Origin of the sequence: Bradyrhizobium yuanmingense, assembly GCF_025200905.1 — a bacterium.
GTDB lineage: Bacteria > Pseudomonadota > Alphaproteobacteria > Rhizobiales > Xanthobacteraceae > Bradyrhizobium > Bradyrhizobium yuanmingense.
This window is the reverse complement of sequence record NZ_CP104173.1, coordinates 3,417,746-3,469,258: the sequence shown is the minus strand read 5'-3', so window position 1 is coordinate 3,469,258 and position 51,513 is coordinate 3,417,746. Positions and strand designations below refer to the sequence as shown.

Genomic DNA, 51,513 nt, shown 5'->3' with positions numbered 1-51,513 from the left:
CACCGCCGGCGGTGCAGGAGCCCATCACGATCGCGATCTGCGGAATGCCCTGCGACGACATCTGCGCCTGATTGTAGAAGATGCGGCCGAAGTGCCGCTCGTCCGGAAAGATCTCGTCCTGCAGCGGCAGAAAGGCGCCGCCGGAATCCACCATGTAGACGCAGGGCAGATTGTTCTGCCGCGCAATGTCCTGCGCGCGCAGATGCTTCTTCACCGTCATCGGGTAGTAGGTGCCGCCCTTGATGGTGGCATCGTTGGCGACGATCACGCATTCGCGGCCCGAGATGCGCCCAACGCCAGTGACGACGCTGGCCGAATGCACGTCACCGCCATAGAGGCCATAGGCTGCGAGCGGCGATAGCTCCAGGAACGAGGTGCCGGGATCGACCAGGAGGTCGACGCGCTCGCGTGCCAGCATCTTGCCGCGCGCGGTGTGGCGCTTGCGCGAAGCCTCGCCGCCGCCACCGGCGACCTCGCTGAGTTTCTCACGCAAGTCCGCGACGAGGCCGCGCATGGCCTCGGAATTGCGTGCAAAATCTGATGACGACGGATCGATGCTGGAATGAAGCGGCATGGTGATTCCAATGGGGTGAAGGACTTAAGCCGTCTCGGCCATCAGCTCGCGGCCGATCAGCATGCGGCGCACCTCCGAGGTGCCCGCGCCGATCTCGTAGAGCTTGGCGTCGCGCCACAGGCGCCCGACCGGGAATTCGGAGGTATAGCCGACGCCGCCCAGCGCCTGGATTGCTTCGCCCGCCATCCACGTTGCCTTCTCCGCGGAATAGAGGATCGCAGCAGCCGCGTCCTTGCGCAGGGTGCGCGCGTGGTCGGCGCGGTCGCAGGCGCGGCCCACCGCATAGACATAGGCGCGCGTGGCCTGCCAGGTCGCATACATGTCGGCGAGCTTGCCCTGCATCAGCTGGAAGTCGCCGATCGGCTGGCCGAACTGCTTGCGTTCATGCATGTAGGGCACCACCGCATCCATGCAGGCCGCCATGATGCCGAGCGGGCCACCCGAGAGCACCGCGCGCTCGTAATCGAGGCCGGACATCAGCACTTTGACGCCCTCGCCCACCTTGCCCATCACATTCTCCTCCGGCACCTCACAATCGTCGAAGAACAGCGGATAGGTGTTGGACCCGCGCATGCCGAGCTTGTCCAGATGCTGGCCGTGTGTGAAGCCCTTAAAACCCTTCTCGACCAGGAACGCGGTCATGCCGCGCGGCCCGGCCTCCGGATCGGTCTTGGCATAGACCACCAGCACGTCGGCATCGCCGCCGTTTGTGATCCACATCTTGGAGCCGTTGAGCACGTAGCGGTCGCCGCGCTTGTCGGCGCGCAGCTTCATCGAGACCACGTCGGAGCCGGCGCCCGGCTCGGACATCGCGAGCGCACCGACATATTCGCCTGAGATCAGCTTCGGCAGATAACGCTGCCGCTGCGCGTCATTGCCGTTGCGGCGGATCTGGTTGACGCAAAGATTGGAATGGGCGCCGTAGGACAGGGCCACAGCCGCCGAACCGCGCGAGATTTCCTCCATGGCGACGATATGGGCGAGATAGCCCATATTGGAGCCGCCATATCGCTCCGGCGCGGTCATGCCGAGCAGGCCGAGGTCGCCGAAGCGCTTCCAGAGGTCTGCGGGGAAAAGATTAGCCTTTTCGATCTCGGCGGCACGCGGGGTGATCTCCGCCTCCACGAACGAACGAACGGTGTCGCGCAGCAGGCTGATGTCTTCGCCCAGATCGAAATCGATGCTCGGGATGTTCAAGGCGAGTCCTCCGTATTTTGGGCTCCGAAACTAGCCCGGTCCCGGCCCTCTTGCAGTCGAAAAGGTTGCATTTTCCGCCAAACTTGGCGAGGATTTCCGAAAGGAATTCCGATGCCTTTTCAAGCCGCCACCGCGATTCCGCGCCGCGCCGTCACGCCCGCCGCCTTCGTCCGCGGCGTGGTGGCCGCGTACGAGCATTACGGCCGCGATCCCGCCGAAGCCTTGAGCCGGGGTCAGGTCGCGCCGGAGCTTGTGAATTCTCCTGATGGGCGTGTGACCGCGGCCCAGTTCGAAGCGCTGGCGGGCCATGCCATGCGCGAGCTCGATGACGAGGCGCTTGGCTGGTTCTCGCGCCGGCTGCCATGGGGCACCTACGGCATGCTGTGCCGGGCCTCGATCACCGCACCCACGCTGGAGGTCGCGCTCAAGCGCTGGTGCCGGCATCACCGCTTGGTCACAGAGGATGTGCTGCTCGATCTCGAGGTTGGCGAAGAGACCGCCGTCGTGTCGATCCGTCAGCTCCGTGACCTCGGGCCCTTCCGCGAGTTCTGCCTCGTCACGCTGTTCCGCTACGTCCTCGGCTTCTCATGCTGGGCTGTCGACTCCCAGATCGCGCTCCGCGCGGCTGAGTTTCCTTACTCAGAGCCCGGCCACGTCTCGGTCTATCCGACCATCTTTTGCCGGACCGTCCGCTTCGATGCGAACCGCGCGGCCATCGTCTTCGACAAGCACTATCTGTCGCTGCCGCTGACGCGCAGCGCGGCCGATCTCGACAACATGCTCAAGGGCGCGCTCCGGCTCACCGTGCTGCCGTACCGGCGCGACCGCCTGCTGGTCGAGCGCGTCCGCCGCGTGCTGCGAGAAGCGCGCGGACGGGTCCTCGGCGCCGAGGACGTCGCGCGCGAGCTTGCGCTCTCCACCCGCACGATGCATCGCCGTCTGCGCGAGGAGTCCACCTCGCTGCGCGATCTCAAGGAGGAGACGAAATTCGAGCTGGCCAAACAGGAGCTGATGCGCGGCCGCACGCCGATCAAGCGCATCGCCGAGATCGCCGGCTTCCGCAACGAGAAAAGCTTTTCGCGGGCCTTTCGGACCTGGACTGGCACAAGCCCGCGCGAGTTTCGGGGCCGCTATCGCTGACGCGCGCCGCTGAAATTCCGATTTCCGCTGGGATATTCGCAGCCCTAAAGCGGAATGGTTTTGGGTTGAATCGATAGCCACGGGCTCGGTGCAACCTCTCCCGCTTGCGGGAGAGGTCGGCGCGTCCGGGCGATGCGAAGCATCGTCCCGCGCGCCGGGTGAGGGCTTTCTCCTCTTGGGGATTGTCCCAATGCGGAAGCACTCTCTCCCCAACCCTCTCCCGCAAGCGGGAGAGGGAACGCACTACCGTCGTTCGGCGATCAAGCCTCATTTCATCACGCCCTAGCCTGCCGCTATGCCACCGCGACCTCGTGCAACGGCAGCGGCACGTCCTTGGCAACCCCGAGCACGGGGAAGCTGCGCACGTTCTTGACGTTAGGCATCGCGGCGAAATGCAGGAGCTGCTGCCGCATACTCTCGACACTCGGGGCCACGCATTTGAGCAGATAGTCGGTGTCGCCGGAAATCCGCCAGCATTGCTGGATGCGCGGGATTGCGGCGATCGAGCTCTCGAACGCCTCCAGCACCGGCTGGGCCTGGCTGCCGAGCTGGATCGAGACGAACGACACCACCTCGTAGCCGAGCAGCCGCTCGTCGATCACGGCGCGAACCGCCCGGATCACGCCGCGGCTGAACAGCGACTTCAGCCGCCGCAGGCAGTTCGGCGCGGACACGCCGACGCGCAGCGCCAGCTCGTTGTTGCGAACCCGCCCGTCCTGCTGCAGTTCGGATAGGATTTTCAGATCGACGCCGTCGAGCTGGTCACGCCCCGCCATCCCCCACCTCGTCCTGGTCGTGTCATGCGAGGCAGCGAAGCACGGGGCGGAATTGGTGCCAAGGGTTCTCAGGCGCGGGCGACCAGCCGCTCCCTTCTTCATGGCCGGGCTCGTCCCGGCCATCCACGTTCTTCGTCTACCGCCAAAAATGTGGATGCCCGGGACAAGCCCGGGCATGACGGCACTTTGGATGCTTCGGGTGAGAATGGCCCCTCAATGCGTCCAGGGTTCGCCGCGGCGGAACGAGAAATTGTCGGCATAGGCAACCGGCCGGCGGATCGACTCCTTGGGCTCGATCACCTGGTAGGCGATGCCCTTGCGCTCGCAATAGGCGATCGCCTCTTCCTTGCTGTGGAAGCGCAGCGTTATTTGCTGCTTCATGTCGGCCGACGAGGTCCAGCCCATCAGCGGCTCGACCGAGCGCGGCTGCTCCGGCTCGTAATCGAGCTGCCATTCCCTGGTCTTGGACCGGCCGGATTGCATCGCGTTTTTGGCGGGCTTGAAAATGCGTGCGGTCATGACTGGTCGGGGCCTCTTGGTCTTTCCGTTCGATTTCGATGCGTCACGGTGGCAGTTGGTGGAAATCTCGGGGATAGTATAGAGAAGCCGGTTGGGAACTGATCCTGATTCCGGGCCCGGCAACCCTCGCCAACGGTATAGTCATTATGCTGCACCGTGACAATTGCGTACCCGCGTTTCATCCTGGGACCCCGTTTGGCGGCCCGGTTTCATCGATCTCCGTGCTTCTGTCCTCTCTGAAAGCTCCCGACGCATGGCCTTCCTGAACGTCAGCGCCACACTTCCCGACAAGGGTCGCGACCTCCGGCTCGACCTGTTTCGCGGTGTCGCAAACTGGGCGATCTTTCTCGACCATATCCCCGACAACGTCGTGAACTGGATCACGACCCGCAACTACGGCTTTTCCGACGCGGCCGACCTGTTCGTCTTCATCTCCGGCTACACCGCCTCCTTCGTCTATGCACGGATGATGCTGGACCGCGGCTTCATCGTCGGTGCCACGCGGCTGACCAAGCGGGTCTGGCAGCTCTATGTCGCCCACATCATCCTGTTCGTGATCTACATCGCATCAATCAGCTATCTCGCGCTGCGCTTCGGCGATTCCGAGATGATCAACGAGTTCAACGTCGCCGGCCTCGTCGACAACGCCACCGAGACGCTGCGCCAGGGCCTGTTCCTGCGCTTCAAGCCGCTCAACCTCGACGTGCTGCCGCTTTACATCGTGCTGATGGGCCTGTTTCCGCCGGTGCTGTGGTTCATGCTGCGCAAGCCCGATTTGACGATGATACTGTCGATCGTGCTGTGGCTCGCCGCGCGCCATTACGGCTGGAACCTGAACGCCTATCCGGCCGGCCAGTGGTACTTCAACCCCTATTGCTGGCAGGTGCTGTTCGTGTTCGGCGCCTGGTGCTCGATGGGGGGCGCGCGGCGCTCGGCAACGCTGATCAATTCGCCTGTTACGCTGTGGGTCTGCCTCGGTTATCTCCTGTTCGCGCTGGTCATGACCATGGCCGGCCGTTTCCCCACCTTCGGCGGCATGTTCCCGGAATGGCTGTTCTCGGCCTTCAACCCCAATGACAAGACCAACCTCGCACCGTATCGCTTCCTCCACTTCGTGGTGATCGTGATCCTGGTGATCCGCTTCGTGCCGAAGGAGTGGCCGGGGCTGGAGTGGAAGGTGTTCGACCCCTTGATCGTCTGTGGCCAGCAGTCGCTCGCCGTGTTCTGCGTCGGCGTGTTCCTGTCCTTCGTCGGTCATTTCGAGCTGTCGATGAGCTCAGGGTCGCTGCTCGCGCAGATCTTCGTCAGCGTCGCCGGCATCGCGATCATGACGACGGTGGCTTATTACATCTCGTGGTCGAAGAAGCAGGACAAGCCGCTGAAGCCGCCGCCGGCCAAGCCGGCTGCGGAGGCGAAGGCGGCCTGAGAGAGGCGGCAGTTAGGCCGCCTCTTCGCCGTCGAACTCGGTGAACTTCTTGTAGATCCAGTCGCGGCCGTCATGGCGGCGCCAGACCTTGCCGAGCACGAACTGCCCGTTGATGGAGCGGCGCGGCACGATCACCGTCCAGAGGTGCCAGATCTCGGTCCAGTTTGACTGCGGACCGATGGTCCCGATGTTGCGGTCAATAGACATGGCAGAACTCGCTGGCGCAGAACTTAGGCTGATCCGCGCGCCGCGACGAACAGTCATCTGTGGTGGCACAGAGTCGACAGCCCATCGCGAGCCGGGACCGATCTGATAGCAGCCAGCCAAACGGCCGCAACAGCCGCTCGCCTTTAACCTTGCCGATCAACCTTACTTCTTGGGATGGAGCGGCGCGTTTGGTTGAAAGCCCGCGCCGGTTTTTCTAGAATGCCCGTGATTTGAGGACGGGCGCGCCGTTTCGGCGCAGGGCGATTTTAAGACTGAACTTTGCAGACGATCGGACGTTTGGAAGCAAGTAGATTGCTGGGGGGGGGACGACAATGATGAAATTGCAATGTGCGCGTCTGCGCCTCGCGTTGCGCGTGATCCCGCCCGCGCCAATCGTGAGCATGGCGTCGCAACGGCCGCCGCAAGCCGCCAACGACAATCAGATGGCCTGGCCGTACGTGCCATTTCCGCCCGGCTGGTACGCCTCGAACTGACGAGCGCGGCGGACAAAACGCAACGCCGCGCAAGCGGAATATTCATCGCTTGGCGGCGTCCGTTTAGACATTGGGCGCTGAAATCCCCAACACGGATTTGTCTATCGCGACGGGCGAAGGTTCGATGAGGCTTTGCTGATTTCCGCGCGAAGCGGAGGCCGGACGCGTAGATGCCTGGCCATTGCCGGTTGGATGCTGACCTCTAGGCCAGCGCCGCCCGGGACTGGTCGGGGCAGCTGGATTCGAACCAACGACCTGCAGTACCCAAAGCAGGCCGTTCCAGTGGACAAGGCGGCCACCACGAGACAAATGGACTGGTAACCCCCTCGCAAATCACTCAGAATCCTACCAGACCAGCAGTCTGGACGGACACTCGCGGCCAACTACGGACAGCCTGCATCTTCCCATAGTCTTCCCAGGCAGGGGGCAACCGATGAAGTTGACGGCGAAGGGCTTTGGAGCGGCGCGGCTGAGGGCCGGCGAGACGGACAAGATTTTCTTCGACGATGACATCCCCGGCTTCGGCCTACGCGTGCGCGCCGGCGGCTCGAGGAGTTGGGTCTTCCAGTATGCCCTCGGCGACAAGCAGCGCCGCATGAGCCTCGGCTCCGCCACGCCGGAGAGCTTCAAGTCAGTCAAGGACGCTGACGGGCGAGTGAAACTCGGCATCCGCGAGCACGCCGCCCAGCTTCACGCCAAAGTGAAGCTTGGTGAGGATCCTGCCGGCGACAAGACCGAGAGCCGGAAGCGGGCGAGCGACACCTTCGAGGCTGTCGCCAAGAAGTTCCTAGCCGCGAAGAAGGAAACCACCCGACCGGGCACCTACACCGAGACCGAGCGCCACATCCTGAAGCACGCCAAGCCGCTCAACGGGCTCCAGGCCGCCAAGATCAGCCGTCGGGACATCGCGGAACTGATCGGCACGATCAGGACGAACAGCGGCCCGGTGGCGGCGAATCGTGTCCGCTCAACCCTTTCCGACTTTTTCGGCTGGGCCATGTCTGAGGGTTTCGATGGAATCGAGGACAACCCCGTCCTCAACACAGCAAAGGCCGAGGAGGTCAGCCGCGACCGCGTCCTCAAGGATCACGAGCTTCGCGCGATTTGGAAGCACGCCGGCGACGATCACCACGGGGCGATTCTCAAATTGATGATGCTCACCGGGCAGCGTGCTGATGAGATTGCAAGCCTCCGCTGGCCCGAGATCACCATGGCGACAGTGCCCGAAAAGCGCGTCACAGACGCGATCAAACTGCCGGCCTTCGACATCGACGCAATTGACCTGCCGGCCGAGCGCACCAAGAACAAGCGGCCGCACATCGTACCGCTATCGAAGTCGGCCTTTGCGATCGTGGGCGCGCAGACCCGGCGAACCAACAGCGATGGAAGCCTCCGCGAGTTCGTGTTCGGCATCGGTCAACAGGGCTTCTCTGGCTGGTCCCGCTGTAAGGAGCGCCTGGACGCGCGCATCGAAAAGGATCTCGGTAAGCCATTGGATCACTGGCGACCGCACGACCTGCGGCGGACCATGTCGACACTGATGAACGATCGCTTGGGCATCCTGCCGCATGTGGTCGAGGCCATCCTGAACCACGTGTCCAGTCATCAGAGTGGCAAGAGCGGCGTGGGAGGCGTCTATAACCGAGCGCTGTACCTGCGCGAGCGCGTCGAGGCGCTGAACCTCTGGGCCGATCACCTCGCCTGGATCGTCGCGGCCGACAGCAACGTCACCCCTCTGAAGCGGGCGGAGGCATGACGCGATGTCGGAAAATTTGAAGAAGCTTTTCCTGCAATCCAATCCGACCACGACCAAGACCGGCGCAGCCATGCGCGTCAGCTTCCTGTTCCACGAAATTGAGGAAGCGCATGGTCTCGACGTAGCGAGAGCGATGTTTGAGAAATGGGCAAAGCCAACAACCCAGAACGAGCTCAACAAGCTGAAGGGTTGGCGTCTGATCGAGCGGTACGACGACATGCTCGAGCCGAACGTTCGCGAGTTGGCTAGGCAGATCGAAGCGGAGAACGCAAAGCTCCCCGATGACGAGCAGCTTACGCCGAGGCGCAAGCCGAGCCGAGAAACCATTGAAGCATACATACGCGAACTGCTCCGCGAGCGGCGCAAGGCAATTGAAGCCGGCACGTGGGATGGGCCGGTCTCGGAAGACGCTGTGTGGCGCCGACGCCCGCTCATAACGAACGGCGGCCTGTAGGATTTTCTCGGAAAAACCTACAGCAGGATTTTTTGCAAAAGGACTAGACTGCAAGCGCACGCGGACATCACGCAACTTCACGGCCATCCGAACCAAAGGAGCCGTGTCGATGCCCCGCTTGTCCGAGAAAGAAATCGCGATCCTTGATCGCTTCGAGCGCTTGCCCGACAGCGCAGCGACATCGCTCAAGATTTGCGCGCTGGTGTCCGGGATCTCCGAACGGACCTGGCGCCGCAACCCGCCCATTCCGACTTTCCCGATCAGCGCTGGCAAGAAGGGCGCAAACGTCGGACAGCTCCGCAAGCTGACCCGCGGCGAGCTCGCAGCACCCGCAGCCTAATCCCGAAAAGCAACGGCCGGCCTGGGCACCACCCCAGAGACCGGCCGCAATCACGTCGAGATCAGCAACATGCCCTTACAGCAAACCGGAATCGCGCGTCAACGCCTGCCGAACCGCAGAGCCTCCGAAACGCTTTCGTTCGAGCACGCCGGCGCCGACTTCACCATGACAGCGGGCTATTACGCCGATGGCCGGCTAGGCGAAATCTTCATCAACGCCGCTCACGCGAACAGCGCACTTGACGCGCTGGCATCAGACGCCGCGATCGCTCTCTCCTTCGCCTTGCAACATGGCGCCGACCTCGCGGCGATCAAGCTTGCCATGAAGCGCAGCAGCCGCGGCGAAACATCCTCGCCGATCGGTGCGGCACTCGATCAGGTGACGCCATGAGCAGCCTGCCGACACCTGACGAGCCGATCGAGATCGCGAAATTCTGGAAATCGGCTCGCAATCGCAAGCAGAGCATCGTCATCGCGATCAAGCATTACGAAGGCCACACGTTCCTTGATTGCCGCATGTTCGGCACTAACGAGGAAGGCCGGAGCGTCCCGACGCAACGCGGCGTAACCATCGGCATGGCGCGACTTGAAGAGTTCGCCGCCGGTGTCGCGAAAGCGCTCGCGACGGCGCAGGAGCTCGGCCTGATCGAGGAGGACGCGCAATGAACGCGCCTCTTCAGGTCTCAGCACCCATCGCGCTCGGCGACATCCACGATTTCGAGGAATGCGTCGGGCATCACGTGTGGTTTTTTCTGGAAGGCTGGGTCGACCTGCAGACGGCGGTGGACAATCTCTGGCGCCTCGCCGAGCGTTGGCTCCTCGTCGACGAATTCGGGGCCGATCGCGTCCAGCATACCATCGCTGTGCCCTTCGCGGTCGCACGGGGGGCCTTGTGATGGACGCCCACACCGAACAGCCGTGGCTGCACGATCCCGCCTATGGCGGCATGAGCGCGGCCGCGGCCGAGGCAAGCTGGCGAGCCGCGGAAGCCCGCAGGGAGGCCGACAGGGCCTGGGAGCGCGAGCACGGGCCTGTGCATGATCGTTATCCCGAGAGCGTGGACGGCGAGCCACTGTATAACGCCGGTGTGGACGAGCCAGCTCCCTGCCCGAGCCTCAACGAGTGGGACGCCGGGGACTGCTCGACCCTCCCGCCTCCGCGGGAATGGCTGCTCGGCAACCAGTTCTGTCGCCGTTTTCTGTCTGGCCTGCTTGCACCCGGCGCCACCGGCAAGACCGCGCTCCGCACGCTGCAGTACCTCGCGCTCGCCACCGGGCGGCCGCTGACCGGTCAGCACGTGTTCAAGCGCTGCCGGGTGCTCCTGCTCAGCCTGGAGGACGACGACAGCGAGTTGCAGCGCCGTCTCGCCGCGGCGCGCATTCACCACGACATCGCGCCCGCCGACCTCAAGGGCTGGCTGTTTTGCGCCACGCCAAAGGGCATCAAGCTGGCAGGACTGAAGGACGGAGCGCGCGCGGCGGGGCCACTGGAGGCGATGCTGCGGAGAACCATCCGGGACCGACAGATCGACCTGGTCGGGCTGGATCCCTTCGTCAAGCTCCACGCTCTCGAAGAGAACGACAACGGCGCGATGGATTTCGTCTGCGACCTGCTTGTGAAACTGGCGATCGAATTCAACATCGCCGTCGACGTGCCGCACCATACGAAGAAGGGCCTGCAGATCGCCGGGGACGCCGACGCGGGCCGCGGTGCCAGCGCCGCACGGGACGCCGGCCGGCTCATGTACACGCTCACCAGGATGGCGGACAACGAGGGCGAGACCTTCGGCATCCCAACCGAGGAGCGGCGGCTTTACGTGCGCCTGGACAGTTCCAAGGTCAACATCGCGCCACCGTCGGGCGAGGCCACGTGGTTCAAGCTGATCGGCGTCCGCCTCGAGAATGGCACGCCGGATTATCCACAGGGCGACGAGGTGCAGACGGTCATTCCGTGGCAACCGCCGAAGACCTGGGACGGCATCAGCGGCGCCCAGCTCAACGCTGTGCTCGACGAGATCGAGGCCGGCCTGCCGAACGGCCAGCGCTATTCCGACGCATCCAAGGGCGCCGAGCGCGCCGCCTGGCAGGTCGTCCAGCGCCATTGCCACGACCGCACGGAGCCGCAGTGCCGCGAAATCGTGAAGACGTGGGTCAAGAACGGCGTCCTGCTCCGCGAGGACTACGCCGATCCCATCACACGCAAGCCCCTCAAGGGCCTCCGCGTCTGCCACGGAAAGAGGCCGTCGTGATGTGCTCCATTGCAGCAAAATCAATAGCGCATCAATGGAGCGGCCGAGCCTGCTCCGCTATTGATTTTTCCCTAGGGCGTGGCATGGCGCAAAAGCGCGCGCCATTGCCCATTGCTGCCATGGTGCATCAATGGCGCAACCCGGCCTCGCACGCATCCCACCTCACCCGCTTTGCGCCACCAGCGCTCTGCCTTCGGCGACGCTTGGAGGCGCACCGCTGGCCACCGACCGGAAGGCATTTCACGCACGACCAGCTTCCACAGCCTCACCGTGTTTCCATAGTCCACCTGCACGCACGCACACGCGCGAGGAACGCCCTCGTTTGCCTCTCATCGGGTAGATATTCCCAGCCCGGCCCAACCATCCACGACCAGCAGTCTGCGACACTGTTAGCCGAGGAGGCTAACATCATTGATTTTACGGTGATTTTTGCCGTTCTCCCCGCTCTCGCACATCGATGGGAATGCCATGGGAAGAATGTCGATCGCGCCCATATTGGCATCTCGAACCAAACAGACCCGCCCCCCGGGGGGTACCCCCGAAGCGGCCGCCCTCTCGCCAATCGCATGACCCACCTCCCCACTCGGCGCCGCTCTCAAACCTTCTTCCGATTTTCCCGGTGCGTTGAAGACGGCCTCCCCTCGCTGCACGGTCGCGCACATCAATTCGGAGGTGTGCGGATGAAGCGCGAGAAGGTGACGTTTGAGGCCGAGCCGGAGATCAAGACCGAGCTCGAGACCTGGGCGCGCGAGGAGGATCGGTCGGCGGGGTCGCTGTTGCGGCGGATCGTCGAGCGGGCCATCCAGGAGCGGCGTGCGGCGGCCGCTGTGCGCGAGGTGGCTTGATGGCGCGGGCGAAGCGTACGGTGGCCCCTGCCCCGGCCAAGCCAGACTGGGGGCAGCTCGGACCGGCGATGCGGGCGTTGCCGAACGACCAGTGGCGCGCGTTCTGCCACGAGCTCATCACCGGCAAGCCCGGGCATGGGCGTTACGCGCGCGCGGCGCGGGCGGCTGGTTTCGGGAAGGACTCGACCACCCCGAACGTGGCGAAGATCGCCTGGAAGATCGCGCACGATGACCGGATGATTGCGGCGATCGCGGAGGAAAGCCGGAAATATCTCCGCGGCAGCCATCCTGAGGCAGTGGCCGCCCTGCTCGCCATGATCCGCGACAGCAAGCACCGCGACCATGGCCGGGCTGTGCTGTCCCTGCTCGACCGCGTCGACCCGGTCGTGAGCAAGCAGACAGTCGACATCACCCACCGCGTTATCGACCCGGACGCTGAGGCGCTTGAGGAGCTGCGCGCGCTCCGGCAGCTCGGTGTCTCCCGCGAGAAGATGCTCGAGACGTTCGGCGGCAACGGGCTGGCGCGGCTCGAGCGGCTCGAGGCGGCTGACGCTGCGCGGCGCGCCATGGAAGCGAAACTGATCGACGGACAGGTGATCAATGGCTGACGATACCCCGGATCCCCAGGGCCTCATTCGGCTGGCTCGTCAGACGCTGTCGTCGAGCGAGCGGCGCAAGAAGTATCGCCGCATCGACTTCCTCGATCAAAGTTACTGGTACCCGAGCCAGAAGGCTTTCTTCATGGCCGGATCGAGCGGCGTGCACCAGCGGCTGATCTATGGCGGCAACCAGTCCGGCAAGACCCTGTCCGCCGCGTTCGAGGTTGCGCTGCACATGACTGGGCTCTACCCAGATTGGTGGACCGGAAAGCGGTTCGACAAGCCGGTCCGCGTCTGGGCCGTCGGCGAGTCCGGCCAGCTGGTGCGCGACACGTTGCAAAAGAAACTTTGCGGCGATGACGAGTTCGGCACCGGCATGATTCCGCTTGAGAGCTTCGGCAAAAAGCCAGTGATGGTCCCGGGCGGTACCGGTGCGATCGACACCATGTTTGTCACGCACCAGACCGACGGCGTCGCCGACGGTACGTCCAGCCTCACCTTCAAGTCTTTCGAGATGCGGCGCGAGAAGCTGCAAGGCGAATCCGTCGACCTGATCTGGATCGATGAGCGGCCGAGCGAGGACATCTACAGCGAGCTCCTGGCGCGCACCTCCGCGACCGACGGTCACCTGATCGTTTCGTTTACCCCGGTCGGCGAAGGCGCCGCGGCCGGCGTGACCTACAAGTTCCTTTCCGAACCATCGTCAGATCGCGCCGTCTTTCGTATCCCCTCCTCCGAGGTCAAGCACATCTCGGAGGCTCGACGAGAGGAGCTCTCCTCTGGCTATGCCGAGCACGAACGCGAGGCGCGGATCGAGGGCACCCCGCAGCTCGGCGCCGGCCCGATCTTTCCGATTGAGCTCCTGCCGGCCATCTCGAAAAGCTTCAATCCGGACACTGATATTCCGACCTACGCGCGCTGGTCTGTCGGCATCGACTTCGGATACGGCCATCCGTTCGCCGCGGTGCTGATTGCATGGGCGCACGACACCGGCCACGTTTGGGTCGTGGACTCGTTCCGGATGGAGCGAAGCTCGGCGCTCTATCACGTCCAGCGCATTCACTCGATGGCGCGCGGCCTGCGGATCCCGATCGCCTGGCCACATGACGGGGCGCAGCACGACAAGGGCAGCGGGCTACCGCTCGCCCAGCAGTACAAGAATTTCGGCGCCAACATGATGATGCATCACGCCGTCAATCACGGCACGAAGACCAACGCCGTCGAGCCCGCGCTCGAAGAAATCCGCGGCATGATGTACGGCGGCAAGCTCACGATCGCGCCGCATAATGGCGAGCTGCTCGAAGAGCTGCGCAATTATCATCGCGACGAAGACTTCAAAATCGTCAAGCAGCGCGACGACCTCGTTTCCGCGATGAGATACGCCATCATGATGCGGCGCCATGGCAAAGCCTTGGCCGACTGCGACGGCATCGGCTACGGCAACTTCCCCATGGCGGGCCCGCGGCAGAGCCTCGGTGGACGGCAGGAGCTCGCGCGCGGCGTCGACTTCGATGTGTTCAGCGGACAATAACACGTTGAAGCCAGCGATTTGCCCCCATCAAGGCCCAAATGGCCAAGCGCAGGCGCACCGTGCGTCCCATCGGAAGCATCGAGCGGCCAACATGGCTCATCACCCGTGAAATCAGCCAGAATATGCAGGTTCTGCGCAACAAGAAGCTGGTGCGTTGTTGACGAACGTTAACGGTTGTTTGATTTCGCAAACACGGAGAACCACGAATGTCGAAAGACAGAATGATCGGCGTGCGTGTCGACGCTGAGCTCGAGCAGCGGCTCAAGGCAGCTGCCGAGAAGGACCGCCGAAAGATCTCAGACATGGCCCGGATCATCTTGTCGGACGGTCTCGCTGCCGACAACACACAGCACCAGGAGGTTGCACGATGAGCATGTGGGGACAAGAAGGACAGACGGTTGGTGAAATGATCGTCGCCCACGCAACTGCGGCCCCGCCGCCGGCTCCGCCGCCGCCGCCGGCCCCGCCCATTCCGGCGACCGGAGCGGAAGCGGCCGCCCGGCTCAACGAGCTGAAAGGCAATGCCGAGTGGCGCGATAAATTCCTCGCCGGCAACGGCCCGGAGGCCAAGGAATTTCGTGAACTGACCTCGAAGATCAACGAGAGCGACAATCCGAACGTTGATAAGGCGATGGCAGGATTGCTTGACGATGCGCCCTTCCAGTCAACGGATCGTCTTCAGATGATCGGCGCGACCCAGATGTTTCGGGATCTTGGCATCCGTGACGAAGTGATCCGCGAGACGTTGACCAATCGCGAGGTCACTCCAGAAGAACACGCTGCTGTTGCCCGATTGAAGGCAGAGCGGATGCGCGATCATGCCTGGGTCAAAGAGTTCATGGCCGGCAACGGCCAGCACACCCGGGACATGATGCTGATGAACGTCGTGTTGTCGTCACCGATCAAGAAGGCCTCGGCATGAGTGTCGCCGCGGTCGATCTCGGTGGACTGACCGAAAGCAATTGCTGTGCCGCCTGCAACGGCGATCACTGCGTGATCAGCGGTCAGCCCTATTGCGCGCATCCTCGCAAGGGCGGGCTACATCATCATCAACTGCAATCGGATCAGGGTGCCATGCGGCGGCTGCAAACGGCGCGTGACATGCTGCTGCGGAGCGCGACCGAATTGCAAATCGCAAGCAACAAGGCATAGGAAGAATCTCATGGTCGATCACCACATCGCATTGAACCGCGGCATGAAAAAGTTCTTCAGCGTCCTTCTCGCGGCCGTTGCTTTGATCATCTCGCCGATCGAGGCGCGGGCGCAGCAATATCAGACGCTCCCGCCGAACAGCGTTATTGCCAATACCCTGAATTACAGCAATCCCTCTCACGCGCTCCCATTCTCAGAGCTTCTGAAAATCTTAAACCTCTACAGTTTGACCAAGGTCGGGGATGCCGACTACGTGATGGGTAGTACGGATCGCGTCGTTACCACGGACAAGCTGGCCTCATGGCATGACCCTCACACGTGGACTCTTCCCCGCGCCGCGGATTTCAACCCTGGCCAGCCGCTCTACGTCATCGATCTCGGATCGAAGATCACCGCCGACAAGCCGCTTACTATCGTGAGGAATTCCACCGGGGGGGACGACAGGATCAACGGCGGCATTTCGCCGGTCGTCATCAACGTCGCAAGCGGCGCCTTCGTGTTCATCTCCGACGGCTATAGCAATTGGTTTGCGCACTCGCTGGTGTCGCCCAGCACCGCGCCGGACGGGACCATCAGGTCCAACATTTCCGGCATCACCTCGACCCTGGACGATAACCCAATTTCCGCGGTGCTGGACAAGCTGCTCGGCACGACGCACGGCAGCGTGGTTTATCGTGGGGCTTCATCCTGGTCGGCTCTTAGCCCCGGCACGCTGGGGCAGCTTCTGTCGTCCGGTGGCGCGGGTGCAAATCCGTCGTGGATCACCGCGAACGGGACAGGAACGGTCACCAGCGTCATGTGCTTTGGTTCGGCGATCACCACGATCGGCACCTGCGCGACGGCTGCGACCAAGTCAGATCAGCAGACGGCCACCAGCACAACCGCAGTGGTCACGCCCTCTCAGCAGCAGAGCCATCCGAGCGCGGCCAAGGCGTGGGTTCGCTTCACAGGTGTAAGCGGAGCGATAAGCCAAGCCTACAACGTCGCAAGCGTGACGCGCTCGTCGGCAGGATCTTACACTCTGAACTTCTCGACCGCGTTTGCGAACACGACCTATACATGCGTCGGAAACATCGAGGACACCGCCAGCAACGGAATCATCAAGGGCGCTTCAAGCGGGCGTTCAGGGAGCGCGAACCCGATTTTCGCGGTGAACCTGGCCGGAACGACCTACGATCCTGCGACCGTGGAAGTCGCATGTTTCGGCACGCAATGATGTGGGCCTGGTGGCAGCGGCCCGCAGGTGGCTGCTGCGTCGGAACGATCGTGAAGGGCTGTTGAGCCAATCGCACCATGGCTCGGCCTAGATGATTTTCAATTACTTTGAAGGCTGGAGTGTTGCCCAGCGTGTGCATGTAGCAGTGGTGCAAAGTCAGAACCAAATCCGGCATCGGTACCCTCGCATTGTTCTCCAGGAGCGATGCTCAAAATCTGAGAGTGGTGTCCGACCTTACAATCGGAACATCCATTCCATTTTGATCCAGGAGAAGTCGTGCAGCGTTGAATTGGTTCTCCTGGTCACGATGGGGACCCACAATTATCTTCTTGATCGGCAGCTTTCCAATCCCCTCGAATAGACTGATATACGGAACGACGGTCCCCCCCGCCCCTTCCCTAAAGCGCACTTGCTTATGCGGTCTGCCATCCAGTTCGCTCGAATTGACAGTTTGGCGTGTGGCAAGAGCAACAACTCGATATTCGTTTTCCTCTTTAAATCGTGGGCTCTTCAAGAATGGCACAACGTCCACAAATGCTCTGATGTAATTTTGCGGATGACGATCACCGAGTATTTTGTGGATGTCGGGGCGCGCCGCCAGGTTAGGTGCCTTATCCTCAAATGCGACCTTCAAAAACGCAGCTGCAATTCCGTCGAAGCGCGATAGATTTGCCGCCGCTTCGTGGTTTTCGTATTCTACTTTCCGAGTGGCCATTACCTGATACGAATGCTTTTGATTTTCCTCGTTTGTGAGCAGGTCGAGTTCCCTCTCATCAAACTCCACGGCGAATCCGCCTCGTCCATAGCCCCGCCATTGACTAAGCAGTCCATGCTCACTCTCCGGTGATCCAACTTCGTGCATGCAGAATGACGTGATGTAGATCGGAGAGACGCGCTCAATCGTCTTGAGAATGATAGAGGTGACCTTCTCGGCCTCCGTTTGCATTGTGTTACCGTTTAGAGAGTCCAATAACTCTGGCTTAAATGCGCCTAGTGTGATGAGACGAGGGAGAATCTCGGAAAACTCTCTCTCGACTTGCGGCGTCAGTAGCCTACTCAGCAACTGACATTCTGCGGTGTCATTGAGGAAATTCGCGTGTGTTGCCCAGAGCGTCCGTGTGGTGATGATGCCTATCAGCCCGGCCGCGGTCGTATAGTGAAATTTTGAGAATCGCGCGTCGACGGTTGGACCGACACTGCTGTTGGATTGGCGATTTGCCAGTGCTGTTTGCCGCCGCTTCCCTCGTTTGCTCATTCTTGCCCCCATGTGACGGCACTTATTAGCAACCTAGGAGGGCACGCAAGCAAATTTCCCCAAGCTGGAGAATTGTTAATTGAAAAATCACCAAATCAGTGGTGGACTGATTAGCGGAGCTTCAGAACTCCCGCCGAAAGCCCTTGCCGGGGCTGGGTAGGCACCAGGGCGATGGCAGGGCGATCCTTGCCGGGATCAACTGTCGCCATCGAGACGTGAACGCGCTGGTCAACCGCCAGCGTGAACGGCAGCACTATGCTGGGCAGGCGGCGGTTATACAAGACCCGAAAGGGAAAGATCGTCGCGCGTCATCTCTGGTGGCGTTCTGAACTGTCCCGGCGCCAGTGCTGTCCGCTGGCACCCGGCCGTCAGAAGCCGGTTTTGATCCAGAGCACCACCATGTCTAACATCATCGACCTATCCGCCGCACGCGCGGCGGTCCCCCCTACGATCGCGTTGCCTCCGAGCAATGTTGCCGAGCTTACGGCGCTTCCCACCCCGCCGAAGTCCGAGGAAGAGCTCGACCGCGAATCCCAGATCATGCGCGCGGCCGCGACCTATACTGCCCTAAATGGCTCCTGGAATGGCGCCTGGATTGCCGATCACACCGGTAATTCGACCGTCGCTGAGATCGTCAACAAAGGGCTGTGGGAGCGGCGGGATGCCGTTCTGCGCAAGCTGACGCGCCTGATGCGGAAAGCCGAGACGGTCCGGACGGTTGAGATATGGTCGCTCGCCAGCCTCGCTAAGGTGGTGATGAACCAGAACGGCGACGGGGAGTCGGGGCGCAATCTCGAAGATTTCGAGATCTTGTTCCTGCAATCGCTATTCGAGCTGATCGAACGCAATTGCCAATGCGCGGAGCGCTCAGCATGAGCAACGTTATCGAGATGCCGCTGTCCGACCGTCCGTTCACCGAGCTCGAAATCGATAAACTCCATTCGAAGGCCTTTCGCAGTCTCGAAACTAGCCTTCGAGATTGCGTGAGGATGGCCGGCATCGCCGCGCAGGTGATGTTCGACGCCAGTGTCGAGGACGAGCAGCTGAGGTTCGCGGTATTCCATTCGGCCCAAATGCTCAGGGCCTTGGAGAAGGAATACGACGCCCGCTGGCACGGCGAGGTGCAGGAATGAAGCCCCGGCGCCGATCGCCCAGGTAATCCGGTCCGCGCGGCTGACGGCCGAGGCAGTAACAGTCAGCCGCACTGCAGCAGAGCACCCCGCCGGCCCGCAGCCGGCGGTTTTTTTGTGAAAAGGTCATGTCGTGGTGGGACGTTACCGTCCCAATTGTTCAAGAGCGAGTATCGTGCCCACGTTCAACCTTAGGGAGGTTTGGAATGACACGTATTTTGCTCGTTGCTCTCACGCTCTCGTTCGTTGTACCGATCGCCAGCGCCGTGGCCGGGCCATGCGATACTGCGTCCGATCGCGCTTCCGATGGATCTCGGTGCGGTGACCGCGCGGCCGATCGGAGACCGGGAGGGAAGTAGATCGAAGAGCAAGGCCCGCTGGTTCACGCTGGCGGGCCTCTCTCTACTGCCGACCTCGCGGTCAAATATCCTAAGTTTAGCTGGAACGGCTGCAGGGTTTGTGCGTCTCTGAACAAAGAGAAGCGCTCATGCTGCAAGACGACCCATCAAAAGCTTTGCTCCGCTGCGCGAAGTGCGGCTCGCCCCTCCAAGTGGTGGAGAAGGTGTGGGATCCCAAGAAGAGGCGGCACGTGCGCATCTACGAATGCGAGTGCGGGGAACTGGTTTGGGACGAGTAATGACGCCCCGTAGGCCATGGCTGCTTATCGTTTGGCGCCCATGATGACACCAGTCGAATACTTGGTACAAGCCGAACGCTTCGCCCAAGCTGCGGAAGCCACTCTCGACCCAATTGTGCGGTCCCAGCTAGAAGCGCTTGCTAAAAGCTACTCCGTCCTCGCCAAAAGCACTGCCGTCCTAGATGGCTCGGGCAAGATCCTCGAAGCTCTAGAGCAGCAGCGCCGGAATAAGTAGGGCCGCCTCAGTTGGCGGCCTCTCGTTTTCGGCCCGCGAATTCCGGCGGCCTGCCGCTCTCGAAATCGGGCCTGACGTCGGCTCCCCGGCTGCCGCATGCGGCGCAGACGAACAGCGGCTCGATATCAGACAGGCGGATCTCGTCAGGCCAGCGTTCGGCCCTCAGAGCGACGTGGTGGCCGCAGTGGCAATAGACCAGGACGCCGCGCAAGCCCATCTCGCGCATCTCGCCAAACGTGATCTTGAGCGGCCGGCCGTCGGCGTGCGTAGGCGTGTGGCGTCGAGGGCGAGGCATTCCCTGATCAAAGCGGCATCGTAAGTACCTCGCAAATTATCAATCCCTTGGGGCTCATCCGTCGCGCGAGCTACTGCGCGTCGTGGGTGTGGGAAAGCTAATCGCGAAGCGCGACCGGCAGCGGCTGATGACGCACCGCCGTCGGCTGAGGCGGTGAACGACAGAGGGCGCGGCGCTTCGGCGCCGCGCCTATTTCTGTTTCGGCGGCGTCCACACGCAGACAACGCGCCGAAGGACAAGCACCGGCTTTGTCATACCTATCAGGATGGCGGCATCTGCGTCGTCTTGTGGCTCTCGATGAATAGCAAGCGGACCAGGAAGCTGATCTTTGAGGTGGTGAAAACCTGTTTCGTTCTCTCTCGCCCACCAATCCATTGTCTGTTGATCGAGGCGTTTCCACTCGTTTAGGAACAGCCGTACATCCACATCACTGTCGGGCCGATGATCTCCGCGGACCCGACTGCCGAACAGGTAGATGGCCGGAATCGCTGGCGCGGGATCGATCCAATCCGCAAGGATATTGGCAAGACGAACGAGCTCGGGGTCCATCAGGTATTGAGCAGACCAGCAGTTCTGGCCTTGTTGATCAGGTAAGAAATGAAGGCCGAGCAGGCGCCGATCATGAAAATGGCGTCAGCCTCGTCGACATCGGGCGCCGCTTTGTCGAGTAACGGATGTCGGATTCCCTGCTCGTCACTCGAAAAGCCGTAAATCGCCAAGAAGCCCTTTTTTAGAGCACCGTGGATATTTGTGCTTCCCTCGAGCTTGCCTAGCGCCTTAGCAAACTCGCCGCTAGGCTCTAGAACTCTCACGACAGACTCAACAGCATGCATGCTTTCACGAACACTGTCCGCAAATCTTCCAGCGCTTAGTTCGTTAGCAGCTGTTCTCAGGTGTTCGCGCCCTCCCACCAGGCCTTTCGCCTCCGTCAGGTCTTCAAAAGCACGGGTTAGGGTTGCCGCCTCGGCATCGGAACCGATCGGGCACAGGACCTCTTTGTCTATTACACGATAGGGAGAACGAGAGTAGATCAGGATCTTATTAATTGTGTCTGGAAACCCGGGCGTTGGCTTTACGCGCAACAAGTGCTGTATCCAACCGTAGAACTTATCCCAACTGCTGTTTAGGACAGCGGCCTTGGCAACGTCGGCGGCGCGATGGAACGAAGGATCAAACTCATCCGCCGGCTTGTGATGAAAAAACACGTGAAGATTTTTGAGCGCGCCTTTCCATGGGTCGCCAACATAGGAAAACATCTCGTTCCGTGCGGTGCGGTTTAGCTCATTGTAGATGTAGTTCCAGAGAACAGACCTCAGTTCTTGACTGACTTCCGTTCGCTTTAGTTGTGTTGGGAGCGGCTCCGTGCCCTCCGCCTGCGCAAAGGTCAACTTCTTGCGGCGGGCGATCTCATCGTCCATTTAGACGTCCCCATGAATCAAAAAATATGCAGGTGAGTGAGGTATTGCCAAACGTCCGAAGCTAGCTTGCCGATAACGGCCCCGCCGGCTTTTTCTGAGATCCACTTCAAGGCAGGAGCAAGCGTCTCGCGCACCGCTGCGACACGCACCCTCGCTGCCTCGAGCAGACGCCGGCCGGCGGATAGCTCGGCGACAACCTGCTCCTTCTCCTCCGGCTCACCCGGGAAATCGTTAGTCTCTTTGAGTGCGACGACGAGCTGATCGAGCTTCTCAAGCGCCTGTTGCTGCTCGGGCGAATAGTGCCCAAGCGAGACCACGCGGTCAGATGCAGGGATGTCGGGCCAGTGGATACGTTTCGCGGCCTTGAGGCCACTTAGGATCGAACCGAGCGCACTGACGAAGTCGTCCTGGTCGTTCCCTAAAAGCTGCCTATTGAGTCCTCGCTCGATGGATTTGCCAGCCATCGAGGACGCGCCGATCTGTTCGAGCACATTCTGGACGTGGTGAGTCCAAACGATCCAGTCGTCAGAAAGAGCGTTCGGATACCCATGGCGGCTTTTCGAGGAGAAATTCTCGTAGGTAAATTGGCCACCTTGCTCGATAAGGTCCGAAATATCCACCGTCCCCTCCGCACCTTCTATGAGTTCTTGGCAGCCAATTCCGCGGCTTGCATAAGTGCGATCTTCCTCTTCATCAGGTCAGCATACTCTCGATCGGGGCTGAAGAAATTGCTCGTTCCGGATAGCTCGTCCGACTTGCGGTCCACCGCATCGCAGACTTGAATGAGCTCATCGACGAGCATCGGGAATCCCGCCCGTGGCTGCTTCGCGGCCATCCAGTCGAGCAGAGGCATGTCCTTCTTCGCTGCCCTTTTACGTTCGTACTCGAGCTGAGAAGGCTTCATCCTGGAGATTTCGGCTTCGGCCAGCGTTTTGTAGTCCGGCTCCTGAGGAATCCGAAAACGGCGATTCGGCGGGCGCGTGTCAAAATCAAAATCGGCCGGGTAAGACTCATCCGGCACGAACAAGATGCGAGTTTCGTGCTGCGGTTTGGGCGTTATGTCGATCAGAGCCCCACCCTGAGCGATCCAGACCGCGTGAAATTCAGCCGTAAAAAAGATCTTCGGCCATTCCCAGATCGTCCAACCGAATCGGATTCCGCCGCCGTCGTTCTTTACTTTTTCCAGAACGCCGTCGGAGCACCACCCAAACAATCCAAACTGATCCTGCCTCACCGGCACGAACTGAGGTGCACCACCAAGGGCAGCGGCGACTTTCTCGATAGCCTCGGTGATCGCCTCGGGCGTCGTCTCGTCCGACGCTCCGGCCGAATTCCTAAAATGCTCCTCAGATAGCTTCTTCTTATCTTCGAACGTGCCGGTCACTATCATTCCCGCGGCAATTTGTCTTCCCATGACCTTCCCAATCAAAAATTCTGGGAAGTTTTAACGTCCGACCTTGTATCTAAGCTATTGATTTTGCTGGTCGGGGCAGCTGGATTCGAACCAACGACCTGCAGTACCCAAAACTGCCGCGCTACCAGGCTGCGCTATACCCCGAATGTCCGGCGAGCCCCGTCGATACACGCTTCCCGGAGCGCCAGCAAGCTCTCCAAAGCCGCCGGCCTGGGCCGCAATCGCCCCTGCCCGTCCTATTTGCCGCCGAACAGGGGGTGGCCGACGCGATCACCGGGGCGGATGCCGTACTTCTGCGCCGTCCCCGCCACCACCTCCAGCACGGCCCGGGCGGGTCCCCGGGAGGAGATGATCTTCGTCGACAACGGCTCGGTATTCTCCGCAATGCGCAGGATGCGGCCATCGGCGCGGATGAAGATCATGTCGAGCGACACATAAGTGTTCTTCATCCACATCGAGATTTCCTGCTCGGGATTGAAGTCGAACAGCATGCCTTTGCCGTCGGCCAATTCCTTGCGGTACATCAGGCCGGTCTCCTTCTCCTCCGGGGTCGTTGCCATCTCGACCGAGAACACCTGCACGCCGTTCTTGGTGACGATCTCGAGCGGCTGGAAGCTCGCGGCGCCGGCCGGCGCGCCGGCGACGGCCCAGCCGGCGATGACGAGGATGGCGGCCAGCCAGCCCTTCAGAGCGGACCAGGCGGCCTTTCGATCAGAATTCATCGGGGCTCTCGCGGCGTGGGACTTCAATCAGTCCTTACGCGGCGACCGCCGGAAAAGGAAGAGGCGCGCCGGACTTGCAGCGCGCCTCTGCTCACAATTGCTGGAAGTCATAGCCTTAGTGCGACTGCAATCCCGGCGATCCGGTCTCGGGATGGATCTCGGCCGCCATCATGCCCTTGGAGCCGGGCCCGAAGCGGACCAGCACATACTGGCCCGGTCTCAGCTCAGTCATGCCGAAGCGGCGTAGCGTCTCCATGTGCACGAAGATGTCGGGCGTGCCCTCGCCGCAGGTCAGGAAGCCGAATCCGCGCAGCCGGTTGAACCATTTGACCTGGGCCCGTTCCAGCCCGCTGGTCGGGGTGACCGTGACATGGGTGCGCGGCGGCAGCATCTGCGCCGGGTGGATCGCGGTCGACTCGTCCATCGAAACGACGCGGAAGGCCTGGTAGCCCTTGGCGCGCTGGATGCACTCGACGACGATGCGGGCGCCCTCATAAGCGGTCTGGAAGCCGTCGCGCCTAAGCACGGTAACGTGCAGGAGCACGTCCGGCCAGCCGTTGTCGGGAACGATGAAACCGTAACCTTTGGAGGCGTCGAACCATTTGATGACGCCGGTGACCTCGACGAGGTTGGCGCTGGCTTCGCCCAATCCGGTGAAGGGATTGAGCGCATTGTCGCGGCCGGCTCCGCCGTGCTCGCCCGGCGTTAATCGCCCTGGCGAGGTGCCCTGTCCGGGAACTCCAAGCTTCTTGGACTCAAATCCGTCCGACGACCCCATAACCCCGGACCCCACACTGCCATGCAACCCGCCACATTGGCGGCGCCCGAATCACGCGCCTTAAGAGAATGTTCTCAATTCGACGCGACGCGAATCTTTCGACTCAAAAGATAACACTCCCGGTTGAGACGCATAGACAAAAAAGAGATTCGCCGGAACCTATGAACAGCTTGCACAGCCGCGAATCAAATTGATGCCTCAATTGCCGACAAAGGGCCCGAGAGTCTCTCCGATGTCGTGGTGGATGACGAGGTCGGCGATGTCGTCCTGCTCGGTCGGCTCGCGATTGATGATCACGAGACGTGCACCGGCGCGCTTGGCCATGATCGGAAAGCCGGCCGCCGGCCAGACCACCAGCGAGGAACCGATCGCGATGAAGAGATCGCAGGCCTGCGACAGCGCTGTCGCGCGCTGCATCTCCTCGTCCGGCATCATCTGCCCGAAGGAAATCGTGGCGGTCTTCACCGGCTCGTCGCAGGCGGTGCAGTCGGGCGCGATGCCATCGCCGTCGAAACGGCGCTTCACCCAGTCGAGCGGGTAAACCTGCCCACATCCGATGCAGCGCGCATAGGTGGTATTTCCGTGAAGCTCAACCACGTGCTCCGGCGCGAAGCCGGAGGCCTGGTGCAGATTGTCGATGTTCTGGGTGATGACGGCGGGAACCTTGCCGGCGCGGTAGAGCGATGCCAGCGCCCGATGGCCGCGGCCGGGCTTCGCTGCGGCGAAGACCTCCTCCATCGCAAAGCGGCGGCGCCAGGATTCGTCCCGCGCTGACTGGCTCGCGACGAACTCGTCGAACGGGATCGGACGGTTACGCGTCCAAATTCCGCCCGGCGAGCGGAAGTCGGGAATGCCGCATTCGGTCGAGATGCCGGCACCGGTGAACGGCACGATGATCCTGGCCTCGGCGATCATGTCGCCGAGCCATTCGATACCGCTCCGCAGATCCGATGCGATCAATCGCGCCTCCCGAATAGTTTGGCCTGACAGCAACATGCGCAAGCGACAAGATCGTTGACGCTCTTATCAAGCGCCAATGCAATGCACTCGGCAATTTCTTCCGACCTTCGCATATCACAATCCTGCAATGCCTCCTCCCCATTGACGCCCCATTCGGAAGTGCCAATGGATGTGTTGACGCGACTCAACGTGATTGCGGCGGCAGTGCTTGAGTTTCGGATGTGCACATACTCAGGTGTAGAGGGGATTTGACATGACCGAAGACGAACAACGCAAAGAGCGCGAACGCGAAGAAATCGCCGCCCGTGTCGCCGCCTTCCGTGCCACGCAGGAAAAGTTCAAGCGCGAGCGCGAGGAATATTTCGTGGCGACGCTGGAGAATGCCCGCAAGGTCGAGCGGCCCTCGCTCTGGCCGTAGGCATCATCGCGTCGGCAAGCGCGAAAATGGGCGAGTAAACAAGACCTGCGAATGAAAAAAGCCCGGAGCACCGCTCCGGGCTTTTCGCTATTCGCCGACTACCAATGACGGTAGTGGTGGTGACGGTAGTACGGCCCGCCGTAATAGGCGTACGGACCCGGTCCGTAATAGGCGGGACCGTCGTAGTAGCGGTAGCGGGGACCGTAATAGCCATACGGCTGGGACGCTGCGACCGCGCCCGCGGTGATTGCGCCGGCGGCGAGGCCGAACGCGAGGCCCGGGCCGATGCCGCCGCGGCCACGCGCCTCAGCCGGCGCGGGCGCCGCGACCGCGGTCACACCGACCGCCGCGATGGTGGCCAGAACTGCCAGTGTCTTCTTCATGCTTGTCCTCCTTCGCGTGTCGCCGAGACAACGGCGAGCGCCTGCGATGGTTGCCGCATGGATGGAACCAGCCCGCAGGCGAGAAATGTCGATGAAGCGGGAACGAAACGGCGAGACGGGGGTTAGCCTCTCAAGTGCGGGAGCCTCCGCCATCCGGGTCGAGGCGACAGCACGAAGACCCCGTCAGCATCTCCGCGGTGCTGGCGGGGTTTTCAGTTTCATGGGAGCAGATGGCAGCAGACCATGACGGTTGCCAGCGGGGACGACAATCATGGAGGAGAGTTTGCCCTTATCCGCTTTGCTGGCCCGTATCCGCAAATTGGTTCCCAGATCCGAGGATGAACATTACGACGAGATCGTCCGCAGCTTCGGTGTCGGCACGCTGCGCCCGCCGCCGACGCCGATGAGCGACCGCGAGCTGGCGCAGGCCATCGCCGAGTTCCTCAAGGAGCAGCCGTCGAGCGAATCCGTCGCGACCCTCGGCCGCCGGCTCGACCCGACCACCCGGCTCTGAGTTTCTTCGCAGGAGTATGGAACCAGGAATGCGCGCGGACGTTGAGTCCGTTCCCTGCTGAGCGGAGAGAAAGAGATATGCCCGCCTGGCTCGAAGTCTTGCTCAACCTGTCCGGCTATGCCGGCTTCGTGGCGCTCGCCTCGCGCGGCGCCGGATCCCCGCAGGCGCGGGCCGATGACCGCCGTTGCGGCGACGAGCGTTGATTGGCGCGCGGCGTTAGTTGGCGCGCGCGGCTTGGCCTGCCGTGCGGACCAGCCGGTCGGCCTTGACCGCAACGCGCGTGTCCTCGGCCTGCGGCCGCAGCGAGAAGCTGATCACAACGAAAGCAAGGCAGAACAGCGTGCCGACGACGGCGACGCGCCGGTAGGTGTGCCGGTCGCCTTGGAAAAAGGACGGAGTTGAAAAAGGCATCATGGCAAATTGCTGCTTGGGCAATCGTTTTCGGCAAAGGCGTTTCTTGCTTGTCTTTGCCGAACACCTACCCCAAGCCGCAGCAAGCGCAACGCGATTGGGCTTTTAACCTAACCGAATAGGGTTATCGGCATCCGCATAAGCTATCGTTAGCCAGACGCATCCGGCACCATCGCGGCGAGAGCGCGCAAGAACGCCCGGCTTTGTTCCAGCTTCGACTCCGTTTCGTTCGCGAAGAACGAATCGGAGTCGCAAGAATGCGCGGAGAGCAAATCCTAACGATCGATGAAGCGCGCACGCTCACACCGTCGACGCGGCAGGACCCTTCTTCGATGAGTGTCTTCTGCAACAAGTCTCTTCTGCAACAAGACTCTTCATCGAGAAAACTTCGAGAAGACTCTTCGCCGGCAAGCAGCGCGGCGAGAGACCAAGCGCGAACCCTCGGAGCGGATCGCGCTTGCGCGTTGCCGCGTGGCGTCGACAAAGGTCAGGCCGCCCGCTTCGGCTTCTCCTTCGAGAAGCATTCGAGGATCTGGATGCGCAGCTCCTCCGCCGCAGGGCCCTCGACCTTTCTGAGCTCGTTCCAGAGCCTGATCACTTCGCGCTGTTTTTCGACGGTCATGAGCAACCTCCAACGGTCCATCAAGGCGCCTCACTAGAACAAAATGAGAACAAAAAGTCCAGCCCCGGACGTAAAATTTTGGTGGGCGCGGCGTTGAACCTTTTCGGCGCGGCAAGCACCTATGGAAGCTGGGGATTTCAGCGCCCAGTTACACGGCAGCGCCGCCTGACGAACATACTCCGTCGTGGCGGCGCTGTTGCTTTTTGCGATTTCAACTTTAGGTTAAAGCCATGGCTGTCGGCCAGGCGCTGAAATCCCAACGCCGTCAGCCAGAAAAGCCTCGCGCGAAAGCGCGGGGCTTTTTCTTGTGAAGCGGATGAGGATGGTGAGGAATCGAAGCTCGTCGTTCAGGACGAAGCGAGTACCGCGTGCTGTTACCCTGATGGTCGTCTTGGTGTTCGGGCATCGCGATGGCCGAGCACCACCTGGTCCTCGGCCGTTGATTGCTGCGCCGGCGCGTCAATGAGCCCACCGCACCGACATCGCCGGCACGTCAGACGGCGTCCTTGGCCACCTTCAGCGGCGAGGCCTTGACCGACTTGCTGGCGGGCTTCGCTGCAAACTGCATCGGCTCCTTGGTGAAGGGATTGATGCCCATGCGGGCTTCGGTCGCCGGCTTGTTCACGACCGACATCTTCACGAAGCCGGGAATGACGAACTCGCCGGACTCGTTGAGCTCCTTGTAGCCGACCGTCGCCATGTACTCGATCACCGACTTCACGTCGTTCTTCGAAAGCTGCGTGCCCTCGGCAATTGCATCGATCAATTGGGTCTTCGTCATCTTCGCCATGGTCTGAATTCCTTTGAATGGGTGCGCGGAGCAATTCTGCTGCTGGGGACGCGGCCGGACCCGCGAGTGCGCGCTGCTGATTCATGCCAGAAGTCATGAAGCGATCGGGCTTAGACCCTATCGAGGCCGAAAACGCAAGCACGGGCTCACCGAGGTTCCCGACTTCCTGTGCAAGACGTTGCAGGAGCTACAATTTTAGGCCCTGCAATTTTAGGACCTGCAATTTCTCCAACCTGACACAGCGCCGCGGCTGCTATAAGCCAGGAAAGGTATCTGATGGGGTTCTGATGAAGGTCGCTATCGTCATCGCAGGCTTGATCGTGGTCGCCGTCGCAGCCCTCGTCGCGATCCAGCCTAGCTTCTTGAAGCCCGCGTCCTTCGCCCTCGTGAAAAAGTCCGACATGTTCGGCTTCTCGCCCGGGATGTCATTCGAGGAGGCCAACAAGCTCGTCGCGCGACGCCACTATCTCTGCCGGCCGAGCCGAGGTCCGTACACGCTGGCGTGCGACATCAACGGCGCCAAGGTCGCCGTCGACGGCGACGAGACCGATCCCAGGCATCCGATCTGGCGCGTCAATGCGACGCTGAACAATCCGGGATCGCAGGAAGCTGCCGTCAAATCCATCTCCGAGCAGTTCAACGCCTCGGCCATCAAGGACCGGGAAGGCTGGATCTGGATCGTCGGCCGCGGTTTCAAGCTGAGCTATGACGGGGCCAGCTTGACTCTCGTCGACGAGGCCGCCGAGGCCAGGCTGCGCAAGGAGGACGCCAAGCGCTAGATCGCATCGCGCTTTGGCGTCACCTCGTCGTGAAACTTGTGGCTCAGCGATCCGTCGTTGACGCTTCAGTAACCTAACGCGACCAAGCTTCTGTCAGGTTGGTTGCGTTGGAGTATCCTCAAAGTGCTGGATTTTAACGAGCTGCGTGAACTCGCGGCAGATGTTCGTGTTTTTGTCGATGTCGCCGAAGACAAGGCCGAGGCGCTCAGAGCCGTGATCGCGGCCTACGATGTGGTGCTGGCGATCTTCCCCGTCGATGACGGCATGGGCCTCCACGTCGTCAAGGGCAAGGGGATCCTGGACCAGATCGCGACGTCGCGCACACACGCGATGTACAGCCACACGGCGATCGCGGTTCCGGATCTCGCCCACGCCGAAGCGCTCAAGTTCCTGACGGCGCCGGTCGAACAGCGGATTGCGGCCTGAGCATCGTTCAGCCGCTCCGCTCGCGTAGAGCGGCGCGGCGACATGAGCAGCCTTGTCCGGACGCGCGGGCTCAAGCGGTTCGCCGCTTCCGTCGCAGACCGATGCGCGTGCCCGGAAGATTGATGCCAAGCTCGATCGCACGCGACCTGATCGATGCAATGGGACGCTTGAGCTTCACGATCATCAGCGTGAGGCTCTTTCCCGTTTCGCACATGGATCGAAGCAGCCGGTCGTCGTCTTCCGACCAGCGTTCGTGGTTATAGGTGCGGGCAGCCATCGACGTTTGCCTCTGAGGCCAATGAGGCGGGACCTGAGCAGGGAATGTCAAAGGACCCAGCTTCGCCTTTTTCTGAGCGCGGCGGCTGGGTGTCAGTTGAGGGGCGGCTTGTTACGCTGCCGCCTGACGCAGAGATAGTTTTTCGGCGTCGATTTTCAACCGACTTACGGATTTGTAATGGCCCGGCGCGAGCGCCTCCCACTCCAGCGAAGCTGGCGCATGTTCTTTTGAACTTTCTTGCCGCTCGCGCTTCTTACAGTTGAAGCGTCCCTAAGCTTCACCTCGACAGAGAACCCCGCTCCTGAAAGGGCGGGGTTTTCGCTTTTGGCGCTGCATCAGCTCGCCCGGGATTTCAAGCGCTCTTTGCCGTTGACCCGGCGGCCGTCCGGCCGCACTTTTTGCGACGGGCAGGGTTTTGAGGAGCCGTGATGCCGAAAACCCTTGTGGAATTCAGAGCGCAGAACCTTCGTTTGCTCGAGCGGCTTTGTCCCGACGACCCGCGATACATCGCGGCCTGGCTGAAGCAGTTCGACGAGCAGAACGGGATCACACCAAAAGCTGGTCCGAAGTCCGGCAAGAGCCGTGCGGCTGCTTCGCCGCGAAGCAAGACCGCTTCGCCCGCGCGCACGAGGTCAGCGCCCTCCTCGGTCTCACCGCGCTGATCGGCAACGATTGCCGCGTAGTCCCGAGAGCCGCTTGGGCGCTCACGGAATGTCCGCGGCCTTCCGGTTATCCCCGATCGAAACCGGCTTGTTGAGGAAATACTCGCGATTGCCTGTCGCCGCTTCCGCGTATTGGTCGATGGCGACGATGATGGCTTGGACGTGGGCATAGCACCACCCTTCCCGCGTCGCGCGTCGGCGAACGTCCTCGAGCGCGGTCAGGAAGGGCGACAGGTCTCGCTCATCGTCGAACCACCGCCTGCTCACCATGTCCTCCCGCCGAGCACCCTGCCCTTGGTCTGGCGCGGCTCTGCCGCCTTCAGCGCGTCGCGTTGCGCGCACAGGCTCTCGACCTTCGCCTCCATCCGCGACAGCAGCGCTTCGGCCGAGGCCGTCCCGATCCCCGCCCGCTGCAGCTGGAGGATCTCCTTCCTCTGCCTGCCCATCTGGATGCGCATCCGTTCGATCTCCCGCCTGAGAAAGTCCAGGTCCGGCATTGTTCCGCCTCGCGAATTCGAGATATGGCCCATGAGAACAAAAACGGAACGAAGAGTCGAGTCCGACGTTCTACGGAAAACGGAATAGGAGATGTGCGATGGCCGACAACACCCGGAAGGACCCGAAGGATTGGGTTTCCGGCGACGATCCGATGACGGGAGCCCAGGAATCCTATCTCAAGACCCTCGCCGAGCAGGCGCACCAGGACCTGCCCGAGGACGAGCTGACCAAGGCCGAGGCCTCGGAGCTGATCGACAAGATGCGGCAAAAGGCCGGGCTGGACGAGTGAGCCGTCCGATTGCGGGAACCCGGCTCCGTGCGTATGCAAACGAAATTGGGAATCGAAAATGTCTTATTTCGTTTGCGCCCGCGACGGAGCGGGCCAGATCATCTTGAAGCGAGACACAAGGGAAGCGGCCGAGAAGAAAGCCGCCGAGCTCCGCGACATGGGCTATTTCGAAGTCGAGATCGTCGCCAAGGGCGACGAGGAGACGGCGTGAGGGATCATGCGTCCCTCAGCACCTTCAAGGCGCTGAGAATGACGAAAGCACCCAGACCGTAGGTCAGCGCATTCACGACCCACGAAATGGCGATGCCGAGGAAGGCGGAGCCTCCGACCGCTCCCCGGAAAAAATACGCTGCGCTGATGCCCGGCCACTCCAGCCAAAGCAACGCGAAGTCGGTCAGCGGCTCCAGCACGAGGAGCACCGTCGAGACGAGCGCCCCCACGGCCAATGCGATGACGAGATATGTCCTCAGCCAGGGCATCAAAGACCCAGCAGGCCAGCGATAACAGGAATGAGGAAAAAGGCGGCGATCCCGAGTAGCCCGCCCACGACAAAGCGTGCCGCGCGGCCGTGAATCTTCGTATCGAGCCACGCACAGATGGCCACCGCAGCCTGTCTCAGCCAGCTCCCCACGAGGGTTCTGACGAGATCGAACAGGAGTTCTGCAACGAGTGCGGCCATGGCGTTTGGTCGGCGCCAGCTCTGGCGGGGTTCACGAGCAGTCATCGCGGTGGCTGATCGGCCGAACGCGAGCCGATAGGCGATGACACAGCACGCTTACCGCGCCGCGCTCCCGCGGGCGCCTTGCACTCGTCATTCAATTGAATTACCTTGGACGTATCGCTTCGGAGAAAGTAACATGGCCGCAAATGCCCTTGTTCAGACCCGCATCGACGCCGAAGTCCGTGATCGCGCCTCGGCCGTCCTTGAGGAGATGGGGCTAACGGTGTCGGACGCGGTCCGCATCCTGCTCACCCGGACTGCCAATGAGGGCGCGCTACCGCTCGAGCTCCTCACGAACGGCAAGGCTCATGACGCCTGGTTTCGCGCGAAGGTTCTGGAGGCGCTGAACGATACCCGGCCCGATACCTCCGACGAACAGGCTGAAGCGCATTTCGCAAAGCGGCGCGCGGCGGCTCGGCGCAGGGCGGATGAACCAAAGTCGTGAAGCTCGTCTGGTCCGCGTTCGCGCTGTCGGACCGCGACGGCATCTTCACCCACATCGTCGCTGAAAATCCTCGGGCAGCCATAGCGCTCGACGAGAGGATCGCTGCCGCTGCGCATCGACTTGTCGAGTTTCCCGAAAGTGGGCGCCTGGCCGTGTCGCCGGCACACGCGAGCTCGTCATTGTCGGCACTCCCTACGTCGCGGCCTATACCGTAACGGAAAGCTCGATCCGGAGATTGCGCGTCCTGCACGGCGCCCAGAAGTGGCCCGATGAGCTTCCCTAAGATTGAGGCTGCGGAAAGCTGTCAGGGCTCCATGAACTGACAGCGCGTAGGATGGAGCGAAACCCATCGAGCGCCTCGTTACGAAACATGATGGGTTTCGCAAGTGCTCTACCCATCCCACGAGCTAATCCAAGTTGCCTTGGGCCTCCTGATCTGCATTCATCAACTTGCATTGGTCTCTCAACGCAAACCGGTGGCTTGAATGAAAACCGCACTTGTCTTCGGCGCGTCCGGCTTCATCGGCTCGCATTTGCTGCGCGACCTCTTGGACAGTCCCGACTATTCGCGGGTTCTGGCGGTGGCCCGCAAGCCGCTGGCGGTGAGCCATCCGAAGCTCACGGTGCTGATCGGCGATCGCGCGTCCCTGCCCGCACTTAAATCCCAATTGGTTGCGGACGAGATCTTCATCGCGCTGGGGACGACACGCAACCACACCCCTGACGAGGCCGAGTACTACAAGATCGATCATGACTATCCGGTGGTGGCGGCCGAGATCGCTAGGGCGAACGGCGCGCGGTCGGTGTTTCTGGTCACGGCTGTTGGCGCCAACGCCGCTTCCAGCGTGTTCTATCTCAGGACCAAGGGCGAAGTTGAACGGGACATTCTCTCGCTCGATTTCGAGCACACACATATTTTCCGCCCCTCGATGATCCTCGGCGCGCGCGACGAGGATCGCCCGCGTGAACGCCTCATCGCCGCGATATGGGCCGTGCTCAATCCGCTGCTCGTCGGCCCGGCGGACCGGTATCGCGGGCTCGCCGGCAACGACATCGCGCACGCCATCGCCAAAGCCGCGCGGCATCAAACCGGGAAGGTGCGAATCTATCACTGGAAGGAGATGGCGGCACTACTTCGAGCGTGACGCTGTCCGAGCCGAACCGGCCCCCTTCACGCACATTTGCCTCGGCCCCCGCCCCTGCTCTCCTTATCCTGCTATTTCCTAGTTACTCAGCCCGACCTATTGGCGCGGCTCATTTGAGTGCACCGTCACCGTTATTGAATGCATACCTTTCCGATCTCTCATTGCAGGAGCGGCGATGACACCCGATGAAGAACAATCCGGATTCTACGAAAATCTCGGGCGCTGCATAGCGCAGTGGTCGCACGTAGAAGATGCCTTACATGAGGTCTTTGCAACAGCCATAGCGAAGGCCGATGAAGTACGCCGCTCGAACGTCCCGGCTCAGGCGGCGTACTTTGCGATCCAAGCTCCGGAGGGAAAGATCGCCATGACCGATTCAGCAGTCCGATTCAGACTACTTTTCGGTATGGGAGAAGGTCATGGTGATCCGCAGCGAAGATTGTTCGCTGCATGGGACGCCCTCAAGAAAACTGTCGATGACCGACGCAAACGCAGAAACCAACTCGCACACTTCCAAGTGCTCGTATCAATGAACGAGCCGGATGGTCGTAGATTTGCTCTCCGGCCGGCGCTCTTCAATCCAAACACCCAATTTAGGACGATAACCTTGTTTCACAGGGAGGAACTCAAAGTGGCGGCTGCATCGTTTGGACGCGTCTCATGGGATCTGAGAACCTTCGCCTATGGACTTGCGAAGCATTTCAAACAGAACGATGACACCGTCTTTGACGACGAACTGAGAGAACTGATGGCAAGGACAGCCGATAAGGTCGTCACGGAGGAGGGCTTCATCGCCAACAACTGAAATCTCAAGGCAGAGTCCCCCTCACACCGCCCCTGCCCCTCCTCTCCTTTTCCTGCTATCTCCTACCCCGCCGTCCCGGCCCAAGACAAAACCCTCCGTCCGTTCCAGGGAGCAACAACCATGCGATACCTCCACACCATGCTGCGCGTGCGCAATCTCGATGTCGCGCTGAAATTCTATGTCGATGCTTTCGGCTTGAAGGAGGTGCGGCGGATCGAGAACGACAAGGGGCGCTTCACGCTGGTGTTCCTGTGCTCGGCGGATGATCTCGAAGCTCTGAAGAAGCAGCCGCCGACGCGCGGGGCGCCGCTGGTGGAGCTCACCTACAATTGGGACGAGGAGAAGTATGGCGAGGACCGCTTCTTCGGCCATCTCGCCTACGAGGTCGACGACATCTACGCCACCTGCGAGAAGCTGATGAAGGCGGGCGTCACCATCAATCGTCCGCCGCGCGACGGCAACATGGCCTTTGTCCGCTCGCCGGACCTGCACTCGATCGAGCTGCTGCAGAAGGGCGATCCGAAGCCGCCGCAGGAGCCGTGGGCATCGATGCCCAACACCGGCCATTGGTAAGCCATAGGCAGGAACTAGGCCCCTCCCCCGGCGTTCTCCTTTCACGAAACCGATTTGGAGGAGGATGCGATGGCGAGAGGGCTGTTGCTGTGGATGCTTGGCGTGCCGATCCCGGTGATCATTCTGTTGTGGCTGTTCTTCGGCCGCTGAGCGAAAGACTTGAACTATTGCAATGAAGGCTCCGCCGCGTGCGGAGCTTTTTGCATGAGGGGCACGATGCAATCGCGCATCGCTCGGCGCGCCGAATTCCGCTATCAGCTGGGAAAGGTGGATCTGTAGCCCGGATGGAGCGCAAGCGTAATCCGGGACTGTCAGCCCTGGATTGCGCTTCGCTCCATCCAGGCTACGACACCGGACAATGCCGCGGGAGACGCTTCATGGCCGATACCAAGCTGACGATCTGGGGCCGCGCCAATTCGGTCAATGTGCAGAAGGTGCTGTGGTGCTGCACCGAGCTTGGCCTCGCCTACGAGCGCATCGATGCCGGCATGCAATACGGCAAGACGCGCGAGGCCGATTATCTGGCGATGAATCCCAACGCGCGGATCCCGACGCTGGTCGAGGGCGATTTCGTGCTGTGGGAGTCCAACTCCATCATGCGCTATCTCTGCCTCGCGCATGGCCGCGGAACGCCGCTCTATCCCGAGGCGCCGAGGCAGCGCGCCTCGGTCGACCGCTGGCTCGACTGGACCCTGTCGACGGTGCAGCCGGTCGACCGCCCGGTGTTCTGGGGCATCGTGCGCACCGCGCCCGCCGAGCGCGACATGATCCAGGTGCAGCGCGATGCCGATGCCGCCGCCGAGGTCTGGGCCATCGCCGACCGCCTGCTCGCCACGCGCCGCTTCATCGAGGGCGATGCGTTCACGCTGGCCGACATCGCGATCGGGTCCTATGCGCGGCGCTGGCTCGGGGTCGAGGGCATCAGCCGGCCGGCCCAGCCGCACCTCACCCGCTGGCTCGCCGAGCTCGGCAAGCGGCCGGGATTTGCGCAATTCGTCGCACCGCCGATGTCGTGAGCACCTCGCGCGGGTTAAGCTGCGGCGGTCGCGCGGGGAATCCGCGTTCAGGCGCGCTTCCCGCGGCGTCACGGCCGCGCTTGACGGCTACGGTGCATGGGGTTGTTTTCGCGGTTTTGTTTCAGGCTTTAGCGCCAGCCGCGCTCGACCAGCAGCACGACGATGATCAGCAGCAGCGTCACCGCGGCCGTTGCCAGCCGCGCGGTCCAGCTGAGACCGCGGCCGACCCACCACAAGAGCGCGCAATACATCAGCACGGGGACGATGATGTCGAGCCGCACCAGATCCGCGGGCATGGGCCTTCAGCGCCGGATGCCAGCGTCGACGCTGGTCGAGCCGCCGAGCTTGACGCAGGTCCCCGTGCCCTCGGCCATCACGAAGCCCGAGCCATAGGCGGCGCAGGCGCCTGCCCTCACCTTGCCGGCCGTGCTGCCGTTCAGCGGCAGCGCCTTGCCGATCTGCGGCGGCTCGGCAGGCGGCAGGCGCAGGCTCTCGGCCGCGGACGTGGCCAGCAAGGAGAGCAGGATGAGGAGCGGCGTGCGCATCGCCGCCTTGTAGCCCGGACCGGCCCCGCGCGCCATCGGACCGTCCGCGGCTAGAGGAACCTGACGCCGGCCGACTTGCCGCGGCGCCAGACCACCTGGCAGCTCCGCCCGGTGCGCGCATCGCGTGCGAAGGCCATCCTGATCACGCCGGGAAGCTGGCTCGCGTCCTCGTCGAGGGTGATCCTGGCGCCCGAATCCGAGATGTCCTGAACCAGGCAGTGCCGCGCGGCAAAGCCGCCGTCCAGCGTGATCCAGGCATGCTGCGACAGCAGCTTGCGGGCTGCGCGCTTCTTCGGCGGTGGCATCGGCAAAATCTCCCCGTCCAGCGCTACGCAGGGAACGCTAACAAACCGTTGAAATCGCCTCCGAATGATCCCGCGCCCCGGGCTATCCACCGGGGCCGAAAGACCGTTCCCGAACGGCTTGCCCGGGAGCGCAAAGGCCACTATACGTTCGCCCGCTGCAAGCCGCCGGGCCCTGTTCGGCCGGCCAGCGGCCGTGCCGGGACAATCGGCAGGGCCCTGCGTTTGCTCCCTTCGTCTATCGGTTAGGACGCCACCCTTTCACGGTGGAGAGAGCGGTTCGATTCCGCTAGGGAGCGCCAGCAAAATCAATCACTCAAAGATCCACTCTGCCGCCGTGTCCAACGTGTGGCCAATAAACCCGTGCGAACACCCATGGACGTGGGGCTCGATCGCCGCCCCGCTTCGCGAGCGTAACCGGCGGGCCATCGTGCTTACCGCCTGAGCCCCGGGGCGGTGCGTCATCAGCCGCGGCCGGTCGCGCCTCTGCAGCCTGCGGTCGCCGCGAGGCAAGCCGCCGGCATCGCTCATTTATTTTTTTTCGAAGCAGCCAGCGGCTACCCTGTTGCCGATTGAGTAGCAATCAGGAGGATTGGGCTTTGTGACCACGTGCTGGGGCGTTTCAACTCGTGGGCTCGACCACCCCCAAAGCACAGCAAGCAGGGCCAGACCCCCGAGTATCGCGAGCGCAACCATTTCAGGCGTGACGAGAGCGGGGCGCCGACAGAGCACCTGGGGTGCAATCTGCTTCAATGAACACAACTCTGAACTGTAGTAATCTAAACTGTAATAAAAATATCATATGTTAATTCCGGTTCCATTGCAAATGACAGTTGTTCCGCGCGGAAATGCCCGAAACGAACGGCCCGCCAGCGTGAACCGGCGGGCCCTGCTCGATGGGCGCTTCATTGGTCGCGCTCCGCCAGGATGCGGTTGATCTCGGCCGTCACGATCAGCTGGTGCTCAGGCGTGAGCTGGACATACCTCGCCAAAGGGCTCGCTCAGCCCTCTGGTGCCCTCGGCGTTCGTCGATCGTCCTCTTGAGGCCCTTTAGATCGCCGTCGAGCATCCAGTCGACGTTGATCCCGTGCTTCCGGCAGTAGTCGCACAGCTCGGCGCTGGGCGCGGGACCGACCTTAGGAGCTGGCTCCAATCCCCATTCGATCGCGAGCCACAACAGGCGCCGGTTGTTGTTCTGCGCTGACGACGCGCCGTCGGCGTCGAGCCGCTCCAACGGTGTCCGGAGGCGTAGCCGCCGACGCTTGGCGGCGTTGCGGCGCCGCGTGATGCCAGCGCGGGTGATGGGCTTCTCCTTTGCCACTGCCCGCGGATCTTCCTGAGCTTCGTTTGTGCCTTGTCGATGTCTATTTTTACGGAGGTGGACGGCCATGGACCTATTCTCATCTCTTTCACGGTGGAGTGAGCGGTTCGATTCCGCTAGGGAGCGCCAGAGGCGCAAGCCGCCGCGGCAGCATGAACCTCCTCGCCCCTCGTCTCCGACCAATGTCAGGTCGTAACCGGTCGAGGCCCATGCCGCACAAAGCCGACATTGCAGACGCACCGCCGATGCCGGCGCTTCCCACATGGCTGCGCCACCCGCGCCAGCATGCGCCGGACCGGCGCGCCAAGATGCTGGCGCACATGGCCCACCTCCAATCACTGCCGGAGCGCCAAGCGGCGTTGACGCCGCCCTCGCCGGAGCGGTCAGGCCAGGCCGTCGCTGACATTCTCGGCGATGCCTTCGGCTACATCGTGCTGTTCGGTGTCATCGCCCTGCTCTTCCATTCGCGCGTTCCGCTCTACCTCGGTGCCTTTCTCTTCCTGACCGATGGCGAGCGCATCGAAAGCGCGCTGGCAAGCATCGGTATCCGCCTCGAGCCCGAAATGATCGGCCAAGACCTCGTCAAGCGCTTTGTATTCTGGTTCGGATGGTTCGCGTTGCTCGGCCCCCTGAAAGCCTCGGTTCCCGCCTGGCTCGCGTCTTGGCTGCCTCCGACCCAGTCATGGTCTTCCCTGGCCGGCATTGCCATTCTGCTCGCCCTCGTCGAAGCATTGACCGGGCTCGCGCTGCGGCGCGCATTGCCGCGCCTGCGATGGGAGATCCGTCCGAACGGACTGATATGGACGATGATCCAGTTCGCCTTTGCCGCATTGGCTATCCTGGTGCTGTTCGGACCTCGCTAGCCGTCGCTTATGCCGCGCTTCCCGCTGCTCTGCCGACCCGCGCCATTTACCGAAAATTCACCCCAGCTATTAGGCAGCAGTATCATTTGCTTAGAATTTGCTCGCTACCGTGGAACTACGGCAATCACCCGAACCCCCGGTCAGCGCTCATGTCCGTCGCAGACTTCCTGAGGCAGCGAGCAGTGGATGTTACGGTCAGCGGCAGCTACTCGCTGCCCCGCTGGTACGATTGCGAGGGCAAGCTCCGCAGCTTCGCCTGCCGCACCAAGCGCGTCTCGCCGTTCCGGATGATCGTGGACGTGCCCGTGGTCGGCAAGGTCGGCGAGCGCTTGACCTCCTACTTCGAGGATTTCGGCGAATTCCAGGGCACCATCAGCGCGACGCTGAAGGCGGGCTTCCTGATGGAGCTCGAGATGACGCGGGCGCGGCGCGCCTGGATGTCGGAAAAGCTGACCTGGCTCGAGAAGAAGCAGAAGGATGTCAATGTTCGGGACCTGCGGCGTGACGCGCGTTTCGTTCCACAGGTCTCGCACACCGTGCTGACCCTCGCGGACGGCAGCTGCCATCCGTGCTTCATCATCGACGTCTCGACGGCCGGCGTCGCGGTGTCCTCCGAGTATGATCCGGTGGTCGGAACCCCGCTTGCGGTCGGCGCCTGTGTCGGGCGGGTGATCCGCAAGTTCGAGCACGGCTTTGCGGTCAAATTCGCCGAAAAGCTGGACCGGGACGACCTCGTCCGCCTGATCGTCCGCGCGCCCTTGCTGAAGTCGGCCTGAATTCGCCGCCCTATAGCGGCCCCAATGCCGGATCAGCTTTTGCAGGTCTGTGCCTCGGGCCGGACGTCATTTTGCAGACTTGCGATCGGGGGACCGAATGGCAGTCGACAAGATCACCTGGGACAGGGTCGGCCGGGTCACCGAGCCCGGACGCTACATGTACACGTTCGGCTGGCTCACCATCACCGCCGGCGACCTGGAGATCTGGAAACGATACCCGCAGGCCGCGTTCACGCTGCTGGCGCAGAGTTCCGGGTCGCCCGAGTCCGCCGGCGAGGAATTCCATCTCGGCGCCTTCGACGTCGCACCCGACGCGCCGCCCGCGATCACGACGCACTGACTAGACTAAAGCGAGCAGCCGGCACGCTGCGCAGATGCGCCAAGAATCGAGGAATCCCGCGCATTTCCTTGAGCTCGCTTGCAAATCTCGATCCGCAGCGCACCGGGCAATCGTTGCGGTGACTGGCGAGCTTCTGCCATCATGCGATTGATTGCGCTCGTATTCTACTCCCCACAATGAGCCCGGATGAACGGCAGCTGTCGCGCACCTTCAGGGAGCCGACAGCCGGCGCATGACACATGGTCGCATCGGAGAACGTAGATAAGCGGATCAAGGGAACTTATTTTCGGCGCCAATGTACCTGATCGAAGCGCTCCCCACCGTCATCGGAACTGCCGCTATCGCCCCGGCGCTGCTGTTGCTCTGGCTCGTCATCGCTGCCGAGGAACGCCCGGGGCCGCCGGCCCAGGTCTGGACCGCATTCCTGTTAGGGGCGGCGAGCATTTCGCTCCTGGGCCTCGCCCGCGCCCCCTTCGCCAAGATGATCGCCGCCCCCGACGATCCCTGGGCGGCGCTGGCGATGCATTCGATCTTCGGCGTCGCGCTGCCCGAGGAAGCCGTCAAGGTGCTCGCCATCGTGCTGGTCTCCTCGACCAAGCGACGCACCTTTGCCAATCCGATGGACACCGTGGTCTACGGCGCCGCGGTCGGCCTCGGCTTCGCCGCCTACGAGAATCTCGCCTACCTGGTCCAGCACGCCGACATGTGGCGCTCGCTTGCCGCGCTGCGCAGCGTCCTGACCGTGCCGTTCCACGGCGCGCTCGGCATCATCGCCGGCGCCTACCTGACCATCGCGCGCGCCGGCACGGCGCTTGGCGCAAACCGCCACCATCGCGATTGGGCCCGTCTTTCCAGCCGGCTGTTGATCTTCGGTGGCCCGCTCGCGCTTCATACGGCCTTCGACTTCCCGCTGCTGACGCTCCAGCGCATGCCCGATCTCGATCCGACACTCCGCATGTGGTTGGGCGCTGCAAGCCTGTTGATCGGCTTCGGCTCGATCGCCTTCGCCATCCGCCTGGTCCGGCGCGTCGCGCGCCACCACGCGCCGCGAACCGATGTCGCGCGCGAGCGGCTCAGCCAGCTGCGCCGGATGTGGGCGCTCCTGCTCGCCGGCGGCGGCATCGGGTTCGTCGGGCTCGCCTTCGTCCTGACCTCGATCCATCACTGGCTGATCAACCCCGAGCGCAACCTGACGCTGGCGCTGATTCCGATCGGTTTCGTCTCGATCCTGCTCGGGCTTGCGCTTCTGATTGTCACATCGGCTATCTACATTCTCGGCCGCAACCGCATTCGCACCAACGCGGAAGGCTTTTCGTCGGCGCCCGGCGGCACTTGATCCAACGCATGGCGAACGCGCGACAGGCCCACTAGATTGGGACGCAATCCTCTCGTTCCGGAGCCAGACGATGACATCGCCCGAGGAATTTGCCCGCCTCCAATCCGAGATGAACCAGGCGGTCAAGGCGCACTGGAAGGCTTTTCTGTTCGAAGGGATCCTGCTCGCCGTCCTCGGCATTGCCGCGCTCGTCGTGCCGCCGCTCGCCAGTCTTGCGACCGCGATCTTCCTCGGCTGGATGTTCCTGATCGGCGGCATCGGCGGACTGATCGCGACCTATTGGGCGCGCAGCACGCCAGGCTTCTGGTGGTCGCTGATCTCGGCTGCGCTCGCCGTGCTCACCGGCCTGCTGCTGCTGGCCCGGCCGATGCAGGCCGTGCTGACGCTGACCATCGTGCTCGGCGCCTATTTCCTCGCCGAGGGCGTCGCCACCATCATGTACGCGCTGGAGCACCGCCGTGAGCTCAGCGGCCGCTGGTCGTGGCTGCTGATCTCGGGCCTCGTCGACATCGCGATCTCGTTCATGGTGATCACGGGACTGCCGAGCTCGGCGGAGTGGGCCATTGGCGTCCTCGTCGGCATCAACCTGCTGTTCGGCGGCGCCACCCTGATCGGCATGGCGCTGGCGGCACGCAATGGCAACACCTGAGGCGCCTCGTCGCTCCACATTCTGATTGGGGGGTGACAAGGCGCCAGCGGCACGCTATATGGCCTTTCCATGATCACCGTCGCCACCAGCTATTTTTGGTACTTTAGCTACGACAGCTCGCTGGCGGCGGGAGGATCGCGCTCAATCTGAAACATTGCAGCAAACGTCCGAACAGCCGCCAGACCCTGGCGGCTTTTTTATTGCCGGCAGGTTCTAGAACAGACAGGAGCCCGCCGTGCTGAGCACGACCGACGATCTTCGTATCCGCGAACTGAAAGAGCTGAGCACGCCGGAAGAGGTGATGCGGGAAGTCCCGCGCACGCTCACCGCGACGCGTGTGGTGATGGCCGCGCGCAACGCCATCCATGCCATCCTGAGCAATCAGGACGACCGCCTTCTGGTCGTCGTCGGCCCCTGCTCGGTGCATGATCCCAAGGCGGCGCTCGACTATGCCGAGCGGCTAGCAAAGCTTCGCGAGGATCTCGCCGATCAGCTCGAGCTCGTGATGCGGGTCTATTTCGAGAAGCCCCGTACCACGGTCGGGTGGAAGGGCCTCATCAACGATCCCGACCTCGACGGCAGCTTCGACATCAACAAGGGGCTGCGGCTCGCGCGCAACGTGCTCGCGGCGGTGAACAATCTCGGCCTGCCCGCCGGCACCGAGTTCCTCGACATGACGACGCCGCAATACATCGCCGACCTCGTCTCCTGGGCCGCGATCGGCGCGCGCACGACCGAGAGCCAGATCCATCGCGAGCTGGCGTCGGGGCTGTCCTGCCCGGTCGGCTTCAAGAACGGCACCGACGGCAATGTGCGGATCGCGGCCGATGCGGTGAAATCAGCCTCGCATCCCCATCATTTCATGGCCGTCACAAAGCTCGGCCGCTCGGCGATCGCCTCGACCGCCGGTAACGAGGACTGCCACATCATCCTGCGCGGCGGAGCTGAGCCGAACTACGACGCGGCAAGCGTTGCGTCGGCCTGCAACGAATTGACCAAATCCGGCGTTGCCCCGCTGGTGATGGTCGATGCCAGCCATGCCAATTCGAGCAAGAAGCCGGAGAACCAGCCGCTGGTGATGGCCGATATCGCCCGTCAGATCTCGGGCGGCGAGAGCCGCATCATGGGCGTGATGATCGAGAGCAACCTCGTCGCCGGCCGGCAGGATGTCGTACCGGGCAAGCCGCTCACTTATGGGCAGAGCATCACGGACGGTTGCATTGACTGGGCAACGACGTCGAAGACGCTCGAGCAGCTCGCCGACGCGGTCGAAATCCGCCGCAACATCCGGCGCGCCGGACTGCACGAGCGATCAGCCTGACGGATGGCCGAGCTTGGGATGGCTCATTCCTCACCTCTCCCCGACGGGGAGAGGTGAAAGCCTCAGCAGCCGCGGCAGATGCTCTTGATCTTCTTGTCGAGCGCCTGGTTTTCCTTGCTGAGCGGATCGTTGGGATCGCTCAGATTCTTCTCGCTAGGCACATCGCTGGCACGCGGCTGGCGATGACCGACCGGCGCCGGCAACACCGACCCGGACGATGCGCCGCTTGAGGTCGATCCCTTGGAGCCGCCGGTCTGCGCAACAGCCGCGCCGCCAAGCAAGACCACGAGCGATACTGCCAGCATGATCTTCGTCATGTCCATTTCTCCATTCTCAAATCAGCGTCCAAGCCCAGCACTCAAGTCAGCGTCGATGCCATCGCCACTCATGCCTCGGGCGGATAGAGATGAACGTCGCCGCAATAGTCGACGATACGATAGCGCGTTTCTGATTCCGCTTCACTTGTCTCGTTTGCGGTATTTTTCACCGCCGACACGTAATTCGGACCCACCGGCGACTTGCCGGCACCGCCGGGAATGTCGATGACATAGTCCGGCTGACACAGGCCCGACACCCGCCCGCGCAACTGCCGCATCAAGGCCTGCCCCTCTGCCAACGTCGTGCGCAGATGCGCCGTTCCCGGGGCGAGATCGCCGTGGTGCAGATAATAGGGCTTGATCCGGCATTCGACGAAAGCTCGCATTAAATCCGAGAGAGCGGCGATGTCGTCATTGACGCCGCGCAAAAGCACGGACTGGCTCACCAGGGGAATTCCAGCATCGACGAGCCGCGCGCAGGCATCGCGCGCGGCCCCCGTCAGTTCGCGCGCGTGATTGGCGTGTACCGCGACCCAGGTGGCCGCGCCCGCAACCTTCAGGGCTGCAACCATCTCCGCGCTGACGCGCGCTGGTTCGGCCACCGGGACACGGGTGTGGAGACGGATGATCTTGACGTGATCGATGGCCGCAAGGTCAGCCATGATCTCGCTCATCCGCCGGGGCGACAGCATCAGGGGATCGCCGCCGGTCAGGATCACTTCCCAGATCTCGTCATGCGACCGGATGTAGTCGATCGCGGTGCGATAGGCGCTCTCCGACAGCGCATTCTCCTTGCCGGGCCCGACCATCTCGCGGCGGAAGCAGAAGCGGCAATAGACCGCGCAGACGTGCACGAGCTTGAACAACACCCGGTCGGGATAGCGGTGCACGATTCCCGCCACCGGCGAATGCGGGTGATCGCCGATCGGATCGGCATTCTCGCCCGGCTGCGCCTCGAGCTCGGCCGAAACAGGAACGAACTGCCGCGCGATGGGATCGTCGGGATCCGTCGCGTCGATCAGCCCGACCAGATCCGGCGTGATCGCCACGGCATAGCGCGCGGCGACGCGTTCGAGCGCCGGCAGCGCCGATGCGGGGACCAGGCCCTCGGCTACCAGCTCGGCAGGTTCGCGCAGAGTGCGTGCAAGGTTCGTCTTTGTCATCTCTCATCCGCAGGCGGTGTCCACACCACCTGATCAATTCGTGTGGCGCCGCTCGCCAGCATCACCAGCCGGTCGAAGCCGAGCGCGACACCGCTCGCCTCCGGCATTGCGGCGACCGCCGCCAGAAAATCCTCGTCGAGCGGATAGGCTTCGCCGTAGCGGCGCTGCTTCTCCGTCATGGATTCCGTGAAGCGTTTGCGCTGCTCCCCGGCATCGGTCAGCTCTCCAAAGCCGTTGGCGAGCTCGACGCCGCAGGCATAGACCTCGAAACGTTCGGCGACCCTCGGATCGTCCGTCTTCACCCGCGCCAGCGCCGCCTCTGGAGATGGGTATTCGAACAGGATGGTCAAACGCCCCTGCCCCAGCTGCGGCTCGACGTGTTCGACCAGCACCTTGCTGAAGATGTCGGACCAGGTGTCATCCTCGGCGACACGGACCTTCCCGGCTGCCGCCTCGGCGAGCGCCGCACGGTTACCCTCGCCGCCCGAGATTGTCGACAACAGGTCGACGCCGGCGAACTGCGCGAAGGCGCCCGCGACCGTCAGGAGCTCCGGCTCGGCGAAGGGATCGGCGGTTCGGCCGCGGAAGGAGAAGGTCCCGATCCCGGTCGCCTGCGCCGCCCGGGCGATCACGACGACGCAATCGGCCATGATGGCATCATAGGGCGCTCCCGCCCGGTACCATTCCAGCATGGTGAACTCGGGCAGATGCAGGTCGCCGCGCTCGCGGTCCCGGAACACCCGTGCGAACTCGAAAATCCGCGTCTCGCCCGCCGCCAGCAGTTTCTTGCAGGCGAACTCGGGCGAGGTGCGCAGGTATCGGCTGGCCCGGCTGCCGTCGGGCCGCATGATCTCGGTCCTGGGGGCGTGCAGATGGGTCTCGTTGCCCGGAGAGACCTGGAGAACGGAGGTTTCGACCTCCACAAACCCCTGCTCGGCGAAAAAACCCCGCAAAGCTCCGGTCACGGCGGCCCTGGCCTGGAGGAACGGCCGTCGGTCGAGGTGGCGCGCGGGCGACCAGGACGGCGACATCGGCTTGTCCCCAGCCATCAACCGACCGCCCCGGCCGGCAGCAAAATGCTGGCATCCAACGGCAAAATCAGTATGTTGCGGCCCAAAACGGGTGCCGAGGTCCGGTTTGAGGCCCCAAGTCCCCCAGCAATTCGACCACGTCCTGGCTGGTGCCGGGCCAAGCAAGCAGGAAATACAGCTTTGAGAGTCATCGCCAGTTCTATTCGCAAGGGCAACGTGATCGAGCAAGACGGCAAGCTCTATGTCGTCGTGAGCGCCGAGAACATCCATCCCGGCAAGGGAACCCCGGTCAGCCAGATCGAAATGCGCCGAATCTCGGACGGGGTAAAGATCTCGGAACGCTACAAGACCACCGACCAGGTCGAAAAGGCCACCATCGAAGAGCGCAACTACACCTTCCTTTACGAAGATGGCGATGGCTACCACTTCATGAACCCCGAGACCTACGACCAGGTTCAGGTTTCCAAGGACGTCGTCGGCGACGCGGCCGCGTATCTTCAGCCGGACATGACCGTCAAACTGTCGATGCATGACACTAATCCGGTGTCGATTGCACTGCCGCAGCGCGTGACGCTGGAAGTGGTGGAGACCGAGCCGGTGACCAAGGGCCAGACCGCCTCCTCCTCCTACAAGCCGGCGGTGCTGTCCAACGGCGTGCGCACCACCGTGCCGCCGCACATCTCGGTCGGCACGCGCATTGTGGTGATGACCGAAGACGGCTCCTACTCCGAGCGTGCTAAGGACTAAACGAGCCATCGAGGATCGGAACAGGTACCGCCGGGGGGCGAAGCAGTGGGCAGGAACAGTCTCCGCTTCGTCTCGCTTCTCCTGGCGTTGCCGTCGCTCCTCGTTGCTGCACCGATCGCTGCGGACGAGTTCCGCAGTCCCTCGCTGACGGCCCTGCGCATCGAGTGGCGCGCGGCGCTCGATCAGCTTCGCAGCGAGATCAACAGCCGTCCGCAAATTGCGGGCGACTTCATCTTCGCACCGCGCCGTTCGGTGCCGCGCTACGATCCGCGCGCGATGCCGGCACTGGTGCAGCTCAACGCGGTCTCCTCGCGCTTCTTCACCGGCATTACCCGAAGTCCCGTCCCCGTGCTGCTGCCGTTCGACGCCGCCGCGTATCTCGACGCGCAGCGCAGCGGCGCGCCGGCGACGCTCGCGCTGTCGCGCTACCAGGCCGACTTTAATCCCGCCGACATGTTCGATGCCGGTCCTGCCGGCTACAGCGCGACCTTCTCGCTCGATCCGGGTGCCGGCGACGGCATGCCGAGCCGGGTCTACGCAAGGCCTGTCGAGGTGCAGATCACGGGCTCGGCGCTGGTCTACGACATCGCCGATCCGGCCGGGGGCAAGGGCGAGCCAGTCAAGCCGCTCGCCGCAACCTACCCGGATCTACGCAGGTTCATCCGGGAAGGCTATGTGCGCTACGCCTTCACCCGCTTCGGCGCCGCCTATGTGGTCTCGATCCAGTGCCTCGACAGTGTCGCGAGGCCACGGCGGCTCGCCTGCAAGGAGGCCTATCCAGTCGCCGAGCGCTTCCTGAAGGCACTGCGCGTCGCAGGGGGCCAGCGCATGCGGCCCCTGGCGGACGTTGCCTCCAACATTATCGACCGGCCCGCGGTGCGTTCACCGGATTTCAGCTACCGGCCGAGCGGCGACATCATTCCGAACACCGGCTACCGCAAGCAGGGCGGTCATCCCGACGCCATGGCCTATGCCCAGATCCGCTTTCCCTTGGAGAAGGCGCCCGCCTTCGTGCGCTCCCAATCCTTCGGCAAGCGCGACAAGAGCGAAGGCCCGACCGCTTATCCCTGGCGCGACAATTTCTGCGAGTCGCGTAGTTTCGAGGTGTGGCAATGCGGCGGAGGTTACGGCCACCAGGGCGAGGACATCCGCGCCGCCGACTGCCCGCCGCCCGGCGAAGGCCGCGAGCCCTGCGATTCCAAGCGGCGCGGCGTCGTCGCCGTGCGTGACGCAATCGTCATCCGTGGAGCCAAGGACCAGGCCGCGACGCTTCAGGTCAATAGCCGCACCGAGCACATCCGTTTCCGCTACATGCACATGAATCCGCATGCGATGAACGCCGATGGCGTCATCAACGGCCGCATCGTCACCGAAGGCGAGAAGATCGGCGTGATCTCGAACTACCTCGACCGTCCCGCCGGCACCTCGATGCACCTGCATTTCGACGTCCAGGTGTTCACCCGCGATGGCTGGATCTGGGTCAGCCCCTACGCGACGCTGGTCTCGGCCTATGAACGGCTGATCCGCGCGCGCGGCCGCGAGATCGGCCCGGAGATCGCGGTCACGGCGCAGCCGGTGGCCCATGCGCTGCCGGAAGACGTGCTCAAGCCTGACCTGCGCGAGGGAGCGGGCGGCGAGGAGAACTGACAGCGTGCTGGTTCGTTGCTGGAGCGGGCAGGACGCATCTGGTCGCGCACTCCCCCGCTCGAACGAAGAAGGATGAGTTGATGAGTGTCGGACTGATCGGTCTTCTCGACGATATCGCGGGGATCGCAAAGGTGGCTGCAGCCTCGCTCGACGATGTCGCTAGCCAGGCAGCCAAGGCAGGCACAAAGGCGGCTGGCGTGGTCATCGACGATGCGGCGGTCACGCCGAACTACGTCATCGGTTTCGCTTCGAAACGCGAGCTGCCGATCGTCGGCAAGATCGCGGTCGGATCGCTACGCAACAAACTGCTGATCTTGCTGCCGATTGCCCTGCTGCTCGGCTATTTCCTTCCCGCTGCGGTCACGCCGCTGCTGATGCTTGGCGGCGCCTTTCTCTGCTATGAGGGCGCCGAAAAGGTGCTCGAAGCCGTGATGCCGCATCATGCGCACGAGCACGAAGCTCAGCTCGAGCCGATTGCGTTGAATGCCCAGTCGGTCGAGGACGAGAAGGTCGCTGGCGCCATCAAGACGGATTTCATCCTGTCGGCGGAGATCATGGCGATCACGCTGGCGGCCCTCCCGGCGGGCAGCATCTGGACGCAGGCGCTGGTGCTGGCGCTGGTCGGCCTCTTCATCACCGTTGGTGTCTATGGCGTGGTGGCCCTGATCGTGAAAGCGGACGATGCCGGCATCGCCCTCGCGCGGTTCGACGGCGCCTCGCTCGCCGGCGGCGCGATCCGATTGCTTGGGCGCGCGCTCGTCCGCGGCATGCCCGTTTTCCTGGCGGTGCTGAGCACGATCGGCACCGCCGCCATGATCTGGGTCGGCGGTGGCATCATCCTGCACGGCATCGAGAAATACGGCCCACCCGCGATCGGCCACACGGTCCATGCCATAACCGAGGCTGCCGCACATCTCCTTCCATCCGTTGCCGGCATCGTCGAATGGTCGGTCGAGGCAGCCATCTCGGGTGCGCTTGGACTGCTCGTCGGCGCAGTCGCCATTCCGGTCGTCCAATACGGACTCGCGCCGGCCTGGAAGCGGTTGAGGCGATCGCGATCGGCCTGAGCGCAGCCATTGCGGATGACGCGCGCAGCCTATTCCAGGAACGTCGTCAGTTGCGCGCCCTCATCCGCCACGAACACCGCGATCAGTTCCGCCGGCTCGGTCATGCTGGCATTGGCCGAGACCAGATGCGTCGAGCCCGGCGGTTCGAAGAAGGACTGGCCGACGCCGAACGTCTCGACCGGGCCGCCGCCGAGCTGCGAGCGGATCTCGCCCTTGGTGATGTAGGCGGTGACGGAGCCGGAGTGACGATGCGGCCGCGAAAACCCGCCTGGACCATAGGACACGCGCACGATGGTAACGCGTTTGCCGGGCACGTTCGGAAGCGCGTAGGAGCCGTTCGGCTCAACCTTGTCGAGCGGCGAGCCTTCCGCCGCCGTCGCGCAGAGCGGCGCGAGGGCACTGGACACGCTGTCGATCGTCACCGGCAGAGCTTTTCCGATTGCCAGTGCACAGACTAATCCTGCGATGACGGCGAACGCTGTCGAACGTGACGGCAACGGGTACTGCACGGCTGAAAGGCTCATGACTGTCATCGTGATCCTCCCCTCTCTCCGTCAGGACGAAGCTGCGACGGCGGCCGCCGGCCGCTTTGCAGGCGTCCAGCGAAACGCCGCGCCAAACCGGTTCCAGACGTTGATCGAGGCGACCGCCGAGGTCAGGTACGTCAGTTCAGTCTCGGAGAATTCGCCGGACGCTTCCGCGTAGACCTCCTCGCTGACGCCGTCCGGCAGACAGGTCAGCGCCTCGGCCCAGGCGAGCGCAGCCCGCTCGCGCGGCGAAAAGATCGGCGCCTCGCGCCATACCGCGACCAGATGGAGCTTGTCGGCGGGAACGCCGATCCGTTCCGACAGCAGGACGTGGTGCTGCACGCAGAACGCGCAGCCGTTGATCTGCGAGGCGCGCAGCTTGACCAGCTCGAGCAGCTGCTTGTCGAGGCCGGCCTTGGCCGCAAGCTGGCCCAGCGCCAGCACCAGATCAAACGCATCGGGCGCGATCCGCTTGAAATCTTCGTATTCGCTGCGGGCGTGTGCCATTGCCATTCACCTCGGCATATTATAAGAGCACGGACATATTATAAGAGCTCTTATATGTCGCGCAAGACGAATGTCACGAAATCGCAATCGGGACCCAAGGCCGTTGCAGCCGGTGCGGTGCACGTTCCAGCACCGGGCGAAGGCAAGCGCGGCGAGCAAGGCTATCTCGGTTACCTGCTGCGCCAAGCCCACGCCGCCGTTCGGCTGACGATGGAACGCACGCTCGCCGATCTCGGCGTGACCTCGCCGCAATTCGCGGTGCTGACGATGCTGAACGCCTATCCGGGCCTGTCGGGAGCCGATGTCGCCCGTCTCACCTTCCTGACGCCCCAGACCGTCGGCGTCATCATCCGCAATCTCGAACGCGACGGCGCGATTGCGATGACGCCTCATCCCGTTCACGGCCGCATCCAGCAATGGACGCTGACGCCGCGCGGCGCGACGCTTCTGAAGGCGTGCCGGCAGCGTGTGCTCGAATTGGAGAAGCGCCTCGCTCGCAATTTGGATTCAAAGGCGGAAACCACGATCCGGCGTTGGCTTTCCGGAATCGCGGCTGAGCTTAAGGAGGACTAGGCGGCCGGCATTCGCGGCTGTCGTGGCCGCTGGTGCTACCCGCCTTTCAAGGCGTTCTTGACTGCGCCGTCCGGCCAGCTCTCGTCGGCCGCGATCACCCGCACGCGGGTCTGGTCGGCGGGATTGACCAGCACGTGCGAATTCACCCGCTCACCGCTCGGCTCCAGACGCAGATCGGTTTCGGGCTTCCAGCTCAGCGTCGTCGCGAGGTCGCCGGGAAAGATCTTCCATTGCGATCCGTCGTCGAGTTCGACGATATGGCTTTCGGCATGTGTGCGTATCTTCATTCCACCCCGATGCTTCGATGAACAGGAAAGACGGCCCGACCACGGCCGGCTCTTCTCCTCGTCCTGGCGTGGAGGGAATGCGGGAGTGCGGCACTTGTTCCGG

Annotated in this window: 74 protein-coding genes, 2 tRNA genes and 1 pseudogene (1 of these 77 running past the window's edge); 43 read left to right on the top strand and 34 right to left on the bottom strand. The window is 62.8% G+C overall.

From position 1 onward, the window contains the following. Positions 1-574 carry the 5' portion of a carboxyl transferase domain-containing protein gene (locus tag N2605_RS16345; protein WP_035999644.1) on the bottom strand. The gene continues 1,031 nt to the left of window position 1, outside the view, so 574 of the gene's 1,605 nt are visible here — the first part of the coding sequence; the start codon lies at positions 572-574; the stop codon falls past the left edge of the window. Positions 575-598: 24 nt separating this feature from the next. Then, positions 599-1,771, bottom strand: coding sequence for an isovaleryl-CoA dehydrogenase (locus N2605_RS16340; RefSeq protein WP_260347250.1), 1,173 nt, complete (start codon positions 1,769-1,771; stop codon positions 599-601). 111 nt (positions 1,772-1,882) lie between these two features. On the opposite strand from N2605_RS16340, the gene N2605_RS16335 reads away from it, so the two are divergent. Further along, on the top strand, positions 1,883-2,911 hold the full coding sequence (locus N2605_RS16335; protein ID WP_260347249.1) for an AraC family transcriptional regulator: 1,029 nt from the start codon (positions 1,883-1,885) through the stop codon (positions 2,909-2,911). Between the two features lie 293 nt (positions 2,912-3,204). On the opposite strand, the gene N2605_RS16330 is transcribed toward N2605_RS16335, so the two are convergent. Both N2605_RS16330 and N2605_RS16325 read right to left on the bottom strand, forming a co-directional pair. Beyond that, complete coding sequence (locus N2605_RS16330) at positions 3,205-3,687, bottom strand: Lrp/AsnC family transcriptional regulator (protein ID WP_260347248.1); 483 nt, start codon at positions 3,685-3,687, stop codon at positions 3,205-3,207. Positions 3,688-3,900: 213 nt separating this feature from the next. After that, a complete protein-coding gene (locus N2605_RS16325) occupies positions 3,901-4,206 on the bottom strand; it encodes an ETC complex I subunit (RefSeq protein WP_024337795.1) in 306 nt (101 codons plus the stop codon). Positions 4,207-4,459: 253 nt separating this feature from the next. On the opposite strand from N2605_RS16325, the gene N2605_RS16320 reads away from it, so the two are divergent. Further along, positions 4,460-5,632 (top strand): OpgC domain-containing protein, encoded by a 1,173-nt coding sequence (locus N2605_RS16320; protein ID WP_036027956.1) that lies wholly within the window; start codon positions 4,460-4,462, stop codon positions 5,630-5,632. A 12-nt stretch (positions 5,633-5,644) separates the two neighbouring features. Here the strand turns inward: N2605_RS16320 and N2605_RS16315 are convergent, their stop codons facing one another. Further along, entirely contained in the window at positions 5,645-5,839 is a 195-nt protein-coding gene (locus tag N2605_RS16315; protein ID WP_036027955.1) for a hypothetical protein, read from the bottom strand. Positions 5,840-6,766: 927 nt separating this feature from the next. Between N2605_RS16315 and N2605_RS16310 the strand changes: the two genes are divergently transcribed. From N2605_RS16310 to N2605_RS16240, 15 genes are all read left to right on the top strand, one after another. After that, positions 6,767-8,089 carry a tyrosine-type recombinase/integrase gene (locus N2605_RS16310; RefSeq protein WP_260347247.1) on the top strand — a complete coding sequence of 441 codons (1,323 nt, stop codon included), beginning with the start codon at positions 6,767-6,769 and terminating at the stop codon, positions 8,087-8,089. Between the two features lie 4 nt (positions 8,090-8,093). Then, positions 8,094-8,543 (top strand): hypothetical protein, encoded by a 450-nt coding sequence (locus N2605_RS16305; RefSeq protein WP_225186362.1) that lies wholly within the window; start codon positions 8,094-8,096, stop codon positions 8,541-8,543. 109 nt (positions 8,544-8,652) lie between these two features. Then, positions 8,653-8,883 (top strand): hypothetical protein, encoded by a 231-nt coding sequence (locus N2605_RS16300; protein WP_225150727.1) that lies wholly within the window; start codon positions 8,653-8,655, stop codon positions 8,881-8,883. 69 nt (positions 8,884-8,952) lie between these two features. Continuing rightward, positions 8,953-9,273: a hypothetical protein gene (locus N2605_RS16295; RefSeq protein WP_260347246.1), complete on the top strand. Its 321-nt coding sequence runs from the start codon at positions 8,953-8,955 to the stop codon at positions 9,271-9,273. Beyond that, positions 9,270-9,548, top strand: coding sequence for a hypothetical protein (locus tag N2605_RS16290; protein ID WP_260347245.1), 279 nt, complete (start codon positions 9,270-9,272; stop codon positions 9,546-9,548). Before N2605_RS16295 ends, N2605_RS16290 begins: the two co-directional genes overlap by 4 nt. After that, on the top strand, positions 9,545-9,778 hold the full coding sequence (locus tag N2605_RS16285) for a hypothetical protein (RefSeq protein ID WP_260347244.1): 234 nt from the start codon (positions 9,545-9,547) through the stop codon (positions 9,776-9,778). Before N2605_RS16290 ends, N2605_RS16285 begins: the two co-directional genes overlap by 4 nt. Further along, a complete protein-coding gene (locus tag N2605_RS16280; RefSeq protein WP_260347243.1) occupies positions 9,778-11,130 on the top strand; it encodes an AAA family ATPase in 1,353 nt (450 codons plus the stop codon). The genes N2605_RS16285 and N2605_RS16280 overlap by 1 nt, the downstream gene beginning before the upstream one ends. Before the next feature lie 680 nt (positions 11,131-11,810). After that, positions 11,811-11,975, top strand: a complete 165-nt coding sequence (locus N2605_RS16275; RefSeq protein ID WP_225150737.1) for a hypothetical protein — start codon at positions 11,811-11,813, stop codon at positions 11,973-11,975. Further along, positions 11,975-12,583 carry a hypothetical protein gene (locus N2605_RS16270; RefSeq protein WP_260347242.1) on the top strand — a complete coding sequence of 203 codons (609 nt, stop codon included), beginning with the start codon at positions 11,975-11,977 and terminating at the stop codon, positions 12,581-12,583. The genes N2605_RS16275 and N2605_RS16270 overlap by 1 nt, the downstream gene beginning before the upstream one ends. Continuing rightward, on the top strand, positions 12,576-14,105 hold the full coding sequence (locus N2605_RS16265) for a terminase large subunit domain-containing protein (RefSeq protein WP_260347241.1): 1,530 nt from the start codon (positions 12,576-12,578) through the stop codon (positions 14,103-14,105). Before N2605_RS16270 ends, N2605_RS16265 begins: the two co-directional genes overlap by 8 nt. Positions 14,106-14,143: 38 nt before the next feature. Next, positions 14,144-14,266: a hypothetical protein gene (locus N2605_RS16260; RefSeq protein ID WP_260347240.1), complete on the top strand. Its 123-nt coding sequence runs from the start codon at positions 14,144-14,146 to the stop codon at positions 14,264-14,266. Between the two features lie 45 nt (positions 14,267-14,311). Next, on the top strand, positions 14,312-14,476 hold the full coding sequence (locus N2605_RS16255) for a hypothetical protein (protein WP_225150745.1): 165 nt from the start codon (positions 14,312-14,314) through the stop codon (positions 14,474-14,476). Then, positions 14,473-15,027 carry a hypothetical protein gene (locus tag N2605_RS16250; protein ID WP_260347239.1) on the top strand — a complete coding sequence of 185 codons (555 nt, stop codon included), beginning with the start codon at positions 14,473-14,475 and terminating at the stop codon, positions 15,025-15,027. Before N2605_RS16255 ends, N2605_RS16250 begins: the two co-directional genes overlap by 4 nt. Beyond that, positions 15,024-15,257, top strand: a complete 234-nt coding sequence (locus N2605_RS16245; RefSeq protein ID WP_260347238.1) for a hypothetical protein — start codon at positions 15,024-15,026, stop codon at positions 15,255-15,257. Before N2605_RS16250 ends, N2605_RS16245 begins: the two co-directional genes overlap by 4 nt. Positions 15,258-15,267: 10 nt before the next feature. Beyond that, positions 15,268-16,473 (top strand): hypothetical protein, encoded by a 1,206-nt coding sequence (locus tag N2605_RS16240; RefSeq protein WP_260347237.1) that lies wholly within the window; start codon positions 15,268-15,270, stop codon positions 16,471-16,473. A gap of 208 nt (positions 16,474-16,681) precedes the next feature. Here the strand turns inward: N2605_RS16240 and N2605_RS16235 are convergent, their stop codons facing one another. Further along, on the bottom strand, positions 16,682-17,728 hold the full coding sequence (locus N2605_RS16235; RefSeq protein WP_260347236.1) for a DUF2971 domain-containing protein: 1,047 nt from the start codon (positions 17,726-17,728) through the stop codon (positions 16,682-16,684). A gap of 381 nt (positions 17,729-18,109) precedes the next feature. On the opposite strand from N2605_RS16235, the gene N2605_RS16230 reads away from it, so the two are divergent. Both N2605_RS16230 and N2605_RS16225 read left to right on the top strand, forming a co-directional pair. Next, positions 18,110-18,604: a hypothetical protein gene (locus tag N2605_RS16230; protein ID WP_260347235.1), complete on the top strand. Its 495-nt coding sequence runs from the start codon at positions 18,110-18,112 to the stop codon at positions 18,602-18,604. Continuing rightward, on the top strand, positions 18,601-18,861 hold the full coding sequence (locus N2605_RS16225) for a hypothetical protein (protein WP_260347234.1): 261 nt from the start codon (positions 18,601-18,603) through the stop codon (positions 18,859-18,861). Before N2605_RS16230 ends, N2605_RS16225 begins: the two co-directional genes overlap by 4 nt. Before the next feature lie 876 nt (positions 18,862-19,737). Here N2605_RS16225 and N2605_RS16220 read toward each other — a convergent pair. The 9 genes from N2605_RS16220 to N2605_RS16180 form a co-directional block, all read right to left on the bottom strand. After that, a complete protein-coding gene (locus N2605_RS16220; RefSeq protein WP_260347233.1) occupies positions 19,738-20,025 on the bottom strand; it encodes a hypothetical protein in 288 nt (95 codons plus the stop codon). Positions 20,026-20,214: 189 nt separating this feature from the next. Next, the gene (locus N2605_RS16215) at positions 20,215-20,574 is read right to left on the bottom strand and encodes a nucleotidyltransferase domain-containing protein (protein WP_225150763.1); all 360 of its coding nucleotides are present in this window, start codon (positions 20,572-20,574) and stop codon (positions 20,215-20,217) included. Beyond that, positions 20,574-21,443 (bottom strand): AbiJ-NTD4 domain-containing protein, encoded by an 870-nt coding sequence (locus tag N2605_RS16210; protein WP_260347232.1) that lies wholly within the window; start codon positions 21,441-21,443, stop codon positions 20,574-20,576. Before N2605_RS16210 ends, N2605_RS16215 begins: the two co-directional genes overlap by 1 nt. Positions 21,444-21,460: 17 nt before the next feature. Continuing rightward, positions 21,461-22,063, bottom strand: coding sequence for a hypothetical protein (locus tag N2605_RS16205; RefSeq protein ID WP_260347231.1), 603 nt, complete (start codon positions 22,061-22,063; stop codon positions 21,461-21,463). A gap of 17 nt (positions 22,064-22,080) precedes the next feature. Then, positions 22,081-22,827: a hypothetical protein gene (locus tag N2605_RS16200; RefSeq protein ID WP_260347230.1), complete on the bottom strand. Its 747-nt coding sequence runs from the start codon at positions 22,825-22,827 to the stop codon at positions 22,081-22,083. A 97-nt stretch (positions 22,828-22,924) separates the two neighbouring features. Continuing rightward, positions 22,925-23,001 (bottom strand) — tRNA-Pro (locus N2605_RS16195). 92 nt (positions 23,002-23,093) lie between these two features. Further along, a complete protein-coding gene (locus N2605_RS16190) occupies positions 23,094-23,579 on the bottom strand; it encodes a DUF192 domain-containing protein (RefSeq protein WP_035999663.1) in 486 nt (161 codons plus the stop codon). Between the two features lie 115 nt (positions 23,580-23,694). After that, positions 23,695-24,357 (bottom strand): cold-shock protein, encoded by a 663-nt coding sequence (locus tag N2605_RS16185; protein WP_157284234.1) that lies wholly within the window; start codon positions 24,355-24,357, stop codon positions 23,695-23,697. A 198-nt stretch (positions 24,358-24,555) separates the two neighbouring features. After that, positions 24,556-25,317, bottom strand: coding sequence for an SIR2 family NAD-dependent protein deacylase (locus N2605_RS16180; protein WP_260347229.1), 762 nt, complete (start codon positions 25,315-25,317; stop codon positions 24,556-24,558). Between the two features lie 253 nt (positions 25,318-25,570). On the opposite strand from N2605_RS16180, the gene N2605_RS16175 reads away from it, so the two are divergent. Next, positions 25,571-25,735 (top strand): hypothetical protein, encoded by a 165-nt coding sequence (locus N2605_RS16175; RefSeq protein WP_167361660.1) that lies wholly within the window; start codon positions 25,571-25,573, stop codon positions 25,733-25,735. A 98-nt stretch (positions 25,736-25,833) separates the two neighbouring features. Here the strand turns inward: N2605_RS16175 and N2605_RS16170 are convergent, their stop codons facing one another. After that, positions 25,834-26,118: a hypothetical protein gene (locus tag N2605_RS16170; RefSeq protein WP_036045604.1), complete on the bottom strand. Its 285-nt coding sequence runs from the start codon at positions 26,116-26,118 to the stop codon at positions 25,834-25,836. 271 nt (positions 26,119-26,389) lie between these two features. Here N2605_RS16170 and N2605_RS16165 point away from each other — a divergent pair, with 271 nt between their 5' ends. Both N2605_RS16165 and N2605_RS16160 read left to right on the top strand, forming a co-directional pair. Then, entirely contained in the window at positions 26,390-26,632 is a 243-nt protein-coding gene (locus tag N2605_RS16165; RefSeq protein ID WP_244608999.1) for a hypothetical protein, read from the top strand. A 77-nt stretch (positions 26,633-26,709) separates the two neighbouring features. Further along, complete coding sequence (locus tag N2605_RS16160; RefSeq protein ID WP_035999737.1) at positions 26,710-26,835, top strand: hypothetical protein; 126 nt, start codon at positions 26,710-26,712, stop codon at positions 26,833-26,835. A 13-nt stretch (positions 26,836-26,848) separates the two neighbouring features. Here N2605_RS16160 and N2605_RS16155 read toward each other — a convergent pair whose 3' ends face one another. The 3 genes from N2605_RS16155 to N2605_RS16145 form a co-directional block, all read right to left on the bottom strand. Continuing rightward, a complete protein-coding gene (locus N2605_RS16155) occupies positions 26,849-27,046 on the bottom strand; it encodes a hypothetical protein (RefSeq protein WP_035999739.1) in 198 nt (65 codons plus the stop codon). Between the two features lie 484 nt (positions 27,047-27,530). Continuing rightward, positions 27,531-27,665: a hypothetical protein gene (locus N2605_RS16150; protein WP_260347228.1), complete on the bottom strand. Its 135-nt coding sequence runs from the start codon at positions 27,663-27,665 to the stop codon at positions 27,531-27,533. A gap of 493 nt (positions 27,666-28,158) precedes the next feature. Next, entirely contained in the window at positions 28,159-28,455 is a 297-nt protein-coding gene (locus N2605_RS16145; RefSeq protein WP_008558895.1) for an HU family DNA-binding protein, read from the bottom strand. Between the two features lie 287 nt (positions 28,456-28,742). Between N2605_RS16145 and N2605_RS16140 the strand changes: the two genes are divergently transcribed. Next, positions 28,743-29,234 (top strand): hypothetical protein, encoded by a 492-nt coding sequence (locus N2605_RS16140; protein ID WP_035999676.1) that lies wholly within the window; start codon positions 28,743-28,745, stop codon positions 29,232-29,234. A gap of 123 nt (positions 29,235-29,357) precedes the next feature. Further along, on the top strand, positions 29,358-29,660 hold the full coding sequence (locus N2605_RS16135) for a hypothetical protein (RefSeq protein WP_035999680.1): 303 nt from the start codon (positions 29,358-29,360) through the stop codon (positions 29,658-29,660). A 70-nt stretch (positions 29,661-29,730) separates the two neighbouring features. Here N2605_RS16135 and N2605_RS16130 read toward each other — a convergent pair whose 3' ends face one another. The 3 genes from N2605_RS16130 to N2605_RS16120 form a co-directional block, all read right to left on the bottom strand. Continuing rightward, complete coding sequence (locus N2605_RS16130; RefSeq protein ID WP_036022978.1) at positions 29,731-29,937, bottom strand: hypothetical protein; 207 nt, start codon at positions 29,935-29,937, stop codon at positions 29,731-29,733. Between the two features lie 704 nt (positions 29,938-30,641). Continuing rightward, positions 30,642-30,869 carry a hypothetical protein gene (locus N2605_RS16125; protein ID WP_025036169.1) on the bottom strand — a complete coding sequence of 76 codons (228 nt, stop codon included), beginning with the start codon at positions 30,867-30,869 and terminating at the stop codon, positions 30,642-30,644. Next, positions 30,863-31,096: a hypothetical protein gene (locus N2605_RS16120; RefSeq protein WP_036022975.1), complete on the bottom strand. Its 234-nt coding sequence runs from the start codon at positions 31,094-31,096 to the stop codon at positions 30,863-30,865. The genes N2605_RS16125 and N2605_RS16120 overlap by 7 nt, the downstream gene beginning before the upstream one ends. A gap of 98 nt (positions 31,097-31,194) precedes the next feature. Between N2605_RS16120 and N2605_RS16115 the strand changes: the two genes are divergently transcribed. Together N2605_RS16115 and N2605_RS16110 are read left to right on the top strand one after the other, a co-directional pair. Beyond that, entirely contained in the window at positions 31,195-31,386 is a 192-nt protein-coding gene (locus N2605_RS16115; RefSeq protein ID WP_035999694.1) for a DUF3072 domain-containing protein, read from the top strand. A 58-nt stretch (positions 31,387-31,444) separates the two neighbouring features. Next, the gene (locus N2605_RS16110; protein WP_156447126.1) at positions 31,445-31,597 is read left to right on the top strand and encodes a hypothetical protein; all 153 of its coding nucleotides are present in this window, start codon (positions 31,445-31,447) and stop codon (positions 31,595-31,597) included. Between the two features lie 4 nt (positions 31,598-31,601). Here the strand turns inward: N2605_RS16110 and N2605_RS16105 are convergent, their stop codons facing one another. After that, a complete protein-coding gene (locus N2605_RS16105; protein WP_036033380.1) occupies positions 31,602-31,865 on the bottom strand; it encodes a hypothetical protein in 264 nt (87 codons plus the stop codon). Then, positions 31,865-32,065: a hypothetical protein gene (locus N2605_RS16100; protein ID WP_036033381.1), complete on the bottom strand. Its 201-nt coding sequence runs from the start codon at positions 32,063-32,065 to the stop codon at positions 31,865-31,867. Before N2605_RS16100 ends, N2605_RS16105 begins: the two co-directional genes overlap by 1 nt. Positions 32,066-32,243: 178 nt before the next feature. Between N2605_RS16100 and N2605_RS16095 the strand changes: the two genes are divergently transcribed. The 6 genes and pseudogenes from N2605_RS16095 to N2605_RS16070 all read left to right on the top strand — a co-directional run bounded on the left by N2605_RS16095 (position 32,244) and on the right by N2605_RS16070 (position 36,091). Then, entirely contained in the window at positions 32,244-32,552 is a 309-nt protein-coding gene (locus tag N2605_RS16095; protein ID WP_225113584.1) for a type II toxin-antitoxin system RelB/DinJ family antitoxin, read from the top strand. Beyond that, positions 32,549-32,835: pseudogene (locus N2605_RS16090) on the top strand (type II toxin-antitoxin system RelE/ParE family toxin). Before N2605_RS16095 ends, N2605_RS16090 begins: the two are co-directional and overlap by 4 nt. A gap of 202 nt (positions 32,836-33,037) precedes the next feature. After that, entirely contained in the window at positions 33,038-33,697 is a 660-nt protein-coding gene (locus N2605_RS16085) for an NAD-dependent epimerase/dehydratase family protein (RefSeq protein ID WP_225140727.1), read from the top strand. 175 nt (positions 33,698-33,872) lie between these two features. Next, on the top strand, positions 33,873-34,502 hold the full coding sequence (locus N2605_RS16080; protein WP_225140726.1) for a hypothetical protein: 630 nt from the start codon (positions 33,873-33,875) through the stop codon (positions 34,500-34,502). Between the two features lie 120 nt (positions 34,503-34,622). Continuing rightward, positions 34,623-35,075, top strand: coding sequence for a VOC family protein (locus N2605_RS16075; protein ID WP_035703627.1), 453 nt, complete (start codon positions 34,623-34,625; stop codon positions 35,073-35,075). Between the two features lie 377 nt (positions 35,076-35,452). Next, a complete protein-coding gene (locus tag N2605_RS16070) occupies positions 35,453-36,091 on the top strand; it encodes a glutathione S-transferase family protein (RefSeq protein ID WP_225140725.1) in 639 nt (212 codons plus the stop codon). 128 nt (positions 36,092-36,219) lie between these two features. Here the strand turns inward: N2605_RS16070 and N2605_RS16065 are convergent, their stop codons facing one another. Genes N2605_RS16065 through N2605_RS16055 form a run of 3 tightly spaced genes read right to left on the bottom strand, consistent with a single transcriptional unit; the run spans position 36,220 to position 36,941 of the window. Further along, on the bottom strand, positions 36,220-36,387 hold the full coding sequence (locus N2605_RS16065; RefSeq protein ID WP_042336342.1) for a hypothetical protein: 168 nt from the start codon (positions 36,385-36,387) through the stop codon (positions 36,220-36,222). A gap of 6 nt (positions 36,388-36,393) precedes the next feature. Next, positions 36,394-36,672, bottom strand: a complete 279-nt coding sequence (locus N2605_RS16060) for a hypothetical protein (RefSeq protein WP_425248848.1) — start codon at positions 36,670-36,672, stop codon at positions 36,394-36,396. A gap of 14 nt (positions 36,673-36,686) precedes the next feature. Next, a complete protein-coding gene (locus N2605_RS16055; protein ID WP_036033409.1) occupies positions 36,687-36,941 on the bottom strand; it encodes a PilZ domain-containing protein in 255 nt (84 codons plus the stop codon). A gap of 224 nt (positions 36,942-37,165) precedes the next feature. Here N2605_RS16055 and N2605_RS16050 point away from each other — a divergent pair. Continuing rightward, positions 37,166-37,240 (top strand) — tRNA-Glu (locus tag N2605_RS16050). A 650-nt stretch (positions 37,241-37,890) separates the two neighbouring features. Here the strand turns inward: N2605_RS16050 and N2605_RS16045 are convergent. Further along, on the bottom strand, positions 37,891-38,259 hold the full coding sequence (locus N2605_RS16045) for a hypothetical protein (RefSeq protein WP_260347227.1): 369 nt from the start codon (positions 38,257-38,259) through the stop codon (positions 37,891-37,893). 245 nt (positions 38,260-38,504) lie between these two features. Here N2605_RS16045 and N2605_RS16040 point away from each other — a divergent pair, with 245 nt between their 5' ends. The 6 genes from N2605_RS16040 (at position 38,505) to N2605_RS16015 (ending at position 43,544) form a co-directional block, all read left to right on the top strand. Beyond that, positions 38,505-39,122, top strand: coding sequence for a hypothetical protein (locus N2605_RS16040; RefSeq protein WP_225156221.1), 618 nt, complete (start codon positions 38,505-38,507; stop codon positions 39,120-39,122). A 149-nt stretch (positions 39,123-39,271) separates the two neighbouring features. Next, entirely contained in the window at positions 39,272-39,898 is a 627-nt protein-coding gene (locus tag N2605_RS16035; protein ID WP_036022965.1) for a pilus assembly protein PilZ, read from the top strand. A gap of 97 nt (positions 39,899-39,995) precedes the next feature. After that, positions 39,996-40,238 carry a hypothetical protein gene (locus N2605_RS16030; protein WP_035999767.1) on the top strand — a complete coding sequence of 81 codons (243 nt, stop codon included), beginning with the start codon at positions 39,996-39,998 and terminating at the stop codon, positions 40,236-40,238. A 295-nt stretch (positions 40,239-40,533) separates the two neighbouring features. Beyond that, complete coding sequence (locus N2605_RS16025) at positions 40,534-41,574, top strand: PrsW family glutamic-type intramembrane protease (RefSeq protein ID WP_036022963.1); 1,041 nt, start codon at positions 40,534-40,536, stop codon at positions 41,572-41,574. Between the two features lie 70 nt (positions 41,575-41,644). Next, a complete protein-coding gene (locus N2605_RS16020) occupies positions 41,645-42,223 on the top strand; it encodes an HdeD family acid-resistance protein (protein WP_057029113.1) in 579 nt (192 codons plus the stop codon). Between the two features lie 235 nt (positions 42,224-42,458). Then, entirely contained in the window at positions 42,459-43,544 is a 1,086-nt protein-coding gene (locus N2605_RS16015) for a 3-deoxy-7-phosphoheptulonate synthase (protein ID WP_057029112.1), read from the top strand. A 62-nt stretch (positions 43,545-43,606) separates the two neighbouring features. Here N2605_RS16015 and N2605_RS16010 read toward each other — a convergent pair whose 3' ends face one another. The 3 genes from N2605_RS16010 to epmA form a co-directional block, all read right to left on the bottom strand. Further along, a complete protein-coding gene (locus tag N2605_RS16010) occupies positions 43,607-43,861 on the bottom strand; it encodes a hypothetical protein (protein ID WP_035999808.1) in 255 nt (84 codons plus the stop codon). Between the two features lie 68 nt (positions 43,862-43,929). After that, a complete protein-coding gene (locus N2605_RS16005) occupies positions 43,930-45,024 on the bottom strand; it encodes a lysine-2,3-aminomutase-like protein (RefSeq protein ID WP_035999791.1) in 1,095 nt (364 codons plus the stop codon). Next, a complete protein-coding gene (gene epmA / locus N2605_RS16000; protein ID WP_225156040.1) occupies positions 45,021-46,073 on the bottom strand; it encodes an EF-P lysine aminoacylase EpmA in 1,053 nt (350 codons plus the stop codon). The genes N2605_RS16005 and epmA overlap by 4 nt, the downstream gene beginning before the upstream one ends. A 162-nt stretch (positions 46,074-46,235) precedes the next feature. On the opposite strand from epmA, the gene efp reads away from it, so the two are divergent. From efp to N2605_RS15985, 3 genes are all read left to right on the top strand, one after another. Next, positions 46,236-46,802: an elongation factor P gene (gene efp / locus N2605_RS15995; protein WP_028136595.1), complete on the top strand. Its 567-nt coding sequence runs from the start codon at positions 46,236-46,238 to the stop codon at positions 46,800-46,802. A gap of 45 nt (positions 46,803-46,847) precedes the next feature. Further along, on the top strand, positions 46,848-48,449 hold the full coding sequence (locus N2605_RS15990; protein ID WP_225156039.1) for a M23 family peptidase: 1,602 nt from the start codon (positions 46,848-46,850) through the stop codon (positions 48,447-48,449). A gap of 80 nt (positions 48,450-48,529) precedes the next feature. After that, positions 48,530-49,516, top strand: coding sequence for a DUF808 domain-containing protein (locus N2605_RS15985; protein WP_036033438.1), 987 nt, complete (start codon positions 48,530-48,532; stop codon positions 49,514-49,516). Between the two features lie 29 nt (positions 49,517-49,545). Here the strand turns inward: N2605_RS15985 and N2605_RS15980 are convergent, their stop codons facing one another. Continuing rightward, a complete protein-coding gene (locus N2605_RS15980; protein ID WP_260347226.1) occupies positions 49,546-50,049 on the bottom strand; it encodes a cupin domain-containing protein in 504 nt (167 codons plus the stop codon). A gap of 21 nt (positions 50,050-50,070) precedes the next feature. Further along, on the bottom strand, positions 50,071-50,550 hold the full coding sequence (locus N2605_RS15975; RefSeq protein WP_260347225.1) for a carboxymuconolactone decarboxylase family protein: 480 nt from the start codon (positions 50,548-50,550) through the stop codon (positions 50,071-50,073). Between the two features lie 54 nt (positions 50,551-50,604). Between N2605_RS15975 and N2605_RS15970 the strand changes: the two genes are divergently transcribed. After that, positions 50,605-51,123 carry a MarR family winged helix-turn-helix transcriptional regulator gene (locus N2605_RS15970; protein ID WP_036022956.1) on the top strand — a complete coding sequence of 173 codons (519 nt, stop codon included), beginning with the start codon at positions 50,605-50,607 and terminating at the stop codon, positions 51,121-51,123. Positions 51,124-51,158: 35 nt separating this feature from the next. On the opposite strand, the gene N2605_RS15965 is transcribed toward N2605_RS15970, so the two are convergent. Next, positions 51,159-51,410: a hypothetical protein gene (locus N2605_RS15965; RefSeq protein ID WP_035999836.1), complete on the bottom strand. Its 252-nt coding sequence runs from the start codon at positions 51,408-51,410 to the stop codon at positions 51,159-51,161. Between the last annotated feature and the right edge of the window lie 103 nt (positions 51,411-51,513).

Bases quoted from the DNA above. Each gene is read 5' to 3' on its own strand.
- N2605_RS16335 (WP_260347249.1), top strand. From the start codon at position 1,883: ATGCCTTTTCAAGCCGCCACCGCGATTCCGCGCCGCGCCGTCACGCCC.
- N2605_RS16330 (WP_260347248.1), bottom strand. From the start codon at position 3,687: ATGGCGGGGCGTGACCAGCTCGACGGCGTCGATCTGAAAATCCTATCC.
- N2605_RS16325 (WP_024337795.1), bottom strand. From the start codon at position 4,206: ATGACCGCACGCATTTTCAAGCCCGCCAAAAACGCGATGCAATCCGGC.
- N2605_RS16320 (WP_036027956.1), top strand. From the start codon at position 4,460: ATGGCCTTCCTGAACGTCAGCGCCACACTTCCCGACAAGGGTCGCGAC.
- N2605_RS16315 (WP_036027955.1), bottom strand. From the start codon at position 5,839: ATGTCTATTGACCGCAACATCGGGACCATCGGTCCGCAGTCAAACTGG.
- N2605_RS16310 (WP_260347247.1), top strand. From the start codon at position 6,767: ATGAAGTTGACGGCGAAGGGCTTTGGAGCGGCGCGGCTGAGGGCCGGC.
- N2605_RS16305 (WP_225186362.1), top strand. From the start codon at position 8,094: ATGTCGGAAAATTTGAAGAAGCTTTTCCTGCAATCCAATCCGACCACG.
- N2605_RS16300 (WP_225150727.1), top strand. From the start codon at position 8,653: ATGCCCCGCTTGTCCGAGAAAGAAATCGCGATCCTTGATCGCTTCGAG.
- N2605_RS16295 (WP_260347246.1), top strand. From the start codon at position 8,953: ATGCCCTTACAGCAAACCGGAATCGCGCGTCAACGCCTGCCGAACCGC.
- N2605_RS16290 (WP_260347245.1), top strand. From the start codon at position 9,270: ATGAGCAGCCTGCCGACACCTGACGAGCCGATCGAGATCGCGAAATTC.
- N2605_RS16285 (WP_260347244.1), top strand. From the start codon at position 9,545: ATGAACGCGCCTCTTCAGGTCTCAGCACCCATCGCGCTCGGCGACATC.
- N2605_RS16280 (WP_260347243.1), top strand. From the start codon at position 9,778: ATGGACGCCCACACCGAACAGCCGTGGCTGCACGATCCCGCCTATGGC.
- N2605_RS16275 (WP_225150737.1), top strand. From the start codon at position 11,811: ATGAAGCGCGAGAAGGTGACGTTTGAGGCCGAGCCGGAGATCAAGACC.
- N2605_RS16270 (WP_260347242.1), top strand. From the start codon at position 11,975: ATGGCGCGGGCGAAGCGTACGGTGGCCCCTGCCCCGGCCAAGCCAGAC.
- N2605_RS16265 (WP_260347241.1), top strand. From the start codon at position 12,576: ATGGCTGACGATACCCCGGATCCCCAGGGCCTCATTCGGCTGGCTCGT.
- N2605_RS16260 (WP_260347240.1), top strand. From the start codon at position 14,144: ATGGCCAAGCGCAGGCGCACCGTGCGTCCCATCGGAAGCATCGAGCGG.
- N2605_RS16255 (WP_225150745.1), top strand. From the start codon at position 14,312: ATGTCGAAAGACAGAATGATCGGCGTGCGTGTCGACGCTGAGCTCGAG.
- N2605_RS16250 (WP_260347239.1), top strand. From the start codon at position 14,473: ATGAGCATGTGGGGACAAGAAGGACAGACGGTTGGTGAAATGATCGTC.
- N2605_RS16245 (WP_260347238.1), top strand. From the start codon at position 15,024: ATGAGTGTCGCCGCGGTCGATCTCGGTGGACTGACCGAAAGCAATTGC.
- N2605_RS16240 (WP_260347237.1), top strand. From the start codon at position 15,268: ATGGTCGATCACCACATCGCATTGAACCGCGGCATGAAAAAGTTCTTC.
- N2605_RS16235 (WP_260347236.1), bottom strand. From the start codon at position 17,728: ATGAGCAAACGAGGGAAGCGGCGGCAAACAGCACTGGCAAATCGCCAA.
- N2605_RS16225 (WP_260347234.1), top strand. From the start codon at position 18,601: ATGAGCAACGTTATCGAGATGCCGCTGTCCGACCGTCCGTTCACCGAG.
- N2605_RS16220 (WP_260347233.1), bottom strand. From the start codon at position 20,025: ATGCCTCGCCCTCGACGCCACACGCCTACGCACGCCGACGGCCGGCCG.
- N2605_RS16215 (WP_225150763.1), bottom strand. From the start codon at position 20,574: ATGGACCCCGAGCTCGTTCGTCTTGCCAATATCCTTGCGGATTGGATC.
- N2605_RS16210 (WP_260347232.1), bottom strand. From the start codon at position 21,443: ATGGACGATGAGATCGCCCGCCGCAAGAAGTTGACCTTTGCGCAGGCG.
- N2605_RS16190 (WP_035999663.1), bottom strand. From the start codon at position 23,579: ATGAATTCTGATCGAAAGGCCGCCTGGTCCGCTCTGAAGGGCTGGCTG.
- N2605_RS16185 (WP_157284234.1), bottom strand. From the start codon at position 24,357: ATGGGGTCGTCGGACGGATTTGAGTCCAAGAAGCTTGGAGTTCCCGGA.
- N2605_RS16175 (WP_167361660.1), top strand. From the start codon at position 25,571: ATGACCGAAGACGAACAACGCAAAGAGCGCGAACGCGAAGAAATCGCC.
- N2605_RS16170 (WP_036045604.1), bottom strand. From the start codon at position 26,118: ATGAAGAAGACACTGGCAGTTCTGGCCACCATCGCGGCGGTCGGTGTG.
- N2605_RS16165 (WP_244608999.1), top strand. From the start codon at position 26,390: ATGGAGGAGAGTTTGCCCTTATCCGCTTTGCTGGCCCGTATCCGCAAA.
- N2605_RS16160 (WP_035999737.1), top strand. From the start codon at position 26,710: ATGCCCGCCTGGCTCGAAGTCTTGCTCAACCTGTCCGGCTATGCCGGC.
- N2605_RS16155 (WP_035999739.1), bottom strand. From the start codon at position 27,046: ATGATGCCTTTTTCAACTCCGTCCTTTTTCCAAGGCGACCGGCACACC.
- N2605_RS16150 (WP_260347228.1), bottom strand. From the start codon at position 27,665: ATGACCGTCGAAAAACAGCGCGAAGTGATCAGGCTCTGGAACGAGCTC.
- N2605_RS16145 (WP_008558895.1), bottom strand. From the start codon at position 28,455: ATGGCGAAGATGACGAAGACCCAATTGATCGATGCAATTGCCGAGGGC.
- N2605_RS16140 (WP_035999676.1), top strand. From the start codon at position 28,743: ATGAAGGTCGCTATCGTCATCGCAGGCTTGATCGTGGTCGCCGTCGCA.
- N2605_RS16130 (WP_036022978.1), bottom strand. From the start codon at position 29,937: ATGGCTGCCCGCACCTATAACCACGAACGCTGGTCGGAAGACGACGAC.
- N2605_RS16125 (WP_025036169.1), bottom strand. From the start codon at position 30,869: ATGGTGAGCAGGCGGTGGTTCGACGATGAGCGAGACCTGTCGCCCTTC.
- N2605_RS16120 (WP_036022975.1), bottom strand. From the start codon at position 31,096: ATGCCGGACCTGGACTTTCTCAGGCGGGAGATCGAACGGATGCGCATC.
- N2605_RS16115 (WP_035999694.1), top strand. From the start codon at position 31,195: ATGGCCGACAACACCCGGAAGGACCCGAAGGATTGGGTTTCCGGCGAC.
- N2605_RS16110 (WP_156447126.1), top strand. From the start codon at position 31,445: ATGTCTTATTTCGTTTGCGCCCGCGACGGAGCGGGCCAGATCATCTTG.
- N2605_RS16105 (WP_036033380.1), bottom strand. From the start codon at position 31,865: ATGCCCTGGCTGAGGACATATCTCGTCATCGCATTGGCCGTGGGGGCG.
- N2605_RS16100 (WP_036033381.1), bottom strand. From the start codon at position 32,065: ATGGCCGCACTCGTTGCAGAACTCCTGTTCGATCTCGTCAGAACCCTC.
- N2605_RS16095 (WP_225113584.1), top strand. From the start codon at position 32,244: ATGGCCGCAAATGCCCTTGTTCAGACCCGCATCGACGCCGAAGTCCGT.
- N2605_RS16085 (WP_225140727.1), top strand. From the start codon at position 33,038: ATGAAAACCGCACTTGTCTTCGGCGCGTCCGGCTTCATCGGCTCGCAT.
- N2605_RS16080 (WP_225140726.1), top strand. From the start codon at position 33,873: ATGACACCCGATGAAGAACAATCCGGATTCTACGAAAATCTCGGGCGC.
- N2605_RS16075 (WP_035703627.1), top strand. From the start codon at position 34,623: ATGCGATACCTCCACACCATGCTGCGCGTGCGCAATCTCGATGTCGCG.
- N2605_RS16070 (WP_225140725.1), top strand. From the start codon at position 35,453: ATGGCCGATACCAAGCTGACGATCTGGGGCCGCGCCAATTCGGTCAAT.
- N2605_RS16065 (WP_042336342.1), bottom strand. From the start codon at position 36,387: ATGCCCGCGGATCTGGTGCGGCTCGACATCATCGTCCCCGTGCTGATG.
- N2605_RS16060 (WP_425248848.1), bottom strand. From the start codon at position 36,672: ATGGCGCGCGGGGCCGGTCCGGGCTACAAGGCGGCGATGCGCACGCCG.
- N2605_RS16055 (WP_036033409.1), bottom strand. From the start codon at position 36,941: ATGCCACCGCCGAAGAAGCGCGCAGCCCGCAAGCTGCTGTCGCAGCAT.
- N2605_RS16040 (WP_225156221.1), top strand. From the start codon at position 38,505: ATGCCGGCGCTTCCCACATGGCTGCGCCACCCGCGCCAGCATGCGCCG.
- N2605_RS16035 (WP_036022965.1), top strand. From the start codon at position 39,272: ATGTCCGTCGCAGACTTCCTGAGGCAGCGAGCAGTGGATGTTACGGTC.
- N2605_RS16030 (WP_035999767.1), top strand. From the start codon at position 39,996: ATGGCAGTCGACAAGATCACCTGGGACAGGGTCGGCCGGGTCACCGAG.
- N2605_RS16025 (WP_036022963.1), top strand. From the start codon at position 40,534: ATGTACCTGATCGAAGCGCTCCCCACCGTCATCGGAACTGCCGCTATC.
- N2605_RS16020 (WP_057029113.1), top strand. From the start codon at position 41,645: ATGACATCGCCCGAGGAATTTGCCCGCCTCCAATCCGAGATGAACCAG.
- N2605_RS16010 (WP_035999808.1), bottom strand. From the start codon at position 43,861: ATGACGAAGATCATGCTGGCAGTATCGCTCGTGGTCTTGCTTGGCGGC.
- N2605_RS16005 (WP_035999791.1), bottom strand. From the start codon at position 45,024: ATGACAAAGACGAACCTTGCACGCACTCTGCGCGAACCTGCCGAGCTG.
- epmA (WP_225156040.1), bottom strand. From the start codon at position 46,073: ATGGCTGGGGACAAGCCGATGTCGCCGTCCTGGTCGCCCGCGCGCCAC.
- N2605_RS15985 (WP_036033438.1), top strand. From the start codon at position 48,530: ATGAGTGTCGGACTGATCGGTCTTCTCGACGATATCGCGGGGATCGCA.
- N2605_RS15980 (WP_260347226.1), bottom strand. From the start codon at position 50,049: ATGACAGTCATGAGCCTTTCAGCCGTGCAGTACCCGTTGCCGTCACGT.
- N2605_RS15975 (WP_260347225.1), bottom strand. From the start codon at position 50,550: ATGGCACACGCCCGCAGCGAATACGAAGATTTCAAGCGGATCGCGCCC.
- N2605_RS15970 (WP_036022956.1), top strand. From the start codon at position 50,605: ATGTCGCGCAAGACGAATGTCACGAAATCGCAATCGGGACCCAAGGCC.
- N2605_RS15965 (WP_035999836.1), bottom strand. From the start codon at position 51,410: ATGAAGATACGCACACATGCCGAAAGCCATATCGTCGAACTCGACGAC.